Origin of the sequence: Nonomuraea sp. NPDC026600, from assembly GCF_040638335.1 — a bacterium.
Classification (GTDB): domain Bacteria; phylum Actinomycetota; class Actinomycetes; order Streptosporangiales; family Streptosporangiaceae; genus Nonomuraea.
Genome location: NZ_JBEZYD010000009.1, coordinates 173,014 through 230,469, shown reverse-complemented (window position 1 = coordinate 230,469; position 57,456 = coordinate 173,014). Strand labels below are relative to the sequence as shown.

47 protein-coding genes (2 of these 47 cut by a window edge) are annotated in these 57,456 nt (G+C 70.9%); 26 read left to right on the top strand and 21 right to left on the bottom strand.

Features of this window, described 5'->3' with window-relative positions; translation table 11 throughout:
• Together AB0F17_RS22770 and AB0F17_RS22765 are read left to right on the top strand one after the other, a co-directional pair.
• A protein-coding gene (locus tag AB0F17_RS22770) for an amidase (protein ID WP_358025950.1) crosses the window boundary here: on the top strand, nt 1-825 show its 3' portion. Its footprint begins 519 nt before the window's first position; only the last 825 of its 1,344 coding nucleotides appear in the window; its start codon lies off the left edge, out of view; its stop codon occupies nt 823-825.
• 10 nt (nt 826-835) lie between these two features.
• Nucleotides 836-2,398 carry a phospholipase D-like domain-containing protein gene (locus AB0F17_RS22765; protein ID WP_358025948.1) on the top strand — a complete coding sequence of 521 codons (1,563 nt, stop codon included), beginning with the start codon at nt 836-838 and terminating at the stop codon, nt 2,396-2,398.
• Here AB0F17_RS22765 and AB0F17_RS22760 read toward each other — a convergent pair.
• Nucleotides 2,395-2,547: a hypothetical protein gene (locus AB0F17_RS22760; protein ID WP_358025946.1), complete on the bottom strand. Its 153-nt coding sequence runs from the start codon at nt 2,545-2,547 to the stop codon at nt 2,395-2,397. The two genes, AB0F17_RS22765 and AB0F17_RS22760, sit on opposite strands and share 4 nt — an antisense overlap.
• Nucleotides 2,548-2,702: 155 nt before the next feature.
• Here AB0F17_RS22760 and AB0F17_RS22755 point away from each other — a divergent pair, with 155 nt between their 5' ends.
• From AB0F17_RS22755 to AB0F17_RS22745, 3 genes are all read left to right on the top strand, one after another.
• Nucleotides 2,703-3,203 (top strand): GNAT family protein, encoded by a 501-nt coding sequence (locus tag AB0F17_RS22755; protein ID WP_358025944.1) that lies wholly within the window; start codon nt 2,703-2,705, stop codon nt 3,201-3,203.
• 87 nt (nt 3,204-3,290) lie between these two features.
• Entirely contained in the window at nt 3,291-3,617 is a 327-nt protein-coding gene (locus AB0F17_RS22750) for a recombinase family protein (RefSeq protein ID WP_358025943.1), read from the top strand.
• A gap of 101 nt (nt 3,618-3,718) precedes the next feature.
• Nucleotides 3,719-4,780 (top strand): oxidoreductase, encoded by a 1,062-nt coding sequence (locus AB0F17_RS22745; RefSeq protein ID WP_358025942.1) that lies wholly within the window; start codon nt 3,719-3,721, stop codon nt 4,778-4,780.
• 12 nt (nt 4,781-4,792) lie between these two features.
• Here the strand turns inward: AB0F17_RS22745 and AB0F17_RS22740 are convergent, their stop codons facing one another.
• The 6 genes from AB0F17_RS22740 to AB0F17_RS22715 form a co-directional block, all read right to left on the bottom strand.
• A complete protein-coding gene (locus AB0F17_RS22740; protein ID WP_358025940.1) occupies nt 4,793-5,407 on the bottom strand; it encodes an alpha-ketoglutarate-dependent dioxygenase AlkB in 615 nt (204 codons plus the stop codon).
• Between the two features lie 204 nt (nt 5,408-5,611).
• Nucleotides 5,612-6,175, bottom strand: coding sequence for a CGNR zinc finger domain-containing protein (locus tag AB0F17_RS22735; RefSeq protein ID WP_358025938.1), 564 nt, complete (start codon nt 6,173-6,175; stop codon nt 5,612-5,614).
• A gap of 88 nt (nt 6,176-6,263) precedes the next feature.
• Complete coding sequence (locus tag AB0F17_RS22730) at nt 6,264-7,238, bottom strand: hypothetical protein (RefSeq protein ID WP_358025936.1); 975 nt, start codon at nt 7,236-7,238, stop codon at nt 6,264-6,266.
• 5 nt (nt 7,239-7,243) lie between these two features.
• Nucleotides 7,244-8,245 (bottom strand): hypothetical protein, encoded by a 1,002-nt coding sequence (locus tag AB0F17_RS22725; protein ID WP_358025934.1) that lies wholly within the window; start codon nt 8,243-8,245, stop codon nt 7,244-7,246.
• Nucleotides 8,246-8,341: 96 nt separating this feature from the next.
• A complete protein-coding gene (locus AB0F17_RS22720) occupies nt 8,342-8,704 on the bottom strand; it encodes a DUF2203 domain-containing protein (protein ID WP_358025932.1) in 363 nt (120 codons plus the stop codon).
• Between the two features lie 9 nt (nt 8,705-8,713).
• Nucleotides 8,714-9,394: a GntR family transcriptional regulator gene (locus AB0F17_RS22715; protein ID WP_358025930.1), complete on the bottom strand. Its 681-nt coding sequence runs from the start codon at nt 9,392-9,394 to the stop codon at nt 8,714-8,716.
• Nucleotides 9,395-9,495: 101 nt separating this feature from the next.
• On the opposite strand from AB0F17_RS22715, the gene AB0F17_RS22710 reads away from it, so the two are divergent.
• Together AB0F17_RS22710 and AB0F17_RS22705 are read left to right on the top strand one after the other, a co-directional pair.
• Nucleotides 9,496-10,794 carry an MFS transporter gene (locus AB0F17_RS22710; protein WP_358025928.1) on the top strand — a complete coding sequence of 433 codons (1,299 nt, stop codon included), beginning with the start codon at nt 9,496-9,498 and terminating at the stop codon, nt 10,792-10,794.
• Nucleotides 10,795-10,929: 135 nt separating this feature from the next.
• Entirely contained in the window at nt 10,930-11,871 is a 942-nt protein-coding gene (locus tag AB0F17_RS22705) for an SPFH domain-containing protein (protein WP_358025926.1), read from the top strand.
• Nucleotides 11,872-11,883: 12 nt separating this feature from the next.
• Here AB0F17_RS22705 and AB0F17_RS22700 read toward each other — a convergent pair whose 3' ends face one another.
• Nucleotides 11,884-13,185 (bottom strand): MFS transporter, encoded by a 1,302-nt coding sequence (locus AB0F17_RS22700; RefSeq protein ID WP_358025924.1) that lies wholly within the window; start codon nt 13,183-13,185, stop codon nt 11,884-11,886.
• A gap of 256 nt (nt 13,186-13,441) precedes the next feature.
• Here AB0F17_RS22700 and AB0F17_RS22695 point away from each other — a divergent pair, with 256 nt between their 5' ends.
• Nucleotides 13,442-14,149: a hypothetical protein gene (locus tag AB0F17_RS22695; protein WP_358025922.1), complete on the top strand. Its 708-nt coding sequence runs from the start codon at nt 13,442-13,444 to the stop codon at nt 14,147-14,149.
• A 44-nt stretch (nt 14,150-14,193) separates the two neighbouring features.
• Nucleotides 14,194-14,742: a GNAT family protein gene (locus AB0F17_RS22690; RefSeq protein WP_358025920.1), complete on the top strand. Its 549-nt coding sequence runs from the start codon at nt 14,194-14,196 to the stop codon at nt 14,740-14,742.
• Between the two features lie 2 nt (nt 14,743-14,744).
• On the opposite strand, the gene AB0F17_RS22685 is transcribed toward AB0F17_RS22690, so the two are convergent.
• Entirely contained in the window at nt 14,745-15,767 is a 1,023-nt protein-coding gene (locus AB0F17_RS22685; protein WP_358025918.1) for a LacI family DNA-binding transcriptional regulator, read from the bottom strand.
• 145 nt (nt 15,768-15,912) lie between these two features.
• On the opposite strand from AB0F17_RS22685, the gene AB0F17_RS22680 reads away from it, so the two are divergent.
• The 5 genes from AB0F17_RS22680 to AB0F17_RS22660 all read left to right on the top strand — a co-directional run bounded on the left by AB0F17_RS22680 (nt 15,913) and on the right by AB0F17_RS22660 (nt 20,928).
• Nucleotides 15,913-17,193, top strand: a complete 1,281-nt coding sequence (locus AB0F17_RS22680; RefSeq protein ID WP_358025916.1) for an extracellular solute-binding protein — start codon at nt 15,913-15,915, stop codon at nt 17,191-17,193.
• Nucleotides 17,190-18,152, top strand: a complete 963-nt coding sequence (locus tag AB0F17_RS22675) for a sugar ABC transporter permease (RefSeq protein WP_358025914.1) — start codon at nt 17,190-17,192, stop codon at nt 18,150-18,152. Before AB0F17_RS22680 ends, AB0F17_RS22675 begins: the two co-directional genes overlap by 4 nt.
• A complete protein-coding gene (locus AB0F17_RS22670; RefSeq protein WP_358025913.1) occupies nt 18,149-18,967 on the top strand; it encodes a carbohydrate ABC transporter permease in 819 nt (272 codons plus the stop codon). Before AB0F17_RS22675 ends, AB0F17_RS22670 begins: the two co-directional genes overlap by 4 nt.
• Nucleotides 18,968-18,969: 2 nt before the next feature.
• Entirely contained in the window at nt 18,970-20,361 is a 1,392-nt protein-coding gene (locus AB0F17_RS22665; RefSeq protein ID WP_358026206.1) for a cellulase family glycosylhydrolase, read from the top strand.
• A gap of 111 nt (nt 20,362-20,472) precedes the next feature.
• Nucleotides 20,473-20,928 (top strand): hypothetical protein, encoded by a 456-nt coding sequence (locus tag AB0F17_RS22660; protein ID WP_358025912.1) that lies wholly within the window; start codon nt 20,473-20,475, stop codon nt 20,926-20,928.
• A 65-nt stretch (nt 20,929-20,993) separates the two neighbouring features.
• On the opposite strand, the gene AB0F17_RS22655 is transcribed toward AB0F17_RS22660, so the two are convergent.
• From AB0F17_RS22655 to AB0F17_RS22630, 6 genes are read right to left on the bottom strand one after another with little or no spacing between them, the layout of a single operon-like run.
• On the bottom strand, nt 20,994-22,802 hold the full coding sequence (locus AB0F17_RS22655) for a hypothetical protein (protein WP_358025910.1): 1,809 nt from the start codon (nt 22,800-22,802) through the stop codon (nt 20,994-20,996).
• Between the two features lie 26 nt (nt 22,803-22,828).
• Nucleotides 22,829-24,352 (bottom strand): glucoamylase family protein, encoded by a 1,524-nt coding sequence (locus tag AB0F17_RS22650; RefSeq protein WP_358025908.1) that lies wholly within the window; start codon nt 24,350-24,352, stop codon nt 22,829-22,831.
• Nucleotides 24,353-24,373: 21 nt separating this feature from the next.
• Complete coding sequence (locus tag AB0F17_RS22645) at nt 24,374-25,195, bottom strand: carbohydrate ABC transporter permease (protein WP_358025906.1); 822 nt, start codon at nt 25,193-25,195, stop codon at nt 24,374-24,376.
• Nucleotides 25,192-26,070: a sugar ABC transporter permease gene (locus AB0F17_RS22640; RefSeq protein ID WP_358025904.1), complete on the bottom strand. Its 879-nt coding sequence runs from the start codon at nt 26,068-26,070 to the stop codon at nt 25,192-25,194. Before AB0F17_RS22640 ends, AB0F17_RS22645 begins: the two co-directional genes overlap by 4 nt.
• A gap of 2 nt (nt 26,071-26,072) precedes the next feature.
• Entirely contained in the window at nt 26,073-27,335 is a 1,263-nt protein-coding gene (locus AB0F17_RS22635; protein ID WP_358025902.1) for a sugar ABC transporter substrate-binding protein, read from the bottom strand.
• Nucleotides 27,332-28,330: a LacI family DNA-binding transcriptional regulator gene (locus AB0F17_RS22630; RefSeq protein WP_358025900.1), complete on the bottom strand. Its 999-nt coding sequence runs from the start codon at nt 28,328-28,330 to the stop codon at nt 27,332-27,334. The genes AB0F17_RS22635 and AB0F17_RS22630 overlap by 4 nt, the downstream gene beginning before the upstream one ends.
• 145 nt (nt 28,331-28,475) lie before the next feature.
• On the opposite strand from AB0F17_RS22630, the gene AB0F17_RS22625 reads away from it, so the two are divergent.
• The 4 genes from AB0F17_RS22625 to AB0F17_RS22610 all read left to right on the top strand — a co-directional run bounded on the left by AB0F17_RS22625 (nt 28,476) and on the right by AB0F17_RS22610 (nt 31,276).
• Entirely contained in the window at nt 28,476-28,883 is a 408-nt protein-coding gene (locus AB0F17_RS22625; RefSeq protein WP_358025898.1) for a nitroreductase family deazaflavin-dependent oxidoreductase, read from the top strand.
• 75 nt (nt 28,884-28,958) lie between these two features.
• Complete coding sequence (locus AB0F17_RS22620; protein ID WP_358025896.1) at nt 28,959-29,429, top strand: OsmC family protein; 471 nt, start codon at nt 28,959-28,961, stop codon at nt 29,427-29,429.
• Nucleotides 29,430-29,520: 91 nt separating this feature from the next.
• On the top strand, nt 29,521-29,889 hold the full coding sequence (locus tag AB0F17_RS22615) for a PH domain-containing protein (RefSeq protein ID WP_358025894.1): 369 nt from the start codon (nt 29,521-29,523) through the stop codon (nt 29,887-29,889).
• A 79-nt stretch (nt 29,890-29,968) separates the two neighbouring features.
• Nucleotides 29,969-31,276: a hypothetical protein gene (locus AB0F17_RS22610; RefSeq protein ID WP_358025892.1), complete on the top strand. Its 1,308-nt coding sequence runs from the start codon at nt 29,969-29,971 to the stop codon at nt 31,274-31,276.
• Between the two features lie 10 nt (nt 31,277-31,286).
• Here AB0F17_RS22610 and glgA read toward each other — a convergent pair whose 3' ends face one another.
• A complete protein-coding gene (gene glgA / locus AB0F17_RS22605; protein ID WP_358025890.1) occupies nt 31,287-32,465 on the bottom strand; it encodes a glycogen synthase in 1,179 nt (392 codons plus the stop codon).
• Between the two features lie 95 nt (nt 32,466-32,560).
• Here glgA and glgC point away from each other — a divergent pair, with 95 nt between their 5' ends.
• Nucleotides 32,561-33,796, top strand: coding sequence for a glucose-1-phosphate adenylyltransferase (gene glgC, locus AB0F17_RS22600; protein WP_358025888.1), 1,236 nt, complete (start codon nt 32,561-32,563; stop codon nt 33,794-33,796).
• A 3-nt stretch (nt 33,797-33,799) separates the two neighbouring features.
• On the opposite strand, the gene AB0F17_RS22595 is transcribed toward glgC, so the two are convergent.
• Nucleotides 33,800-34,357, bottom strand: coding sequence for a TetR/AcrR family transcriptional regulator C-terminal ligand-binding domain-containing protein (locus tag AB0F17_RS22595; RefSeq protein ID WP_358025886.1), 558 nt, complete (start codon nt 34,355-34,357; stop codon nt 33,800-33,802).
• A gap of 89 nt (nt 34,358-34,446) precedes the next feature.
• On the opposite strand from AB0F17_RS22595, the gene AB0F17_RS22590 reads away from it, so the two are divergent.
• Genes AB0F17_RS22590 through AB0F17_RS22580 form a run of 3 tightly spaced genes read left to right on the top strand, consistent with a single transcriptional unit; the run spans nt 34,447 to nt 37,131 of the window.
• Nucleotides 34,447-35,628: an alpha/beta fold hydrolase gene (locus AB0F17_RS22590; RefSeq protein WP_358025884.1), complete on the top strand. Its 1,182-nt coding sequence runs from the start codon at nt 34,447-34,449 to the stop codon at nt 35,626-35,628.
• Nucleotides 35,625-36,236 carry a VC0807 family protein gene (locus AB0F17_RS22585; protein WP_358025882.1) on the top strand — a complete coding sequence of 204 codons (612 nt, stop codon included), beginning with the start codon at nt 35,625-35,627 and terminating at the stop codon, nt 36,234-36,236. Before AB0F17_RS22590 ends, AB0F17_RS22585 begins: the two co-directional genes overlap by 4 nt.
• A gap of 46 nt (nt 36,237-36,282) precedes the next feature.
• Nucleotides 36,283-37,131 (top strand): hypothetical protein, encoded by an 849-nt coding sequence (locus AB0F17_RS22580; RefSeq protein ID WP_358025880.1) that lies wholly within the window; start codon nt 36,283-36,285, stop codon nt 37,129-37,131.
• Here AB0F17_RS22580 and AB0F17_RS22575 read toward each other — a convergent pair.
• On the bottom strand, nt 37,118-39,049 hold the full coding sequence (locus AB0F17_RS22575; protein WP_358025878.1) for a DUF5107 domain-containing protein: 1,932 nt from the start codon (nt 39,047-39,049) through the stop codon (nt 37,118-37,120). The two genes, AB0F17_RS22580 and AB0F17_RS22575, sit on opposite strands and share 14 nt — an antisense overlap.
• A gap of 97 nt (nt 39,050-39,146) precedes the next feature.
• On the opposite strand from AB0F17_RS22575, the gene AB0F17_RS22570 reads away from it, so the two are divergent.
• Nucleotides 39,147-39,932 carry a DeoR/GlpR family DNA-binding transcription regulator gene (locus AB0F17_RS22570; protein WP_358025876.1) on the top strand — a complete coding sequence of 262 codons (786 nt, stop codon included), beginning with the start codon at nt 39,147-39,149 and terminating at the stop codon, nt 39,930-39,932.
• 34 nt (nt 39,933-39,966) lie between these two features.
• Here the strand turns inward: AB0F17_RS22570 and AB0F17_RS22565 are convergent, their stop codons facing one another.
• Nucleotides 39,967-41,655 carry an SMI1/KNR4 family protein gene (locus AB0F17_RS22565; protein ID WP_358025874.1) on the bottom strand — a complete coding sequence of 563 codons (1,689 nt, stop codon included), beginning with the start codon at nt 41,653-41,655 and terminating at the stop codon, nt 39,967-39,969.
• Between the two features lie 119 nt (nt 41,656-41,774).
• Here AB0F17_RS22565 and AB0F17_RS22560 point away from each other — a divergent pair, with 119 nt between their 5' ends.
• From AB0F17_RS22560 to AB0F17_RS22550, 3 genes are all read left to right on the top strand, one after another.
• Nucleotides 41,775-42,461, top strand: coding sequence for a hypothetical protein (locus AB0F17_RS22560; RefSeq protein ID WP_358025872.1), 687 nt, complete (start codon nt 41,775-41,777; stop codon nt 42,459-42,461).
• Between the two features lie 61 nt (nt 42,462-42,522).
• Nucleotides 42,523-44,139, top strand: coding sequence for an FAD-dependent oxidoreductase (locus tag AB0F17_RS22555; RefSeq protein WP_358025870.1), 1,617 nt, complete (start codon nt 42,523-42,525; stop codon nt 44,137-44,139).
• A gap of 28 nt (nt 44,140-44,167) precedes the next feature.
• On the top strand, nt 44,168-45,391 hold the full coding sequence (locus AB0F17_RS22550; RefSeq protein WP_358025868.1) for a cytochrome P450: 1,224 nt from the start codon (nt 44,168-44,170) through the stop codon (nt 45,389-45,391).
• On the opposite strand, the gene AB0F17_RS22545 is transcribed toward AB0F17_RS22550, so the two are convergent.
• Together AB0F17_RS22545 and AB0F17_RS22540 are read right to left on the bottom strand one after the other, a co-directional pair.
• Nucleotides 45,392-51,013 carry a type I polyketide synthase gene (locus tag AB0F17_RS22545; RefSeq protein WP_358025866.1) on the bottom strand — a complete coding sequence of 1,874 codons (5,622 nt, stop codon included), beginning with the start codon at nt 51,011-51,013 and terminating at the stop codon, nt 45,392-45,394. It abuts the gene before it with no gap.
• A gap of 22 nt (nt 51,014-51,035) precedes the next feature.
• Nucleotides 51,036-57,456 carry the 3' portion of an SDR family NAD(P)-dependent oxidoreductase gene (locus tag AB0F17_RS22540; protein ID WP_358025864.1) on the bottom strand. Its footprint extends 26 nt past the window's final position, so only the last 6,421 of its 6,447 coding nucleotides appear in the window; its start codon lies off the right edge, out of view — the gene reads right to left on this strand; the stop codon is at nt 51,036-51,038.

Here is a 57,456-nt window from a genome sequence, read left to right as displayed (position 1 = left end):
CTCGCCCTCGGCACCGACACCGGTGGCTCGGTCCGGATTCCGGCGGCTCTGTGCGGGGTCGCCGGTTTCAAGCCCGCGTACGGGGCGATTCCGGTGGACGGTGTCTTTCCCCTGGCGCAGACACTCGACCACGTCGGCCTGCTCGCGGGCCACGCGCAGGACTGCCTGATCGCCTACCGGACCCTGGTTCCGGGTGGCGCGCGGATGGACGGCCGCCCGTCGAGGGGTGTCGCCTGGCTCGATCCCACCGGCCTGTTCGCCTGTGACCCGCAGGTGGCCCGGACGACCCGCCAGGCCCTGGAGGCGGGTACCGGCCCGCTGGAGGAGCTCGGGATATCGGCGGACGAGGCGGACGCACTGCGCGAGACGTACACCGCCCTTCAGAGCAGCGAGGCGGCGGCGGTGCACGCCGCCCGGCTGGCTGAGGCGCCCGAGCTGTTCGATCCCGAGGTGCTCGAACGCCTGCGTGTCGCCGCCGAGATGCCGGGCTGGAGGTACGTGCGGGCCGTACGAGCCCGGCCCCGGCACGCCGAGGTCGTCGGTGCGCTGTTCGACCGGCATGACGTGGTCGCGCTGCCGGCCGTGCCGATCACCGCCCCGTTCCTCGGTCAGCGTACGACCGAACTGAACGGCGAGCCCGTCGCCGTGCGGGCCGCGCTGCTGGCCTTCACCAGTCTGTGGAACGTGCTCGGTCTTCCCGCGCTGAGCGTCCCGGCCGGAACGGTGCGTGGCCTGCCGGTCGGGCTGCAGCTCGTCTGCCGTCCCGGTCGGGAACATCTCCTGTTCGAAGCCCGGGCCACGCATGGAGGCGCGCTGTCCGGGTAGCCGGGAGCGAATGCGGATCCAGGACTGGTTCCTCACGGACCAGGAACGAGGCAATCCGGTGACCAAGCTCGACGCCTGGTCCACGGGCAACGACGTACGCCCGCTCATCCACGGCGCGACCTACTTCGCCGAGCTGAAGACCTGCCTTGAGGCGCTGAACAAGGACGACTTATTGCTGTTCGCCGACTGGCGCGGCGATCCCGACGAGCGGCTGACCGCCGACGGACCCTCCCTGGGCGACGCGATGGCGGCGGCCTCGCACAGAGGTGCGCTGGTCAGGGGGCTCATCTGGCGTTCGCACCTGGACCGGTTGCGCTTCAGCTCGGCCGAGAACCGGCACCTGGGCGAGCACATCGAGGCCGCGGGCGGGCAGGCCGTCCTCGACACGCGGACCAAGCCGGGCGGCTCGCACCACCAGAAGTTCGTCATCCTCCGCCATGACGAGGATCCGGTGCCCGACGTGGCGTTCCTCGGCGGCATCGACCTGTGCCACAGCCGCCGTGACACCGCCGACCACCTCGGCGACCCGCAGCCCTGCCCGATGCCGCCCGAGTACGGCCGGCGGCCTCCGTGGCACGACGTCCAGGTCGCCATCCGCGGCCCCGCGGTGGTGGAGGTGGAGAAGGTGTTCCGCGAGCGGTGGGCGGACCCCGCGCCCGAGACCAGGGATCCGTTCAGGCGGCTGCGCGACCACTTCGCCAAGATGGACGACGTTCCCCCGCTGCCCGAGCCGGGGCCGCGGCCGGCTCCGGCGGGCACGCACGCCGTGCAGATCCTGCGTACCTATCCCGCCAGGCGCAACGGCTACCCGTTCGCGCCGGACGGCGAGCGGAGCGTGGCGCACGCTTACCAGAAGGTGCTCGGGAGGGTACGTTCGCTGGTCTATCTGGAGGATCAGTATCTGTGGTCCACGGATGTGATCGAGCCGTTCGCCGAGGCGCTGGAACGCGAGCCCGGCCTGCGGATGATCATCGTGGTACCCCGCCATCCCGACCAGGACGGCTGGCTGGCCGGGCCGGCCGGCCTGCTCGGCCGGGTCCACGCGCTGGAGCGGCTGCGGCGGGCGGGCGGCGACCGGGTCGCGCTCTACGACCTGGAGAACCATCAGGGCACGCCCGTCTATGTGCACGCCAAGGTCTGCGTGGTCGACGACGTGTGGGCGAGCGTCGGCTCCGACAACGTCAACCTGCGTTCCTGGAGCTACGACTCGGAGCTGAGCTGCGCCGTACTCGATGAGCAGGAAGATCGGCGCGAGCCGTACGGCGCCCGGCGGTTCGCCCGCGAACTGCGCCTGGCCCTGATGAGCGAGCATCTGGACCTGGCCGAGGGCGGCGCGGAGCGCGATGAGCTGTGCGATCCCGTGGCGGCGTTCGACGCCTTCACCGAGTCCGCGGCGCGGCTCGAAGCCTGGCACGCCGGCGGCTGCGAGGGGCCGCGACCGCCGGGCCGGCTGCGCCCGCATCCTCGCCCTGAGCTGCCCCGGGTGCGCGGGCTGCTCGCCGCGCCGCTCTACCGCCTCGCGATCGATCCCGACGGGCGCCCCGCGTCACTGCGTAGATCCAGGTCCTTCTAGGCGGCTCGCTCGTCGCTGGCCGGAGCGTCCGGCTCCTCCGGACGGGGTCCTTCGGTGGCGATCATGGCTGACGCCGGGTCGCCCAGGGCGAAGGCCGCCAAGACGATCGACGTGAGGGCGCCGAACAGGTAGGACAACTTCCGTCTCATGGAGGCCTCCTCGGAGTGGTCGTTGATTATGCGACGACCGTGGTTGCGATCGCCTTGAAGATCGCTTGCGCCAGAGGTCACCCCTCTTTGATCACCCGGCCCGGCGCTCCCCTATCCTGTACGGCTCGCGCCGAGGAAAGGGAACCCGAGTGAACGTGAGCTTGCGTCCGGTCCGCGAGGTGGACCTGGATGTGTTCGAGGAGCAGGGGGCCGGCCCGAAGGGGACCGGTGAGCTGCAGTGGTTCGGCCATCGCGGCCTTCATGCGATGCGCCGCGAGTTCGAGGCGAACGGGCTGCTGGGACCCGAAGGCGGTTACCTCACCATCGACGCCCGCGGCGAGGTGGCCGGGTGGATGCGCTGGTCCCAGCGGCTCTGGGGTCCGGCGCACACCTCCTGGTGCTGGACGCTCGCCATCGTGGTCTTCCCACGTCACCGCGGCAAGGGCGTCGGCAGCCGGGCGCAGCGGGAGCTCGTGGAGTACCTGTTCGCCCACACCCGCGCCGAACGGATCGAGGCCATCACCGACGTCACCAACCTCGCCGAACAGGGTGCGCTGGCCAATGCCGGGTTCGAGCGTGAAGGGGTGATCCGGCGGGCCCAGTGGCGCGGCGGGCAATGGCACGACCAGCTCCTCTACTCCGCACTCCGTCCATAAAGCCCACAAAGCTCATCAAGCCTGTCAAGCGATCTCCCCACACACGCTGGCCACGAAGTAATCCCGTTCGGCCTCCAGCAGCCCGGCGTGGTCGGCGGGATCGGGCTGTATGCCCGGGTGTCCTGCCACGATCAGAAGGCGCAGCTGGAGCGTCAGGTGGCTCGGCTGTCGGAGTGGGCTGCCAAGGCCGGGCAAACAGTGGTGCGGGTTGAGGCCGTCGGCTCTGAGATGAACGGCGGCCGGTTCAAGGCTCGCCGGCTGCTGGCGGATGCGAAGGTGACCACGGTGGTCGTGGAACACAAGGACCGGCTGAGCCGGATGAGCACCGAACTGGTCGAAGTCGCTTCGTCCGCAGCCGGGGGTCGTGTGGTGGTGCTGGAGGACAGCGAGGTCGACGACGACCTGCGTCAATAGCCCAGGGACATTCGGGTGGAGATGGCACCAGGTTCCGGCGAGGCTGACTAACCGGTTCGCCATCGTTGTGGTGCTTGATCTATTGGGCTAGTTTGCCCGGCATGAGGCTTCGATTCGCGCTGTCCGCCCTGTCGGCGGCCTGCGTTCTCGCCACCCCGTTGCCCGCCCACGCCGACGCGCCCGCGCTCTCCTGGGAGCTCAAGGAGACGGGCGTGACCGCGCGGCTGCGCGGGCTGTCCCCCGTCAGCCGCGACGTGGTGTGGGCCTCGGGCAGCGAGGGCACCGTGCTGCGGACCCTGGACGGCGGGCGGAGCTGGCAGAACGTCTCCCCGCCCGGCACGGCGGCCCTGCAGTTCCGGGACGTGGAGGCGTTCGACGCGCGCCGGGCCGTGGTGCTGTCGATCGGCGAGGGCACGGACGCGCGGGTCTACCGGACCGAGGACGCCGGCCGTACGTGGACCGAGACCTTCAGGAACGACGAGCAGAAGGCGTTCTACGACTGCATGGCGTTCTTCGACCGGCGGCACGGGCTGGCGATGAGCGACCCGGTGGACGGCAGGTTCCGCATTCTCGCCACCGAGGACGGCGGCGCGAGCTGGCGGGTGCTCCCGGCGGACGGCATGCCGGCGGCCCTGCCGGGCGAGGCCGGGTTCGCGGCGAGCGGCCAGTGCCTGGCCACCGCGGGCGGCCGGGACGCCTGGCTGGCCACCGGCGGCGCGGAGCGCTCGCGGGTGTTCCACTCCACCGACCGGGGCCGCACCTGGACCGTCGCGGACACGCCGATCCCGGCGGGCGACCCGGCGCGGGGCGTCTTCGCGCTGGCCTTCCGCGATCCGCGCAAGGGTCTCGCGGTGGGCGGCGACTACCGGGCCGACCAGCAGTCGCCCAGCGCGTCGGCGGTGAGCGGGGACGGCGGCGCGACCTGGCGGGCGTCCGCCACGCCGCCGCCCGCGTACCGGTCGGGGGTGGCCTGGGTGCCGCACCTGCCGGTGGCGGCGATCGCGGTGGGGCCGTCCGGGAGTGATGTCACGTATACGGGCGGGACGGCGTGGCAGACGTTCGACACGGGGTCGTTCGACACCGTGTCCTGCACACCGGACCTGGCCTGCTGGGCCTCCGGCGAGCAGGGACGCGTGGCCCGCCTGTCGGTGCGCCGGCACTGACCCGTAGGTCCCTCAGCGGACGCCGCGCGGTCTGAACTGGACGCTGATGCGCGGCCCGGTGGGGCGGGAGGTCTTGGGGATCGCGTGCTCCCACGTGCGCTGGCAACTGCCGCCCATCACGATGAGGTCGCCGTGCCCCAGGTCGTGCCGGATCGACGCGCCGCCGCCCCGGGGGCGGAGCAGCAGCGGGCGCGGGGAGCCGACCGAGATGATCGCGACCATGGTGTCCTCGGTGCCGCCCCTGCCGATGGTGTCGCCGTGCCAGGCCACGCTGTCCCGGCCGTCGCGGTAGAAGCACAGGCCGGCCGTACGGAACGGCTCCCCGAGCTCCGGCCCGTAGCGGTCGTTGAGCGCGCGCAGGGCGTCGTCCAGCGCCGGGTCGGGCAGCGGCTCGTCCTCGTCGTAGTAGGCGAGCAGCCGCGGCACGTCGACGACCTTGTCGTACATCCGCCGCCGCTCCGCATGCCACGGCACCACCTCGGACAGCCGGGAGAACAGCTCGTCCGCCCCCGCCAGCCAGCCGGGCCCGACGTCGATCCAGGCCCCGCGGTCGAGACGCGTCCTGCGGATCGCCGAGCCGGCGATCTCATCGGCACCGAGCAGAGAAGCTTGGAAAACAGCCGTCATGACATCAAGTGTAGGCGATCGTTCAAACATCCATTCGAGTGCGGCCTCAGACCGGCTGCGCCCGGCCGCCGGTGCGGCCGGGCGCGCGGCTCGTCGTCCCACCCGCCCGGTCTGTACGGCACGCAGCCCGTACAGACCGGGGCGGCCACGCAGGCCGCCGATCCCCACGCCTCCAGTATCCGACATTCCCGCCCGTCACGCCCGTTACCCACGCTGCGCCTTCGTGGCGGCGGGACCGGTCGACGTCCGGCCGCGATGCGCGGCGACGCGCTCACGGGTGGCGCAGCGGGTGCTGCAGTAGCGCCGCGGGCTGCCGCCCCCCAGGTCCAGGTACGGCCGGTGGCAGGCGGCCGAGGCGCACAACCCGCCCGGGACTCGTTGGTGATCGGCCAGCAGGACGGCCAGCGCCAGCGCGGAGGAGGCCAGGAACCACTCCCCCCACGGCGCGTCGTCGTCGCCGTCCACGTGCAGGTGCCACGGGGCGGTGCCCTCGTGGCTGGTGAGGCGGGGTGCCCGCGCGACCGTGGCGAGCAGGTCGTTCAGCCGGGCGGCCGCCGTGGCGGGGTCGGCGGCGGCGAGGACTGTGACGAGCCGCTCCGCCGCGGCCCGCATCGCCGCCAGGTCGGCCTCGCCCAGGTCCAGGCCGACGGTTTCGCCATGGCCGCGCAGCACCCGCGCGACCGACTCCGGCGACGGTTCCTCGTGGAGCAGCGCCACGCACAGGTCCACGGCCCGCGCCGCCACCGCTTTGGTCGAGTGAACCTCCACCCCAGCAGCGTAAGCCCGGACACACGAGTACGGCGGGGCTCCCCCAGCCCCGCCGTACCGTGTCGAACCATCTCTAACCGGACGGAGCTCAGCCGCCGCAGGCCGCGAAGACGTAGCTGTCCTTCAGGAGCGAGTACTGATCCCGGACCTTGACGGCCCCGGTGCCGGTGTCGATCTGGACGATCGTCATCTTGTTCGCCTTGCCTTCGGGGTACCGCACCAGGTGCAGCGTCACCTGCTGCTCGCCGGTCCAGTCGACCATGAGCAGGTCGCCGACCGGCAGCTTGATCTTCCGGCGGGCGGTGACCTCGTCGGTCTGCATGTCGTACAGGATGAGCTGGGGCTTGGCGCCCATGACGACGTTCGCGGTGGTCCGGCCGTCGCCCGAGAGGGCCTGCGGGGAGTTCGAGGAGACGATCTGCGGCGGTGTGGTGCGGAACAACTGCTCGCCGGACTCGCTGTAGGCGATCAGGTCCGTGACGCCCTCGTCGCCGGCGACGTCGGTGAGCAGTTCGCCGCCGTCGGCGCTGAAGCCGAGCATCGACTGGCCGCCGGGCGTCGAGCCGAGCAGGGCACCGGTGGCGGTGTCGAAGATCCGCGTCTTCACCGCCTTGGCGGTGCCGAAGACGGCCGCGAGCCGGCCGCCGTCGTCGGAGAGGTTGAACGTCACGTTGTACTGGGCCACGCGCGGCAGCGCGTCCTTGGCGAAGACCTTCACCCCGCCGCCCATGGTCCGTACGGCCAGCCGCCCGGCCTTGGTGAAGTAGGCCACGCGCTGGCCGTCACCGCTGACGGCGATGGGCGCGACCTGGGTGACCGACGACTTGCCGTTCGCCTCGCGGGCGATGGCCTCGGCGTCGGGCAGGGAGCCCTTCTCCCCGCTGTGCATCATCAGCCGCCATTCGCCACACGGCCGCTGCTCGCCGCCCTTGACCGTGCAGCCCTTGACCGAGGCGTAGCGGATGCCGTCGTGTTCGTGATGCGGCGCGGCCTGGGCGGCCGTCGGCGCGGTCATCAGGGCGGCCAGCCCTGCCGCGATCGCCACGGTGATCCTTAGCTTCATGGTGGTCACTCCCCTGCCACGCCGAAGGCGTACCTGGTCTTGCTGATCGAGTACCTGTCGGTCTGCGTGACGGCGCCGGTCTTGACGTCGACGGTGAGCACCCGTACCACCGCCGTCGTGCCGTCGTCGCCTGACTGGACGAGCGCCGTGAGCTGTCCGTCCCCGGTCCACCGGACGAGGTACGGCGTCTGTGCGGGCTTCAGCGCGAGATCCACGCCCGTGGAGAGGTCCCCGGTCTCCAGGTCGTAGATCCGCAGCCGCGGGGCCTTCTTGGCGTCCTCGTCCCCGGAGATGATCACCGCGACGGTCTTGCCGTCGGCGGCCAGCGTGGTGAGGGGGGCGTTCACGACGACCTGCGGCGGTGTCCGCTTGACCGAGCCGCCGTCCACCCGGTAGGCGATCAGCGTGGAGGTGTTGTCGCCCTTGTAGTCCTTGGTCAGCACCTCGTCCCCGTCGGCGCTGAAGCCCCTGACCTCGCCCATGGCGGGCACCTGGACGACCTTGCCGGTGGCGATCGTGACCACCTTGCCGGGGACGCGCTCGTGATCGCCGGTGTAGTCGATCAGCAGTCTGTCTCCCTTGGGCGACAGGTACAGGGAGACCGAGTCCGTCCCGTACCGCTTCGGCACCAGGGACGCGGCCAGCACCTCGACCGGGCCGCCCGTCGTCCCCCGGACGACGATGCGATGGTCGCGGGCCCGCTCGTAGGCGATCACGTGGCCGTCGCCGCTGATGGCGAACAGGCCGGCGTACTCCACCTTCCTGCCCTTGCCGTCGACCCCGTTGGCGGCGGTGTCCTTGACTGCGATCTTCCTGCCGTCACGCATGATCAGCTGCCAGTGGCCGCAGGCGTAGGTGGTCTCGTTCTTCTTGTCGGCGCAGGACTTGATCCAGGCCGCCCGGGCCTCGGATGAGCCTGCTTGGGCGTGGGCGGCGGTGGGAATGATCCCCAGCCCGCCGATGACCGCCGTCGCGAGGAGGGCGGCGGTCGCTGAGGTGTGCCTCATGGCGAAATTCCTTTCACTTGCCCGGTTAGATACCGGCCAAGCGAAAGGGGTTGATCACAGGTCAGCCACAAACACCTACCTGTGCGGTGTGAGTGGTCAGGGCAGCGGGCGGCGGCCGGGGAAGCCCAGGTCCGTACGGTGATACCAGCCCAGTGCGGTCTCGCCCTCGATCCAGCAGAGCCGTACCGACACCCCGTCGAGCACGGCGGGGAAGTCTACGAGGACCGGCGCAATCCCCTTCACCTCGATGCCCTGCTCGGTCCAGGCGCTCACGATCTCCTCGATGCGCGCCTCGAGCGCCTTGATCTCGGGGATGCCGCCCAGCGCGGAGGCGCCGGCGCTCTGGCGGTCGAAGGCGATCTCGGCCAGGTCGGCACGGGCGGCGATCAGCTCGCCGGCATCGCCGATGATCGACGGCATGAGCGAGCGGGCCTCGTCGGCGCTGAACATCCTGACCATGCCCGAACGCTACCGGTTCGGCTCGTAGGCGTGGACGAGCAGTTGCTCGGCCTCGTCGAGATAGGCGTCGAGGAAGGCGGCGGCCTCCTCCGGCCGGTCGGCTTCGAGGAGTTCGAGCAGCTTGCGGTTGCGGGCGACGAACGGCTCGTGGAACGCGCGTGGGTTCTTCATCACGTGGAAGACCAGGCGCAGCTCGGCCAGGAGCTGGCGCATCGACTCGTCGAGCCGGGGGCTCTGGTTGAGCGTCACCAGGGCCTGGTGGAAGCGGATGTTGGCGGTGCCCACGCCGCGCCAGTCGTCTGCGGCGGCGGCCCGCTCGGCGTCCGCCACGGCCTCCCTGATCACGGTCAGCGCCTCGCCGGTCGGCCGGCGCCGGACGGCCGCACCCTCGATGACCCGGCGTACCCGGTAGAGGTCCGCGACGTCCTCGGCCGACAGGACCCGCACGAACACTCCCCTGTTGAGCCGGTGGTCCACCAGCCCCTCGTGGCCGAGCAGCCGGAACGCCTCGCGCAGCGTGTTGCGCGACACGCCGAGCGCGTCCGCGATGGCCTCCTCGGACAGGCGCTGGCCGGGCTCGAAGAAGCCCTCGGTGACGCGGTCGCGCAGGATGTCGGCCACCCGCTCGGCCGTGCTGCTGCGGCCCAGCCTGGACCGGTCGTGTTCAAGATCTGACAGAGGACTGTCCACCGCGTCTTCCACATTTCCCAGGGAATCATCCAACAAATCTCTTGTCGAATTGTTCAACGATCCTTATGTTGATAGATAACCCCCTGATCAAAGGAGCGATGATGACGGGCTCCACGCGGCAGACCCGGCGGGTGATCCTCGCCAGCCTGATCGGCACCTCCCTGGAGTGGTACGACTTCTTCCTTTACACCACGGCGGCGACGCTGGTCTTCGGCAAGTTGTTCTTCCCCACGTTCGACCCGCTCAACGCGACCCTGCTGGCGCTGACGACCAACGCCGTCGCGTTCGTGGCCAGGCCGCTCGGCGGGATCGTGTTCGGCCACTTCGGCGATCGCACCGGCCGCAAGACCGTGCTGGTCGTGACGCTGCTGGTGATGGGCGTCTCGACGTTCCTCATCGGCGTGCTGCCCGGCTACGACAGCGTCGGCGCGCTCGCGCCGATCATGCTGGCCACGCTCAGGTTCGTCCAGGGTCTGGGGCTGGGCGGCGAGTGGGGCGGCGCGGTCATCATGTCGCTGGAGCACGGCGACGACCGGCGGCGCGGCTTCAACGCCAGCTGGCCGCAGGTGGGCGTGCCCGCCGGATACGTGCTGGCCACCGGGACCCTGGCGATCCTGTCGTTCACGCTGTCGGACTCGGCGTTCCTGTCGTGGGGCTGGCGGGTGCCGTTCCTGCTGTCGGGCGTGCTGGTGCTGGTCGGGCTCTGGGTCCGGTTGAAGGTCACGGAGTCGCCGCTGTTCGCGGAGCTGGCGCAGCAGGGCGCGAAGGCGAAGATGCCGCTGGTGGAGGTGCTGCGCACGCACCCGCGCGCGCTGCTGTCGGCGTTCACCGCGCGCATCGGCGTGGACGTGGCCTTCTACACCTTCACCGCCTACATCCTCGTCTACATCACGGGCCCGCTGAAGCTGGACCGCTCGGTGGGGCTGAACGCGGTGCTGATCGCCTCCGCGCTGCAACTGGCGCTGATCCCGCTGTTCGGCGCGCTGTCGGACCGGGTCGGCCGGCGGCCGGTCTACCTCGCGGGCGTGCTCGGCGCGGCGGTGTGGGCGTTCGTCTTCTTCCCGCTGCTCGACACCAAGTCGTTCCCGCTGATCGCCCTCGCCGCGATCATCGCGCTGGTCACCCACGCGGCGATGTACGGCCCGCAGGCCGCGTTCATCGCCGAGCTGTTCAGCACCAGGCTCCGCTACAGCGGCGCGTCCATGGGATACCAGGTGGCCGGGATCGTCGGCGGCGCGCTGGCCCCGATCATCGCGCTCAAGCTGTTCACCGCGTACGGCAGCACGACGGCGGTCTCGGTCTACGTGGTGGTCGCGCTGGCCGTCACGGCCTTCGGCCTGGCCATCGCGCCGGAGACCCGCGACCTGGACATCGCCGCCGAGCTTCCGCAGCGGGTCTGAACAGGCCATCTTCCGACGTCACTCAACGGGGCCCGAGTGCCCCGCCCTCGGCCGGGTGATCGGCCGTACCCCCGTAGGTCCTGCCGCGAAAGCGCGGGCGGCGGCTGCCACCGCCGCCCGCGCGGGGAGGCATCCATGCGCATCACCCTGTCGATCGCCTTGATCATCGCCGCGCTGATCGCGGTCCCCACCCTCATCGGCGTCGTCGGCGGCCTGGAGAGCACCCAAGGCGGCGAGGTCGCCGTCGTCCGCGACGGCGGCTGGTTCGACGACAACCAGGTCCGCCAGGTCATCGACCCGGGCTCCGGGCTGACCTGGACGGGCATGTGGTCCTCCGTCCACGCCTACCCCGCGCAGCAGCGCTTCTACACGATCACCGCCGACGCCAAGCGCGCCACCAGGCTCGGCGTGGACGTGGTGACGGTACCGAGCAGCGACGGCGTGAACCTGGGCATCGAGGGGACCCTGTACTTCACGCTCAACCTCGATCACGACACGCTGAAGAGCTTCGACGACAAGTACGGCACCCGCACCTACCGCGCCCAGGACGACAGCTCACTGGCCGCGTGGGAGGGCGACGACGGCTGGACCGCGTTCTTCGGCCAGGCCGTCCGGCCGGTGGTCGACAACGCACTGCGCGGTCAGCTCGGCAACATGCGCTGCGCCGAGCTCGTCCCCTCGTGCTCGCTGCTGGAGAGCAGCGCGCTCAAGCCACAGGACAGCAACACGAACATCACCAAGGTCCAGAACGCCGTCAACGCCGCACTGGCCCGGGACCTGCCCCAGACGCTGGGCGGCGAGTTCTTCACCGGCCTGCGGTTCACCCTGGCCAAGGTGACGCTGCCGGCCGAGGTGCAGCAGGCCGTCGACAGATCGCTGGCCGCCGGCGCCGCCGTCTCCGAGGCCCAGGCGCGGGTGGCCCAGGCCAAGGCCGAGTCGGCCGCGAACCAGGCCCGGCAGGAGGGCTACGACAAGTGCCCCGCCTGCGCCGAGATCGACAAGCTCAAGTCGCTCCCCCAGGGCATCACCGTCTACGCCCCGGGAAACCCGCAGTCCATCGTGATCCCGGCCAAATGATGGCCGGTGGTGTCAGGCCGGGACCTTCGGAGAGTCGCCGGCGCGCGGGCGCCGCCAGGAGCCCTTGAAGGCGGCCAGCGACGCCAGGAAGACCACCTGGCCGGCCAGTGCCACCCACAGCCACGTCCCCCACCCGCTGGCCGCCACCACCATCGGTGAGATCACCAGCAGGGCCACGATCATGATCCGGACGACCATGCCCCACAGGCCCAGAGCCGCGCCCTGGAGCCGGGGGTCGACGTCCTCGGCGTCCTCGGAGAAGTTCGCCATCCAGGGGACGTAGGCGAGGCCCAGGACCAGGAACAGGATCGCGTAGACCAGGGTGACGCGGCCGACCGTGGCGCCCGTGCCGACGAGGCTGATGAAGTAGGCGAGCGTCGCGATCGTCAGCACGATGCCCACGGCCGTGAACGGCTTGCGCAGGCGCAACCGGTCGGAGATCCGGCCGACCACGATGACGGCCAGCGCGTTGAGCAGGATGCCCAGGGCGACGACGCGGTTGGCCTGAGCGGTCTCCATCCCGAACGCGCTGCCGGCCAGGATCGTCTGGCCGAAGATCGCGAAGGTCCAGTAGAGCACCTGCCAGCCGGTGTTGCCGAGCACGTGGGCCCAGAGGTGGGGGTGCCGGAACAGCTCCTTCACCTTGCCCGGATCGATCTTCTCCTCGGAGGCCACGGCCTGCTCGTACTGCATGACCTGGGCCCGCAGGGCCGCCGACGGCTCGGCGATCTGCCAGATGATGACCCCGCACAGCACCAGCGAGACGATGCCCATGATGATCGCCTGCGACTGCCAGGCGTTGCCGAACATCGGCAGCGTGAAGCCGGCGATGAACGAGGCCAGGAACGAGGCGCCGACCGGCCCCCAGGTCCAGAACGCGAACGCCTGCGCCCGGCCCAGGCGCGGCGAGAAGTCGCGGACGAGCGAGGCGGTGATCGTGATCCCGGCGCCCTCGATGAACAGCATCAGGCAGCGGACCGCGAACAGCCCGCCGATCGAGTCGACGGTGGCGAGCAGGAAGTTGCAGGCCGCGGTGACGGTCAGCGTGGGCACCAGGATCGTGACCCGGCCCCACCGGTCGGACAGGATGCCGCCGAACCCCGCCGACAATCCGCCCACCAGCACGGACACGGCCGCGATCAGGCCGTAGACCTCGAGTGACATGTTCAGGTCACGCTGCAGCAACGGCAAGATGGTGGCGATCGTCGTCTCGAAGTTGGCGATCAGACTCGCCAGCACGGCTATCGCCAGGAGCCAGACCCGACGACGGCCGACGGGGTACACACTCAACTCGCGGACATAGAACGGCTTCATACCTGTCCTTAGTGGGACGGTGCCTGACTGTCGCTCTAGAACACGTTTCTAGATGCTGCTGAGCCTGCCGTTTTATCCAGATAAGTCAAGATTTGTAGCTATCACGATGTGATCTCGGTCACAGGCGGAGCGTTGTGATTGAATCGCGGCCATTTCCCAGAACGCGAGCCCCTTTATGGGCATAAACTGCGCGCCTGTGAGCCTGCCTGTACGTGAACGTTCCCCCCGGCCGGGAGGCGGTCGACACCGCCGTCCCGTGCCCACGTCCCTGCCGCCGGACGCCCCTGTCCTCGTCCTCGCGGTGCCGGGCAGCACCTCGGGCGTGGCAGCGGAGATCGCGGCCGTGGTACGCGTCGACAACCCGCAGATCGAGGTACGCCTCACCACCGTCACGGACCTCGCCGATTCGTTGCCCGCGGGCCGCGAAGCGATCGTGGTGCCGTTGCTGACCTGGGACGATCCTGTCGTCCTCGCCGATATCGGCAAGGCCGTCGCGGCGGTGGGGTCGACCGCGGTCGTGACGGAGGCGCTCGGCCCGCACCCGCTGCTGGCCGAGGCGCTGCACATCAGGCTGGCCGAGCGCGGCCTGGCCAGGGCCGACCGGGTCCGGCTGCTGAACGTCTCCAGCCCCGTCGACGCCATCATCCTGGGCACGGTCGGCGGCGAGCGGGCCGTGCACGCCGTCCAGGCGACGGCGGTGCTGCTCGCCTCGCGGCTCACGCTGCCCGTGGTCGCCGCCTCTCTCGACAGTGATCCGGGCGTGCCGATCGCGGCCGAACGGCTGCGGGCCGCCGGCGCCGAGCGCCTGGCCATCGCCCCCTGCCTGATCGGCCACGAGGCCCCGGCGTCGGTCGTCGAACAGGCCGCCGCGGCGGTCCGCGCGGGCCACGCCGAGCCGCTCGGCGCGCACAGCGCGGTGGCCGAACTTGTCGCGCGAGCTTACGGAAGTCAACTCGCGACTTGACAAGGGCTTGTAGAGATCACTGAAGTCGGGTTACCTTTCTCCGCATGATCCGCGTGCAGTGGAAAGGTGCGCGTCTGGGCCTCCGTGACGTCACGGAGGCCGACGTGGCCGCCCTGCACGCCGTCTACGGCAATCCGGAGGCCACGGCGCACATGCCGTTCGAGCCGCGCACGCTGGAGCAGGTGGCCGCGCTCGTCGACGACGCCGTCCAGGCCGCCGCGGCCGATCCGCGGCGGCTGTACGCGCTGGCGGTGACCGACGCCGAGACCCGCGAGGTGGTCGGGGTGGCGCGGCTGCACATCGAGGCCGACCACCCGCACAGCGCCGAGATCGGCCTCGGGCTCCGGCCCGACCAGTGGGGGCGCGGCATCGGCACGGACCTGATCCGCCTGGTGCAGTCGTTCGGCTTCAAGGGGCTGGGGCTGCACCGGATCTGGGGCGCGCGCGCACCCGGCAATCTGCCCGCCCAACTGGCGATGCTGACCGCCGGGATGATCGAGGAGGGCCGGGTCCGCCACCACGTGCTGACACCGTCGGGCTGGCGCGACTCGATCGTCCACTCGATCATCGAGGACGACTGGACGGACCGGTAGGGTCAGGCTTCGCCCTTGACCAACGCCGCCGTGCTCTCCCGGACTATGAGATCCGTCGCCAGCTCCACCCTTCTGCTCTCCGGGGCCTCGCCGCGCTTCATCGCCAGGACCGTGCGCGTCGCCAGGGCGGCCATCTCCTGGAGCGGCTGGCGGACCGTGGTCAGCGGGGGCCAGGCCGACTTCGACAGGGGCAGGTCGTCGAAGCCGACGACGCTCAGGTCTTCCGGGACGCGCAGGCCGCGCTGGCGGGCGGCCTCGAAGACGCCGAAGGCCATGAGGTCGCTGGCCGCGAAGATCGCCGTCGGGGGGTCGGGCAGGGAGAGCAGGGCGTGGCCCTGGTCGTGGCCCGAGTCGACCAGGAAGGTGCCTCTGCGGATCAGCGCGGGGTCCACCTCGACGCCCGCGGTCTCCAGCGCCGCCCGGTAGCCGTCGACGCGCGCCTGGCTGCAGAGCATGTCGGCCGGGCCGCTGATCATGGCGACTCTGCGGTGGCCCAGCTCCAGGAGGTGGCGGGTGGCGGCCAGGCCGCCGTGCCAGTTGGTGGCGCCCACCGAGACCACGCCGGGTGCCGGCTCGCCCTCCGGGTCCACCACGACGAACGGCAGCGAGCGGGCGCTGAGCTGCGCCTGGACACCGGTCGAGAGCTTGGAGGCCACGACGACCACGCCGTCCGTCCGCCGTGAGGCGAGGCGGTCCAGCCAGTCACGGCCGGGACCCGCGTGGGTGTGCAGGACCGACATGACGACGCTGGCCCCCGCGTCGCGGGCCGCCGACTCGGCGCCGCGGACGATCTCCATCGCCCACGGCGACTCGATCTCGGCGAACACCAGGTCCACCAGGCCCGAGGGCGTGTCGTCCTGGCTGGTGCGCCGTTGGTAGCCGTGCTCGTGCAGCAACCGCTCGACCCGGTGGCGCGTCTCCGGGGCCACCTCGGGACGGCCGTTGATGACCTTGGAAACCGTGGGGATCGAGACCCCGGCCTCCTCGGCTATCAGGGCGATCGTCACCCGCCTCTTCGCTGGCATGAGCCGGAGTCTATCGAAACTTTCGGCGACGAGTTGAAATCGCTCCCACGGCGGCTATTGACGCATTACAGGCAGCATACTTATGCTCCGGGCAGCGAAATTATCGGGGGGTTTACGAAACTTTCAGAAGGAGAAGGGATCCCCTATGAGGCGCAGTCTCGTACTGATCGCCACGGCCGTACTCCTCGCCGGCTGCGGCGGCGGCGGGACCGCGGAGCCCGCCCGGAGCGGCGAACCGGCCTCGCCCGCGAAGGTGACGCTCGAATGGTGGCACCTGTCGACCGCTGATCCGTTGAAGACGATCTGGGCGACCCGGGCCAAGGAGTTCGAGGCCGCGCATCCCAACGTGACGATGAAGCTGACCGTTCTGGAGAACGACGCGTACAAGGCCAAGCTGACCACGCTCACGCAGTCGGGCAAGGCGCCCGACCTGTTCGCCACGTGGGGCGGCGGAGTTCTGAAACAGGAGCTCGACGCGGGCCTGGTCAAGGACATCAGCGACGACGTCGCGCCGGTTCTCGGCGACTTCACCAAGGCGTCGCTGGCGGCCTATCAGTTCGACGGGAAGACGTACGCGCTGCCGACCGACATCGGGATGGTCGGATTCTGGTACAACAAGCGGCTCTTCACCAAGGCGGGCATCACCGCGCCGCCGGCCACGTGGGCGGAGTTCCTGGCCGACGTCCAGAAGCTGAAGGCGTCGGGGACCACCCCGATCGCGCTGGCCGGCAAGGAGAAGTGGCCCGGCCACTACTACTGGGCCTACCTGGCCATGCGCATCGCCGGCCTGCCCGCCCTGCAGCAGGCCGGGGTGGACCACGACTTCACCAAACCCGACTTCGTCACCGCCGGACAGCAGCTCAAGGCGCTGGCCGACCTGCGGCCGTTCCAGAAGGGCTTCCTCGGGGCCGCCTACGGAACCCCTGACGGCCAGGCCGCGACCATGTCCAACGGCAAGGCCGCGATGGAGCTGATGGGCCAGTGGGCGCCGGCCGTGCAGGCTTCTTCGGGCAAGGGACTCGGCGGCGACCTGGGTTTCTTCCCCTTCCCGACGGTCGAGGGCGGCAAGGGGACGATCACCGAGGCGTTCGGCGGCGGCGGCGGGATCGCCGTGGGCGCCGACGCGCCACCGGAGGCGGTGGAGTTCGTGAAGTTCATGACCGAGAAGGGCAATCACGCCAAGGTCGTCGAGTCCGGCGGGGTGCTTCCCGTGCTGAAGGGCGAGGAGAGCGCGGTCAAGGACGCCAACCTGAAGGTCGTGGCCGAGTCGCTGGCCTCCGCCACCGGCTTCCAGCTCTACCTCGACCAGGCGTACCCGCCCGCGGTCGGCCAGGAGGTCAACGACAGCGTGGCGCAGCTCATCGGCGGCACCAAGACGCCCCAGCAGGTGGTCGACGCCATCACGGAAGTGGCCAAGAGCGAATGACGACGCTGACCCGGGGGCCGCAGGCGCCCGCACTCGCCGCCCCCGCGTCCCCCTCTCGGGGGCGGCGGCGCGGCTGGGTCACGATCGTGCTGTTCCTCCTGCCCGCGCTGGTGCTCTTCCTGCTGCTCGTCGTGGCGCCGATCCTGATCGCCCTGTACGCGAGCGTGTTCAAGTGGAACGGCTTCGGCGGGCTGCCGAAGAACTTCATCGGGCTGGACAACTTCACCCGGCTGTTCGGCACGGAGGTCTTCCGGGACGACGTCTGGCACCTGGTGGTCCTCGTCGTCCTGTCCGTCGTGGTGCAACTGCCCATCTCGCTGGGCATCGCCATGCTCCTCCACCAGCGGATCCGCGGGCGGACGCTGTACCGGCTGGTGTTCTTCGCGCCGTACGTGCTCTCCGAGGTGATCACCGGCGTGCTGTTCTCGCTGATCCTCTCGCCGGGGGCGGGGGTGGCCAACCGGATCCTGGGCGTGGTCGGGCTGAACTCGGACTGGCTCGCCGACCCCGGCACGGTGATGCTCTCGCTCTTCCTGGTCATGACGTGGAAGTACTTCGGCTTCCACATGATGATCTACCTGGCCGGGCGGCAGAACATCCCCGACGAGCTGATCGAGGCCGCGCAGATCGACGGCGGCACTCCGGGGCAGGTGTTCAGGCACGTCACACTGCCGCTGCTGGGGCCGACGATCCGGATCAGCGTGTTCCTGTCGGTCATCTACACGATCCAGCTGTTCGACCTGGTCTGGATCCTCACTCAGGGCGGGCCCTCGCACTCCTCGGAGACGATGGCCGTCACGATGCTGGAGTTCGGGTTCAAGCGCTCCCAGGTCGGCTACGCCAGCGCGATCAGCGTGGTGATGTTCGCGCTCAGCCTCGTCTTCGCCCTGGTCTACCAGCGCTTCGTGATGCGGCGCGATCTCGAGGGCGCGATCACCCGGATGGGAGACCGCCGATGAGGCGATCGACTCTGCCCCTGCACGCGATCGCGTGGATCGTTGGCGCGTTCATCCTCATCCCGGTGGTCTACGCCCTGCTCGGCGGCTTCAAGAGCACCGCCCAGCTGTCCACCAACCCGTTCGGCCTGCCCGATCCGTGGGTTCCGTCGAACTACACCGACGTGCTCGCCGACGGCCCGTTCTGGCGGCAGCTCTGGAACAGCACGTTCATCGCGCTGACCTCGACCGTGCTCGTCGTCGCGCTGTCGGCGCTGGCCGCCTTCGTCTTCGCCAGGTTCGCCTTCCGTGGCAGGGAGCTGCTGTTCACGCTGTTCACGATGGGGCTGATGTTCCCGTTCGCGGTGGCGATCCTGCCGATCTTCGTGCTGCTGCGTACCTTCGGCCTGCTCGACAGCCCCCTCGGCGTGATCCTGACGCAGGGCGCCTTCGGGCTGCCCCTGACGATCCTCATCCTGCGCGGCTTCTTCCGGAGCATCCCCGGCGAGATCGAGGAGGCGGCCATCCTCGACGGCTGCACCGCCTTCGGCTTCTTCTGGCGGATCCTGCTGCCGATGGCCCGGCCCGCGCTGGCCACCGTGTCCGTCCTGGCGATCGTCGGGAGCTGGAACAACTTCATGCTGCCGCTGGTCGTCTTCAGCGACGAGTCGGGATGGACGCTGCCGCTCGGCATCCAGCAGTTCCAGGGCCAGTACAGCTCCGACACCGCCCGGATCCTCGCCTACCTCGTCCTGGCCATGGTGCCCGCCCTCGGGTTCTACGCCATCGCCGAACGCCACCTGATCGGTGGCCTCACCGCAGGAGCCACGAAAGGGTGAACATGCTGCAGGTGTCCGGAACCCAGCTCGTCACCGCCGACTCCACTCCGGTACGCCTGCGCGGGGTGGGATTGGGGGGCTGGCTGAGCATGGAGAACTTCATCACCGGTTACCCCGCCGACGAGACCTCGATGCGCGAGGCCGTACGGGAGGTGCTGGGCGAGGATCGGGCGGAGCTGTTCTTCGAGCGGCTGCTGACCTCGTTCTTCACCGAGCGGGACGCGGCGCTGCTGGCCGGGCTGGGCGTCAACTGCGTGCGCGTCCCGGTCAACTACCGCCACCTCGAGTCCGACCAGCGGCCCTTCGAGGTCATCGAGCGCGGCTTCCGCCACCTCGACCGGGTCGTCGACCTGCTCGGCTCGTACGGCGTGTACAGCGTCATCGGCCTGCACGCCCTGCCCGGCGCGCAGAACCAGCACTGGCACTCCGACAACCCCACCCACGTCGCCGCCTTCTGGAACCATCGCCACTTCCAGGACCGGGCCGTCCACCTGTGGGAGGCCATCGCCGACCGCTACCGCGAGCACCCGTGGGTGGCCGGGTACAACCCGGTCAACGAGCCGGGCGACCCGAGCGGCAAGGTGATCGGCCCGTTCTACGACCGGCTGGTCAAGGCGATGCGCGCCGCCGATCCGCGGCACGTGCTGTTCCTCGACGGCAACACCTACGCCACGGACTTCTCGATCTTCCGCGAGGTGTACGGGAACACGGTGTTCGTCTGCCACGACTACGCCCTGGCCGGGTTCGCGCACGGCGGGCCGTACCCCGGCTACACCCGCAGCGAGTGGTGCGACCGGAGCGAGCTGGAGCGGACCTTCAAGATGCGGTCCCGGTTCCAGCGCGAGACGGGCACGCCGCTGTGGGTGGGCGAGTTCGGGCCCGTCTACACCGGTCACCCCGAGGTCGACGAGCAGCGCTACCGGATCCTGCGCGACCAGCTCGCCATCTACGACGCCCATGGGGCCGGCTGGTCGCTGTGGACGTACAAGGACGTGGGGTTGCAGGGGCTGGTGCACGCGGCCGGGCCCTACCTCGACAGGTTCGGGGCGTTCATCGGCAAGAAGCGGCGGCTCGGCGCGGACCGGTGGGGCTCGACCATGGAGGAGTCGGCCGACGTGCTGGCGCCGCTGCACGCGATGCTCGGCACCGAGGCCCCCGGCTGGGCCCCCTACCCGTGGGGGGCGCGTTACCAGGCCGACGACCTGATCAGGCACATCCTGATCGCGCAGGCGCTGCTGCCCGAGTACGCCGAGCTGTTCAGGGGGCTGTCCGACGACGACGTGGTCGAGCTGGCCGACTCCTTCGCGCTGGAGCGGTGCGTACGGCGGCAGCCGCTGCTCGACCTGCTGACCGACAACCTGGGCGGGGGTGACTCCCGGCTTCCGGCGACCTAGCGGCCGGCTCGGGGCGGCCTTCCGGCGGCCTTTCGACGACACGGATGTGGTGTCACGCGGGATTGTCGGTGGCGCACCCTACGATGAGGCTCCTCACGGAGGGATACCCACATGCTGGACTCGCTGATCGTGCCCCTGTTCGTCACCACGGACCTGCCGCCCGAGGCGGATCTGGCCGAGTTCGGGGAGTTGCTGGCAGAGACGGCGCGGACGCTCGACCATGACGACGTGAGCTACGCCGCGTTCCTGGCAGGCAAGGTGTTCTGGCTCGACCGCCCGGTCCTGCCCCGGCAGCGGCCCGCGGCCGAGGTCGAGCCGCGGTTCGCGGCGCTGCTGGGCTACCTGGCCGCCTCCGGGGCCGGGCACACCTCCCGCGCCGTGGTGGCCGACGTGCGCCGGGCGATCGACGCCGCCGTCACCTCCCGCTACGGCGACGTGGAGGCGGCGCCCGCCGTGTTCGCGATCCGCGACCGCGACGTGCGGGAGCGCACCCCCGAGACGGCCGTCTACGTCGACACTCGCGACGCCGCCACCGACCTGGTCACGGTCACCCGCCCCTACCTCTGACCCCGCCCGGCGCCAAAGGCACGGGCGTCAGAGGTACGGGCGTCGGAGGCAGCTCGGCACCCGGGTCAGCGCGGCGCCGGGGTCAGCTCGACGAAGGACACGCCCGGCATCGGCAGGTCGAAGGTCACCGTCACCGCGCCGTCCGCGGCCGTGAGCACGGCGGCCGGGGTCAGCTCGTCCAGGGTGTTGACCGAGCGCAGCTTGTCCCACTGCCCGTCGGCGGGCCAGTCGCCGCCGTCCATCGACCGCCAGGCCGCCTCGATGTTGGAGTGCTCCCCGTCGATGCGGTGATGGGTGACCGTGTAGTCCCCGTCGAGGCCCGCGACGGCCAGGGAGACCGCGCGCGACAGCTCGGGAGCCCCGTCGGCCTGCGCCTGGTTGAGCGTGCCGTTCCAGGCCAGCACCCCGACCCGCCCGTCCTCGTGCCGCGCCGCCCAGACCTCGACCCCGCCCGCGTCGCCCTCGACCACGGTCGCCAGCTCGGCGTCGCCGAGGCGGGCGGCCAGGCTGAGCGCGTGGAAGCGGGGCTTGCGCAGGTTGCCGACCGTCAGCAGCCCGAAGCCGCCGTGGAAGAGCCGCGGCGGCCGCCCCAGCTCCTCGAAGTGGTCCGAGGCCACCCAGTGCGACACGGCGGCCAGCCGGCCCGCCGCCGACTTCATGCCGTGCAGCAGGAACGCGGCCCCGAACGGCCCGTCACCGATGCCGTGGAAGTGGGTCGGGGTGGGCCCCCACTCGGTCCACCAGACGGGCGTGTCCGGCCTGGCGTGCCGGGCCAGGGCGGGACGCCAGTCGAGCGGGGCGTTGCCGTAGGTGTGGGTGGAGAGGAAGTCGAGCTCCGCGCCCGACTCGGCGATGTGCGCCAGCAGCTCCTCCACCCAGCCGTTGGCCGCCGAGGCGGGGCCGCCGACCCGTAGCTCGGGGTGCACGTTCTTCACGGCGGCGGCGCTGACGTCGTAGAGCAGGAAGTACTCCTCGGGCGTGCCCGTCCAGAAGACGGCGAGGTTGGGCTCGTTCCACACCTCGAAGGCCCAGTTGTCGATCAGCTCGTGGATCCCGTACCTCTCGGCCAGGTGCTCCACCAGCGCCCTGACCAGGTCGCTCCACGCCTCGAAGTCCTTGGGCGGGGAGATGATCGCCTCGTAGCCGAACACCGTCCTGGACGGGTCGGCGGCCAGGTCGCGCGGCATGTAGCCGAGCTCGACGATCGGCCGCAGGCCGAGCGCCATGATCGTGTCGTAGACCTCGTCGACCTTGGCGAAGTCGTAGACCGCCTGGCCGTCGACCTCCTTGTAGACGCCGAGGTCGTCACCGAGGATCGCGTGGGCGCGGACCGTCTCGACCCCGAACTCCTCGCGCACGGTGCGCAGCGCCTCGGTGAGCTCCGCGCCGATGGGCCGGCCGCCCGTCTCGTCCTTGCTCAGCAGGTACGACAGGTGCTCGGAGCCGATCATGTACCGCCACGGCCGGGGCAGGTCGCGCGCGACCACGGCGGCGTCGACCCGCACGCTGACCGCCGCCGCTCCGCCGTCCAGCGGAGCCGCCGGCACCGCGTCCGAGGCGGGGCCGACGGTCTCCATGGTGGCGATCGCCGCGACCGTGTACGAGGCCGCGCCGTGTCCCGTGTCCACGTAGCGGCACTCGGGTACGGCCGGCACGTCCACGTCGGGCTGCGACACCGGCACGCCGTCCCGGTGCACCAGGTAGCCGATCGCCTCCGGCACGGGTTCCCACGTCAGCGTCACGTGGCCCGCGCCGGGGACGGCCCGCAGCCCGGCCGGCGCCTGAAGGGTCGGTTCGGCGGCCGGGACCGCCTCCCCCGACGCCTGGTGGAGGCGTTCCTGCCAGTCACGGCGTGCGGCATCAGCCGTACTCATCTGGGGTTCCCCGATCTGTTGCAGCGTCAGTTGGCGGGAGGGGCGCCCTGAACGGCCCACTCCTCGATTTCCATCACCGGCCGGAGCTTCGCCTCGACGCCCGCGCCGCCGAAGTAACGGTGCAGATTGCCTCCGGTGAGCACGTTGCCCAGGGCGCCCATGGCCATGCCCTGGTCGAGCGCGAGGTACCACTTCGACACGGCGCCCGAGCGGACCGCGACGGAGTCGTAGAAACCGCCGGGCCCGTAGGCGTCGAAGTTCTTGCGGATCTTGGCCAGGTTATCCATCGCCTGGGCCCGCGCGTACGGCAGAGCCAGGAAACTGGCGTGCGGAGTGACCACTCCGTCACCGTAGGCGGTGGGTTCGGGCTGGGCCGGGCGGCAGCCCTCGTAGCCGGGGTCGGTGCTGGTGCGCTCCTCGTCGGAGGTGTAGCCGGGGGTGTCCATGCCGAGCGGGTCCACGCCGTATTCGCGGTAGCCGCCGTGCGGGTCGTTGGACGGCGAGAAGCCCCAGTAGCCGTACTTCGCCTCGCGCAGGCCGTGCTCGATCTGCGCCTTGACGAACACCGGGTGGTTGCGGCCCCAGCTCCGGGGCGCCCATGCCGCCTCGGGGACGACCAGATCCGGCATCAGCGCTTCGAACATCGAACCGCCCCAGTTCGGGACGAATCGCAGGCCGCGATAGCCGTACGTGCCCTCCCAGACGTTGACGCCCAGGTACGTCTTCCACGCGCCGACCGGCTTCTGCTCCTGCCAGCCGAAGTCGCAGCCGTTGTCGGGGAAGGTCCGGTACGGGCCGAAGTAGCTCTCGCGCGGGATCTGGCCGAGCGCGATGCCCACGTACTGGGCGATGCGGGTCTCGGCGGGCGCGCCGTAGTGGTGGCAGGTGGACCAGACCTTGGTGCCGGTGCCCGCGTAGTCGCTCTCGACCGAGCAGCCCTCCGGCTTCTCCGGCCAGAAGCCGCCGCGAATCAGCCCGGTGCCCGCGTCGGGGCGGGCGGCCGGGTCGTAGTAGGAGTTGAAGTTCATGGAGGTGACCAGCCGTGCCGCCCGCGCGGACTGGCGGGGCACGGCGGTGCGGACCATCATCAGGGCCGTCGCCAGCCAGCTGTTGTCCACGCTGGAGGCGAACAGCCGCACCGGGTCGCCGTTGTCGGGCCAGGTGTGGACGAGCTGGAGGGTCGCCGGGTCGTACCAGTTGTAGTACTGGCCCGTCGGGGTGTCGCGCTCCATCCGCTCCAGCGCGTCGAGCACCTTGCCGACGCGGGCCGTGGCCTCGCCGGAGCCGATGAGGCGCAGGTCGCGGGCGGTGAGCGTGCTCCACAGGTAGGTGCCGATGTTGGTGGGCGAGGTGACCTTGGCCCTGGTCTTCAGGTCGCCGGTGACCTTGTCGGACGGGATGCCGGTGGCGGGGTCGACCATGGCGGCCATCGACCGCCACGTGTCCTTCGCGTACTGAAATAACGTGCTGTTTCCGGATGAAGCGCTGGCCGGGCTGGGCACAGCGGCGGCCAGCACCAGCAGGCCGGCGAGCAGGGCGGTCTTGCGCATGGGGGTGCTCCTCTACTTGAGCTACTTGAGCCCGGACGTGGCGATGCCCTGGATGAAGAAGCGCTGCAGGAAGACGAACAGGACGAGGATCGGCGCGACCACGATCATCGCCCCGGCGACGAGCAGGTTGTAGTGGGTGGCCTCGTGGCTGTTGAGGATGTTCAGGGCCACGGGCAGCGTGTAGACGTCCTCCGACTGCGCCACCACGGCCGGCCAGAGGAAGTTGTTCCACGCTCCGAGAAAGGTGATCAGGCCCAGTGTGGCCATCGCGGGCTTGCAGAGCGGCAGGACGATCCTTGCGAAGATCCGGAACTCCCCCGCCCCGTCCACCCGCGCCGCGTGGATGAGCTCGTCGGGCAGCTCCGCGATGAACTGCCGCATCATGAACACGCCCAGCGGCGTGATCAGCCCCGGCAGGATGATGCCGAGGAACGTGTTCACCATGCCGAGCTTCGCGATCAGCACGAACTGCGGGATCATCAGCACGATCGCCGGCACCGCCATCTGCACCAGCACCAGCCCGAAGACGGCGTTCCGGCCGCGGAAGCGCAGCTTGGCGAAGCCGTAGCCGACCATCGAGGAGAAGAGCAGGTTCCCGGCGACGATCACCAGCGCGACGAACACGCTGTTCACGAACGCCTGCCCGAGATGCACCCGGTGCAGCAGCTCGGTGTAGTTGTCCAGCGTGAACGTCTCGGGCCAGAACGTCGGCGGATCGCGCCGGATCTCCGCCTCCGGCTTGACCGAGCTGAGCCCCGCCCACAAGAACGGCCCGACGACCAGCAGCAGCCCGACGCTCAGGCCGAGGTAGGTGATCAGGTTCTGCCCGCGGGTCCGCCTCACCGTGCCCTCCCGATCCTGAGCTGCAGTACGGCCAGCGCGATGATCACCATGAACAGCACACTCGCCGCGGCACCCGCGTAGCCGTAGTTGCCCACCCCGAACTGCTTGAAGATCGCCAGCGAGGCCGACAGCGTGGAGTTCAGCGGCCCGCCACCGGTCATGATCAGCGGTTCCTCCAGGAACTGCACGAACCCGACCGAGCTGTAGACGGTGCAGAACAGGATCACCGGCCGTAATTGCGGCAGCGTGATCGACCTGAATCGCGCCCACCGCCCGGCCCCGTCCACCTCCCCCGCCTCGTACAGCTCCCGCGGAATCCCCTGCAGCGCCGCGAGGAAGACCACCATGTCGAACCCGAAGCTGCGCCAGGCGGTCATCACGATGATCGACGGCAGCGCGGTGGCCTGTTCCTGGAGCCAGGCGGGTCCTTGGACGCCGACCAGCTCCAGCAGCCGGTTGACCAGGCCCGCCTCCGGCTCCAGCAGGAACTTCCAGGCGACCGCGACGCCGATGATGCTGGTGATGTGCGGCAGGTAGTAGCCGAGCCGGAAGAACGCGGCGGGCAGCCGGGCGATGCCGGAGTTCAGCGCCACGGCGGCGGCCAGGCCGAGTCCGATGGTCAGCGGCAGCCCGGTGATCACGAAGATCGCGGTGTTCAGCGCCGCCTCGCGCATCGCCTCGTCGCCGGCCAGCCTGAGGTAGTTCTCGACGCCGACCAGGTCGACGGCCAGCGGGTCGGCGACGTCCGTACTCCGCATGTCGGTGAAGCTCATGCCCAGCCCGGCCAGCAGCGGCCCGAGGTAGAACACCACGAACATGAGGACGAACGGCAGCACGAACACCCAGCCGAGCCCGCCCCTGCGAAGGAGCGCCATCACTAAAGGCCGGTGCCGATCGTGTCGGCCTGCGCCTGGATGGCCTTGGCCGTCTGCTCCGGCGTCTGCTTGCCCAGCGCCAGCTTCTCCAGCTCGGTCTCGAACACCTTCGACACCTGCTCCCAGGTCGGGTAAGGCGGCGGCGTCTTGGCGTCCTTGAGCTGCTCGCCGAAGACCGCGAGCTGCTTGTCCGCGGCCAGTTCCGGCTCCTGCCAGGCCGACCGCACGCTGGGCAGCGCCTTCACCGTGGTGTACCACTTGGCCTGCACCTTGGGGTCGGTGAGCCACTGGATGAACTTCCACGAGGCGTCGCGGTTCTTGGCCTGCTTGAAGACGACCAGGTCGGAGCCGCCGACGAAGCTGGTGGCCGAGACCGGGCCCTTCGGGTAGGGCGCGACGTCGAACTTGTCCTTGAAGCCCGCGCCGCCGTCGTTGTCCAGCACGCCGATCATCCACGGGCCGGAGAAGAAGCCGCCGACCTCGCCCTTGATGAAGTTCTGGGGGAAGGCGCCCTTGGGGGTGTCGTTCGGGGCCAGCTTCTCCTGGAAGAGCGAGGCGTACTGCTTGAGCGCGGTCACCGCCTCGGGGGTGTCGAAGGTGTACTTGCCGTCCTTGACGATCTCGCCGCCGGCCTGCCAGATGAGCGGCACCAGCTCCTGCCAGGAGCCCTCGGTGTAGCCCTGGTTGAAGCCCTTCTTGGCGCCGCCCTTCTCCTTCAGCGCCTTGGCGAACGTCTTGACCTCGGCCCAGGTGGCCGGCGGCTTGACGCCCGCCTTCTCGGCCTGGTCCGTGCGGTAGTACAGGACACGGGTCTCGACGTACCACGGCACTCCGTACGCGGTGCCGTTCACGTCCACGGTCTGCCAGGCGCCGGGGAAGAAGTCGGCCTTGTCGATGAGGTTGCCGGGCGTGGGGTCGAGCACGCCGGTCTTGGACAGCTCGCCCGCCCAGGTGGAGCCGATCATGCTGATGTCGGGCGTGGCACTGCCCGCGATGGCCGAGGTGATCTTGTCGTGGGCGATGTCCCAGCCCATCGGCGTCACGTTCACCTTGACGCCCGGGTTGGCGGTCTCGAAGTCCTTGGCGAACGCGCCGAGCGCCTTGCCCTCCTCCCCGATCGCCCAGACCGTGATCTCGCCGGAGACCGCGCCGGACTTGACGTCCTGCGCCTTTTCTGGCGCCTTGTCGGCGCTTCGCCCGCAGCCGGTGACCAGTATCGCGAGGGTGAGCAGACCGGCGGCGGAGCGCCGGGTCGAGGTGTTCAACGGGGTTCCTCCTGGGGGTGGTGACCGCAGCTGGCGCGCAGCACCAGCTCGGTGGTCAGGACGAGGTTTCTCGGGGTGTCGCGGGCGCCGGTGATCAGCTCGTCGAGCGCCCGCGCGGCGCGCGCGCCCAGTTCGCGCATCGGCTGGCGGATGGTGGTCAGCGCCGGGCGGGCATGGCGGGCGGCCATGATGTCGTCCCACCCGGTCACGGCCAGCTCGTCGGGTACGGCGAGTCCGAGCTCCTCCGCGGCGAGCAGGGCGCCCAGCGCCACCTCGTCGTCGGAGCAGACGATCGCCTGGGGCCGGGCCGGGCCGCGCAGCAGGGTCCTGGCGGCCTGGTAGCCGCACTCGACCGTGTAGTGCTCCGTCGGCACCGCCTCGATCGCGCCGCCGAGGACGGACCTGACGCCCTGCCAGCGCTCGTCCACGTCGTCTCCGGTCGCGATCGGCGCGCCGAGGAAGGCGAAGCGCCGGTAGCCGTGCTCCAGGAGGTGCCGGGCCAGCGCGCGGGCCGACTCGGTGTTCTCGCTGCGCAGCGTGTCGGCCCCGGCGAGCGGCTCGCGGGAGACGAACACCAGCGGCATCCCCATCCGGACCAGCTCGGCGACCAGGTCGTCCGGAGCCGTGTGGCCGAACACCATCAGGCCGTCCACCCGCCCCGCGAGGTCCTTGACCAGGTCGTGCACCCGGGTGCGGCCCTTGGTGGACAGGATCACCACCGACCGGCCCAGCTCGGAGGCCACCTCCTCGTAGCCGAGGAGGACCTCGGTGTAGTACGGGCCCGAGAGGTTGGGGAAGACGATGCCGTTGGCGGCGTGGCGGCCCTCGGCCAGGCTGACGCCGAGGCGGCTGGGCGTGAACCGGAGCTCCTCGACCGCCTTCAGCACCTTCTCCCGCGTCTTGGGCGCCACCGGCCCGGTGCCGCGCAGGGTCCGCGACACGGTCGCGATCGACACGCCCGCCCGCTGCGCCACCTCGTAGATCGTCACGTCCATCCAGGCTGCTCCGCTTTCTGTAAGCGCTTCCACAACCAGCTTATGTAAGCGCTTACAGAAAGGCAGTGTGTCAGGCGTGTCAACATCTCGTACAGACCCCGCCCGGTAACGGTGAGGTCACGCCGACGTGGGGTAGACGGCAGGCATGCTCTACGGCAAGGAACATGTCCAGCGCTATCAGGAGACCGACGGCGCCGAGGGACACGACTGGAACAACACCACGACCCTCCTTCTGACCACCAAGGGCCGCAAGTCCGGCAGGTCGTACACGACGCCGCTGATCTACCAGCGACACGGACGCGACCACATCGTCGTCGCCTCCAAGGGCGGCGATCCGGACCACCCCGAGTGGTACAAGAACCTGCGGGCCGAGCCCGAGGTCGAGGTGCAGGTGAAGGCCGACAAGTTCAGGGCGCGCGCCCGTACGGCCACGGACGAGGAACGGCCCGGACTATGGCGGTTGATGGCCGCCACCTGGCCCGACTACGACAACTACCAGCAGAAGACCGATCGGAAGATCCCGATCGTCGTCCTCGAATCCATCACCACCTGACCGCTGAGACCGCCCCGTCCTCGTACGGCGGGGCGGGTGGGCCGCCGGGAAGGGGCGTGATCGATGATGGATCGCATGAGTCGCGAACACCACTACAACGTCACCGTCACCTGGACCGGCAACCGGGGCGAGGGCACCTCCGGCTACCGCTCCTTCGGCCGCGACCACGAGGTGTCGGCCGAAGGCAAACCCGCCCTGCACGGCTCGGCCGACCCGGCCTTCCGGGGCGACCCCGCGCGCTGGAACCCGGAAGAGCTGCTGGTGGCGTCGCTGTCGCAGTGCCACATGCTGTGGTACCTCCACCTGTGCTCGCTCAACGGCATCATCGTGACCTCCTACGTCGACGAGCCGACGGGCACCATGGTCGTGGACTCCAGCGGCGGCGGCCGCTTCTCCGAGGTCACCCTGCACCCCACGGTCATGATCACCACGCGGAACCTGCACGACAAGGCCATGGAACTGCACGCCGAGGCGAACAAGCTGTGCTTCATCGCCAACTCGACCAACTTCCCCATCCACCACGAGCCGGTGATCCTCGACGCCTGAGACCGTATTCGACTGATCCAGAAACCCCACCGGCTACCAGCCCTAATCACCGCATGCGGAACGCTTTCGTAGGGCGGTCCGTTGCCTTGGCATGGCTGACATCCCCTATGACAGAAAAGAACAGCTCAGGCAGATCGAGAGCGGGCTGCTGCCGGGCGAACAGATCATCGCGGTGTACGACGCCATCGGCGCGGGGACGGGATTCCTGGGGCTGACCGATCGGCGGGTCATCGTCCAGGACAAATCGTTCGCGGGCAAGCGCATCGCGATCACCAGCATCCCCTACAGCAAGATCTCGGCGGTGAGCGTGGTGAGCAACAAGTCGTTCGCCGGCGGGTTCTTCTCCTCGGGCGCGATCGCCATCCACGTCGGGACGCACACGTACGAAGTCGACTTCCGCGGCGACAACAAGGCGCATCACGTACACAACGTGATCTTGCATCACATATCGCGAACCTGACCGTTGCCGTAAGGGGCGCGGCGCCCCGGACTGACCTATCCTGCGGAGATCACGGGGTCACGCGAAGGGGGCGGACTGGGTGAGCCGAGTCGCACGTGTCTGTACGGCGAGCCTGGCCGTGCTGGCGGTCGCCGCCTGCACCGCCACCCCACCGGCTCCGACCTCGGCCCCCGGCACGGGAGCCGCCACCACCTCGCGTCCCGGCACAGCCGCTCCGACCCCGGGCGCGTCGCTCTCGCCGGTACCGGCGCCGGTGATCGGCGGCGGCCTGCCCGCGCTCCCCGCCAAGCCCGCCGACTGCGCCCAGCCACCGGCCGGCACCGACGACATCCGCGCCGTGCAGGCCGAGTCCGGCTGGCGCGCCCTGCCCACCGACGAGCCCGCCGACGAGGGGTACGGCAGGCTCCACGATCTCGCCGTCGGCCGGGACGGCGCCGTCTGGGCCACCCGCCTCACCCAGCGCCTGGCGGCCGAGTCCGTGGAGACGACCTTCGCGGGCCTGCGGCGGTGGGACGGCAAGCGGTGGACGTCGTACTCGCTGCCGGGCGTCCAGGTCACCGCGCTCGGTGCGACGTCCGCGACCAGCGCCTGGGTGTTCGGCCTGGCGGACGGCAGGTCCGGGCTCGTCGGCGCGTTCCAGCACGACACGTGGGCGGCGCTGCGGCTCACCGGGCGGCTCGGCGACACGTTCGGCGCGGGCGGCACGGCGGCGCGCGGCGCCTGGGCGGTCAGCGGCCGCTCGGCGCTGTGGTGGAACGGCTCCACCTGGCAGCAGTACGACCTCCCGGCCCCCGCCGGCGCGGTGGGCGGCGGCAGCGGAAGCGGCGGCGGCTCGGGCAACGGCGGCGGTGACAAACGCGGCGGCGACGTGTGGACGGTCAGCGGGCCGCTGGTCGACCAGGGACCGGCCGCCCGCTGGACCGGCGAGGCCTGGCAGCAGGTCGGCGTGCCCGCGCTCGGCCTGCCGCCCAAGTCGGAGTCCCCGCGCGTCCGGCTCAGCGACGTCGTGGTGCTCGGGCCGGCCGACGTGTGGGTGGTCGGCGGGGTGTCGTGGCTGGTGCCGGGTGAGTTCACCAAGGACAACGAGCCGTTGGAGCGCTCCCGCCCGGTCGCCCTGCACTGGGACGGCGGCACGTGGCGGTGCCGGTGGGGCGCGCTCGGTTCCACGTTCACCCAGGCCGAGCCGGACGGCCGGGACGGCATGTGGGTGCTCGACTCGACCGGGTCGCGGATCCTGCACTTCACCGGCGGACGCTGGACGTCGCAGACCCTCGACGGCATGATCGACGCCCTCGCCCAGCGTCCCGGCACGACCCAGGTCTACGCGGCCGGGTCCTCCCATCCCGAGAAGGGCCTGGCCCGCGCCATGCTCTGGCGCACCCGCTGACCCCGCCCTCTCAGGTGCGCAGCGAGGTGTAGAGCTCCATGGTCCGGTGGGCGATGCGTTCCCAGGAGAAGTGCTCGACGGCCCTGGCCCGCCCGGCCACTCCCATCCTCGCGGCCCGCTCCGGATCCGCCAGCAGTTCGTTGACCCGCTCGGCGAAGTCGGCGGCGAACCGCGCGGGATCGTGCGGCGTCCCGTCGGCCCCCTGGTCGATCGGCACCAGCAGCCCCGTCTCCCCGCCGGCCACCACCTCGGGAATGCCGCCGGTCGCCGTCGCCACCACGGCCGTCTCGCAGGCCATCGCCTCCAGGTTCACGATCCCCATCGGCTCGTACACCGACGGGCACACGAACACCGACGCGTGCGTGAGCAACTGGATCACCTCGGGCTTGGGCAGCATCTCGGAGATCCAGATCACCCCGTCGCGCTCCCGGCCGAGGTCGCGCACCAGGCCCGTCACCTCGGCCTCGATCTCCGGCGTGTCGGGCGCGCCCGCGCAGAGCACGATCTGCGCGCCGGCGTCGAAGGACCGCGCCGCGTGCAGGAGGTGGACCAGCCCCTTCTGCCGGGTGATGCGCCCGACGAAGATGACGTACGGCCTGGCCGGATCCACGCCGTGCTTCTTGAGGACGTCGTCGCCCCGGTCCGGGGCGTATTCGGCGGTGTCGATGCCGTTGTGGATGACGCTCACCCGGTCGTGCGGGATCTCGGGATAGGCGGCGAGCACGTCGCGCCGCATCCCCTCCGAGACCGCGATGATCGCGTCGGCACCGGCCAGGGCGGTCCGTTCGGCCCAGGAGGAGATGGTGTAGCCGCCGCCCAGTTGCTCGGCCTTCCACGGCCGCAGGGGTTCGAGGCTGTGGGTGGTGATGACATGCGGGACTCCGTGCAGCATCTTCGCGACATGCCCGGCAAAGTTGGCATACCAGGTATGTGAGTGAACCACCCCGGCGCCCTCGCACGCGGCGGCCATCTCCAGGTCCACCCCGAGCACCTGCAGGGCCGCGTTCGCCTCCTGAAGCCCGGCGGGCACCCGGTAGGCGGAGACGCCCGGCTCGTCCCGTGCGGCCCCGAAGCACCGCACCCGGACCTCGGCCAGCCGCCGCAGCTCTCTGGCCAGATATTCCATGTGCACCCCGGCACCGCCGTACACCTCTGGCGGGTACTCCCGGGTGAGCAGATCAACGCGCATGAGACGACCTTACGATCCCCGGAGGTTTCAGGCACGTGCGGTGTTCAGTGGGCGATTCGTCGATAGATCGGCATTTTGAGGGTAGCGTCACGGATATGAGGTCCCGGAGGGTTCTTGCGGTCGTCCTGGCAGGTGGAGAGGGAAAGAGGCTCATGCCGCTCACAGCGGATCGAGCCAAACCGGCGGTGCCGTTCGGCGGCATGTATCGGCTGATCGATTTCGTGCTGTCGAACCTGGCCAACGGCGGATACCTGCAGATCGTCGTACTGACCCAGTACAAGAATCACAGTCTCGACCGTCACATCTCGCGCACCTGGCGGCTGACGGCGATGCTCGGCAACTACGTGACACCGGTCCCCGCGCAGCAGCGGCTCGGCCCGCGATGGTTCTCCGGCTCGGCCGACGCGCTGTTCCAGAACCTGAACCTGATCTACGACGAGATGCCCGAGCACGTGATCGTGTACGGGGCCGACCACATCTACCGCATGGACCCACGGCAGATGGTCGAGCAGCACGAGGACTCCGGTGCGGACGTGACGGTGGCGGCGATCCGGCAGCCGCTGTCGCTGGCCGACCAGTTCGGCGTCATCGAGACCGACCCTCAGGGGCGGCGGATCGTCGCCTTCCGGGAGAAGCCCAAGGACGCGGTGGGGCTCGCCGACTCCCCCGACGAGGTGTTCGCCTCGATGGGCAACTACGTGTTCAAGACCCAGGCGATGATCGACGCCCTGCGGGAGGACGCCCTCGACCCCACGAGCAAGCACGACCTGGGTGGAAATATCATCCCGATGCTCGTCAAGTCCGGCGGGGCGGACGTGTACGACTTCGCGAACAACGTGGTGCCGGGTTCGAGCGAGCGCGACCGGGGCTACTGGCGCGACGTGGGCACGCTCGACGCCTACTACGAGGCGCACATGGACCTCATCTCGGCGCACCCGATCTTCAACCTCTACAACGACAAGTGGCCGATCCACACCGGGCACGACCCGCTGCCGCCGGCCAAGTTCGTGCACAACGACGGCGACCGGGTGGGCCGGGCGCTCGACTCGCTCGTGTCACCCGGCGTGATCGTCTCCGGCGGCACGGCGAACAGGTCGATCCTGTCGCCCAGGGTCGTGCTGCACTCGCACTCGCTGGTCGAGGACTCCGTGCTGATGGAGAACGTCAAGGTCGGCCGGGGCGCGATCGTGCGCAAGGCGATCATCGACAAGAACGTGGTGATCCCCGACGGCGCGCGGATCGGCTTCGACCTGGACTATGACCGCACCCGGTTCGCGGTGACCAGGGGCGGGATCGTGGTCATCGGCAAGAACGAGATCGTCGACCGCTGACCCTCACCGGGGCAGGCTGAGCAGCCGGTCGACCAGCGTCCTGGCGTGGTCGGCGCCGACCGGCCGGCTGAAGAAGATCGCATGATAGTAGAGCGGCGCGATCACCACCTCCATCAGCTCCAGCAGCGTCGGCGGGCTCTCGCCGCGCGCCGCCGCCCGCTCCAGCATGCCCTGGAGCTGCACGGCCCGGTCCGTCAGGTACGGCTGACTGTCATCCGGGACGCGGGTGCCCACCTGGGCGGCCCTGACGTAAAGAGGCCCCAGCGGCCCCGCCACGTCCGCCGCGACCTGAACGGCGTAGGCCTCCAGGTCGCCGCGCAGCGTGCCCGTGTCGGGCACCGGTGAACCCCGCGAAAGCCGCTCGGTCACCACGTCGTCCATGAGCGCGCCGAGTGTGCCCCAGCGCCGGTAGAGGGTCGCCTGGTGCACGCCGGAACGTTCCGCCACCTGGGCGAGGCTCAGGCTGTCCCAGTCCTCCTTGCTCAGCAGGTCGAGGACGGCTTCATGCACCGCCGTACGGACTCTCGCGCTGCGGCCTCCCGGTCTGCGTGCAGGTTCCATGCCATCGACCTTAACGCGAACTCTCTTGCGTTAGCCCCCTACCCTATGGTTACCTTGAGGCGAAATTCTTCGCATTAAGGAGTCGGAGCATGCGCCCGATCGTCTTCGAGAAGGACCCCACGTTCTGGTTCGAAACGCTGCGCTCGTTCGGCCACATCGCGTACGGCGGCGCCGACTTCGGCGAGGTCCTCGTGACCGCGCAGCGGATCACCGAGAGCGACTACGACAGCTGGCACGACGAGTGGCTGGCCACGGCGGACCGCGTGGCGGCCGAGGCCGAGCGGAGCCTGGCGGCGGGGCACGAGGTCAGCGCCCGCGACGGGTTCCTGCGCGCGTCCAACTACTACCGCTCAGCGGAGTTCTTCCTGCACGGCGACCCTTCGGACCCGCGCGTCGACTCGGCCTACGACCGCCAGGTGGCCTGCTTCCGCGCGTTCGCCGGAATGTCGGGCATCGAGCCCGTCGAGATCCCGTACGAGGGCACCACGCTGCCCGGCTACCTCTACCGGGGCACCGGCGGCGCGACCGTGATCATGCACAACGGCTTCGACGGCAGCGCCGAGGAGATGCACTTCTACGCGGCCGCCGCCCTGGTCGAACGCGGCTACAACGTGCTGACCTTCGACGGCCCCGGACAGCCGGGCGTCATCCGCAAGGGCCTGCCGTTCCGGCCCGACTGGGAGCACGTCGTAGGCCCGGTGCTCGACTTCGCGCTCGCCCTGCCGTTCGTGGACCCGTCGCGGGTGGCGCTGCTCGGCGCCAGCATGGGCGGACTGCTCGCACCCCGCGCCGCCGCCTTCGACCCCAGGATCAAGGCGGTCATCGCCTTCGACGGCGTCTACGACATGGGCGCGGTCGTCGCCGAGGCCGTCGGCGGCGACCGGGAGGCCGCCAGGCAGGCACTCGCCGACCCTCAGGCCGACGAGCACCTGCGCACCTTGATGTCCCAGAACCCCACCATCCGCTGGGCGGCCACCCACGGCACCTGGGTCACCGGCGCGTCCTCCCCGCGTGGCTACTCGGCCGCGATGCTCGACTACCACCTGCGTGACGGCATCGCCGAGCGGATCACCTGCCCCACACTGGTCTGCGCCGCACCGGACGACTTCGCCTTCCAGGGCCAGCCCGAGGCCCTCTACGAGCACCTGACCTGCGACAAGACGCTCATCGAGTTCACCGAGACCGAGGGCGCCGACGCGCACTGCCAGTCCGGCGCCCAGCGCCTGGCCCTGGCCCGCATTTCCAACTGGCTGGAAAGGACTTTCGCATGAACCGCTCCGTGCTCAAAGTAGCGCTCTGGGACGTACTCCCCTGCATCGCCGCCTATTACCTGCTGCGCGCGCTGAACGTCAGCGAGTACGCCGCCCTCCTGTCGGCCACAGCCGTCGGCATCCTGCGCACCGCTTATGTCGGCGTCAGGGAACGCCGCCTGGACGGATACGCGGCGTTCATGTGCCTGATCTTCGGCCTCGGCCTGGTCCTGTCCTTCGTGACCGGGGACGAGCGCCTCATGCTGGCGGTCAAGTCGATCACCACGGCGGCCATCGCCGCCGTCCTCGTCGCCACCTGCGTGACGGGCCGCCCTGCCGCCTTCCCCCTCGCCAAACGCTTCGGCGCCGAGGACGCGGCCACCTCCGCCCGCTGGGACGCCCTCTACCTGGCCGAGCCCGCGTTCCGCCGCATCTACTACGTCATGACCCTGACCTGGGCGGCGGCCTTCCTCGCCGAGTCGGTGATCCGGATCCCACTCGTCTATCTGCTGCCGGTGGACGTGATGGCCGGCCTGTCAACGGTCCTGCTGCTCGGCACCCTCGCCCTCATCGCCGTCTGGAGCGCCTGGTACGGCAAGCGCGGCGAGGCGGCCTTGTCCGCGAGTTGACCAAGGATCAGTCACGGAACGTACATGACTGATATCGTTCCGTGACATGCCATCCCCCGCGCATGACACACTCAATGCGCTCTTCCGCAACCGTCCGGCATTCGCCGTCGAGATCCTCCGGGATGTCTTCGACGTCGACCTGCCTACGGACGTCCTGATAGAGGTCGCCGGAGGCGACTTCAACGACCGCCTCTCCCTGGACTTCCAGGCCGACACGGTGATCACCGTGGGGCCGCGCCAGGACCCGATCTTCGGGGTCATCGTCGAGATCCAGCAAGACATCAAGGAACACAAACGCACGGCCTGGGCCCGTTATGCGGCGGCGCTTTGGTTGCAGCTGAAGTGTCCGGTCGTAGTGCTGGCCTTCTGCCCTAGCGCCCGCGTCGCAACGTGGGCGGCGGAGCCGATCGTCACCAGCCTGCCCGGCTTCGTCCTCCACCCCAGCGTCTTCGGCCCGGACCGGATCCCCGTGATCACCGATCACGTCCAGGCAGCAGACTGTCTCGAACTCGCCGCCATGTCCGTCATGATGCATGGCCACCAAAGAGTTGTGACAGAGGCCTTCATGACGGCCGTGAGCAAGCTCTCCGATGGTTACGCTTCGCAGTATCATGAATACGGATACCGACTAGCTTCACTCCCCGCACGGCGCATAATGGAGGAGATCATGTCGTCTGCCGCATGGCCCGTATACAGCCCCTTCGCCAGAGAGCACTTCAGTAAAGGCGAAGCTGCCGCGCTGTTCAGGGTACTCAAAGTGCGCGGCATCAGCGTCCCCCAAGACGCCCACGACCGCATCACCCAATGCACAGACCCCGACCAAATGGAAGAGTGGATCGACCGAGCAGTGACCGCGACGACGCTCGACGACGTCTTCCCCCCTAATACTGCTTGACGCTGTAGTCATACCGGCAAGGCAGCGGATGCTCCGCCCTGACCCGCGCCCGCCCCGTCGGATTCAGCCGCTTGTGGTAGTCCCACCAGAGCTCGTCCAACGTGTCCTCCCCTTCCCGCAGATCGTCCACCACCAGCCCCGTCTCCAGCACCCGCCCCGCCCGTCCGACATCCCCCGCGTCCAGGGCGGCGCGGCATTCCAGCAGGCGGATCCGGCCGTGCCAGCGGTCCTTCGGGCCCAGTTTGTCGATCAGGACGAGGGCGGCGTCCGGGCGGCCGGCAGCGAGGAAGGCCGCGAGGGTCTCGATGGTGAGGGGGCGCAGGCGGGGTGACAGCGCGTGGGCCCGCTCATACAGGTCTGCGGCCCGCGAGGGGTCGAGCACGGCCAGGTTGCGCAGCGCCCACGCGTTCTCGGCGCAGGCCAGGGAACGTTCCCAGGCGGCCCGCGCCCCGGTGTGGTCGCCGTCGTGATAGAGGTTCACGCCCAGGTGGAGCAGGGTGAACCAGGTGCCGCCCGACTCCTCGACCGACTTCTCCAGCAGCGCGCGCCATTCGGGGCCGACGGTGTAGGAGGAGGGGGGCAGAGCGGGGGCGGGTGTGGGGATCGAGCCCTTGCGCACCAGCGCGAGCCACGACTGCTGGTCGCGCCCGATCGTCCAGTCGGCGAAGGGGGTGCCCGGCAGGTTGAGCACCCGGCTGCGCCGCTTGGCCAGGGCCCGGCGCTCCAGCGCGCCCCAGCCGCTGCCCACGTGCAGGACCTCCACGGGGACCGCCGAGGCCAGTTGTACCGCCTGTTCGTGCGCCGCCTGGAGCCGGTCGCGGGAGATGAGCTGGTCCAGGGCCCGGCTCACGTGACCGAGCGCTTCGTGCCAGGGGCCGTGGACGCGCGCGGGGTCGCCCTGGAGCAGGCCGTACGCCTCGGTCCAGGCGAGGGAGGAGCGGGCGGGCAGCCGTACGTGCTCCAACTGGGTGCGGGTGAGTCCCGCCTGGATCTCCAGGTACGGCCGGTCGGGGCCGGACAGCCAGTCCTGCCAGTTGCGGCCCGCCGCGCCGGTGCCCCAGCGGAAGTGCTTGCGACCGCGCATCAGGTCGGTGGAGACCTGCGCGAGCCCGCCGCCGTCCTGGTCGAGGGCGGCGATCCAGCGGCGTGCGCCGTGGGGCAGCTCGTAGAAGAAGTCGGCGGCCTGCTCGTTGCGGGCCGGGTAGGACTGGTCGGCCTCGCGCCAGCGCGGCACCGGCACGCGCCGCAACATCCCGTCGTAGGAGAAGTGGTACGCCTGACGGGCGGGCGCCAGCACCCGGCTGCCCGGCGTCTGCGGCACCGCCGCGTTCGACCACCAGTAGACCGGGGTATCCACCGCCGAAGGGTTATAAATCCGGACGTGTACCAGGAGCACCGGCGAGTCGGGCGGCAGGCAGACGTCGAGCTGGTAGACCAGCCGCCGCATCCGTTCCCACTCGTACATCCGCAGCACCGGCACCCCGTCGGGCCTGGTCACCCGGACGGCGTGGACGGGCGCGCAGGCCAGGGCGGTGTGCCCGAACGTGCCGAGGTTCCACTCCACTCCCCCGGCGAACCACGCGTTACGCAGCCCGAGGTTGGCCAGTTGCAGGTGGGGTGGCTTGTGCAGGAGCTCGCGGCCGGTCGGCAGGTGCACCAGCGAGCGCAGCCGCCCGCCGTACTCCAGCAGGAACTCCGCGCGCAGCAGCGAGTTCTCCAGCACCGCCGTCTTCAGCTCCCGCTCCTCGCGCTCGCGGCCGTAGCCGTCCTGGAAGGTGTACGGCAGGAGCGAGTCGGCATGCCCGTAAGCCAGTTGGGCCGCCATCTCGGCGTCGGCCGCGGCCGTCTTCAGCCCACCGCGTGGATCGGGCAGCGTGCGCAGCGGCGGCAGCGGGTTCGCCGGGCCTAGCGGGGACACGGGGAGCACAACCGAGGATGTCCGTAGCATTTGGCGAGTATTTTCCCATAAAACCGTCCTATAAGAGCTTCCGTCGGGTTTCGGGCATGATTGAACAGTGAACCGGTACGAACGCTGGAACTTGCTGTTAGAGCTCGTCGCCGAGGCCGGCCGACTCGACGTGTCGGAGACGGCGCGGAAGCTCGGCGTGTCCTCCGCCACGATCAGGCGCGACTTCGACGAGCTCGCCGACCAGCAGTTGCTGAGCAGGACCAGGGGCGGCGTCATCGCGCACAGCGTCTCGTACGACCTGCCGCAGCGCTACAAGGTCGCCCAGCACGCGCCGGACAACCAGCGCATCGCCTCGGCGGCGGCGGCCCTGGTGCCGGTGGGGGCCACGATCGGGCTCAACGGCGGCACCACCACGACGGAGGTGGCCAGGGTCCTGGCCAACCGCCCCGACCCGCCCTCCGGCCGCCGCGGCCCGGCGTTCACCCTGGTGACCAACGCCCTGAACATCGCCCACGAGCTGGCCGTGCGGCCGCATCTGCACGTGGTCACCACGGGCGGCTCCGCCCGCGCCGAGTCGTACGAGCTGGTGGGCCCGGTGGCGACGGGCATGCTGGCGGACGTCGCGCTCGACGTGGCTGTGCTCGGTGTCGACGCGCTCGACGTGAGGCACGGCGCCAGCGCCCACGGGGAGGGCGAGGCGGCCGTCAACCGGCTGATGGCCGCGAAGGCCCGCCAGGTGATCGTGGTGGCCGACAGCTCGAAGCTGGGCCGCCGGGCGTTCGCCCTGGTCTGCCCGCTGAACCAGATCAACATCCTGGTGACGGACTCCGCCGCCCCGGCCGAGCTGACCGCCGGGTTCGAAGACGCCGGCATCCGGGTCATCCGGGTCTGAGACGGACGCGCCCCGCGCCGAGATCTGATCGACCTCAGCGCCGGCGTCGCGGGAACCTGCCTGTGAAGACCCGTACGTTCCCTGCCCCGCCGGCCAGGTCGGCCGCCCATCTGACCGCCGTCTTCAGTGACGGTTCAGGGGCGTGGTAGGCCCGGTCGGCCGACCACCACCAAGCCTTCTCCCGGCGCGGCTCGCCGGCCAGCCCGGCCGCCGCCAGCCCCGCCGGGTGACCGGCCCGCTTCCAGAGCTCCGCCCACTGCCCGCGGCGCAGGCTCAGGTAGAGCAGGCCCTTCAGCTCGCCGACCACGCCGAGGTCGCGTACGGCGGCGCGGGACAGATCCAGCGCGTACACCCGCGGGCAGGACAGCAGCGGCGTCAGGTCCACGGGCCGCTCGGTGCGCAGCGTCAGCGACCGCAGCGCGGCGTGGCCCTCCAGTGGCGCGAGGTCGATCCCGTCCATGGCCAGATCGAGCAGTTCAACCGGAGTGTCGCACAGCGGTGTCAGGTCGGCCCCCGGGCAGTTGTCCACCGTCACCTTCCACAGCACCGGCGCGCCGCGCACGGCCCCGAAGTCGACCCAGGGGGCGTTGGCCACCGACAGGCGCTGGATGCGCGGGTGCCAGCCCCGGATGGCGGCCGCGTCGGGACCGGCGACCGTCAGTGAGTGGGATTCCTCGTAGGCGTACCGGTCCGGCTGCTCCATGTCGCCGAGGTCGATCCGCAGCTCGCCGGACTCGGCCGAGTAGGCGCCGGCCTCCAGGGCGGCGACGTGCCGCCGCAGCAGGCTGGTCACCGAGTCGGCGACGTAGACCGGGCCTTCGTCGTGGTGCATACCCATGCGGATGACCTGACCCGGCCGCCCCGCCGGGCCGGGCGCCATGTCCACCGCCAGGAAGTCGCCTCCGGTGCTGGTGGCGAACGGGATCCAGCACGGGTGGTCGGACGCCCGCCGCATCGCCAGCGGGGGACCCACCTCGGTGACGAGCGGCTGGAGCAGATGATGGCGCCAGCTCCGCCCGGCGGCCCACCAGCGGTTCTCCGGACGGCTCTGGCTTTCCAGCTGTTCGAGGCCGAACCAGGGGTGCCCGTCCAGGAGGCCCTCACCGCCGTCGCCGTCGACCAGCTCGTAAAGGGCGCGCAGATCGTCGGGCAGCGTCACGCCGTACCGGACCCGGAGCTGGGCCTCGAGCCAGGCGCGGCGCGCTTCGGGGATCGCGGGCGGCGGCGCGTACTTGTCCCCGCTCGGACCGCCCAGGACCCGGTCGCGCTCGCGTAAGTACGCGCCGAGCAGCGCGACGGCCTCCTTCGGATCTCCCGCCGGCGGGCGACCCGCGCGGCCCTGCTGAAACTCCGCGGGCTCGACCGGCAGCACCTCCCGGTCAAGCACATAGAGGAAGCCACGCTCTTCGTGTTCCATGCGATCCAGCGATTCGCTGATCACCGCCTCGAACCGCCCCTTGGCCTCGACCGTCAACTCGATGGTGAGGTGATCGCCCGTCGCCCCGGCCAGGGTGTAGAGGTCGCACATCTCCAGATGCAGGTCGATGTCGCCCGTGTCGGCTCCGCTCGGCTCGAATCTCAGGCCGCGGTGGCCGGATCCGTCCGGGCCTGTCGCGTACCCCCGCAGCTCGGCCCGCCGCCACGCCGCGGGCGCCCCGGCCGCGATCTTCCCTGCCATGGTACGGAGCACATCGGCGATCTCGGAGTCACGATCATCGGTCACACGACATACCTAATCATCGGAAACACCCCCCTCCGCCACATGGCACTTGATGATTACCGAGCGTATCCAGTGGACACGTAGCGTCATACAAGATGCCGTACCGCCGGAAGAAGGGCCCTATGCGAGGCGTTGCCGAACCGCCGGCGAAGGCGTTGCGGACGCCGCGCGCCGCGGGCGCGGCCGGGATCCTCTCCGCCCTGCCGCTGGGCGGTGCCATGATCCTGGTACGCAAGGCGGTGCCCGCCCATCCGCTCGACGCGGCCGCCTACCTCGCCGACACCGCCGGCCACAACGCCCTGCGGGTGGCGCTGATCCTCCTGCCGTTCGGCGGGATCTTCTTCCTGTGGTTCATGGGCGCCGTACGGGACTCCATCGGAGTGCGGGAAGACCGGTTCTTCGCCACGGTCTTCTTCGGCGCCGGGCTGCTCTTCGTGGCGATGCTCTTCGTCTTCGGCGCGACGGCGAGCGCCTATCTGGCCACGATCGACGCCATGCGGACCACGCCCCAGCCCACGGCCTTCTGGCACTACGGGCGCCACCTCACGCTGTCCCTGCTCACCGAGTACGCGCCGCGCATGGCCGCCGTGTTCACCCTGACGACCACGACCATCGGCACCCGCCTCGGCCTCCTTCCCCGCTGGCTGTCCTGGCTCGGCTATCTCGTCGGGCTGGTGCTCCTCCTGGTCGTCAGCAGGGTCGCCTGGTCGGAGCTCGCGTTCCCGGTCTGGGTCCTGATCGTCGGCTGCTACCTGATCGTCGCCCACGACCGGTTCCGGATGATCTCCGGCAAGATGCCCACCTCATGACCCTCGACCACGAGGAGCTGGGTAAGGGCCCTTTCAGGTCGGCTCGACGGGGAGTGTTGCTGTGAGGGTTGTCGTTGATCTCACGCGCTGTCAGGGGTACGGGCAGTGCGTCTTCCTGGCGCCGGACGTGTTCACGATGCCCGGCCAGGAAGCGCTCATGTACGACACCGGCCCGGACGACGACCAGCGCGAGCACGTCCTGCGGGCGGCCGCGGCCTGCCCGGTCCAGGCCATTCACGTCGGCCGGATGACCACCCAGCACAGAACCCGGCGGCCCGAGATGGCCCCCGCCGCGACGGGTGGTGACGAGGAGTTCAAACGCGACGGCCGCATCGTCATCGTCGGCGCCTCCCTGGCCGGCGCCCGGGCCGCCGGGGTGCTGCGCAGAGACGGCTTCACGGGCTCGCTGACCCTGATCGGGGACGAGCAGTACCAGCCGTACGACCGGCCGCCGCTGTCCAAGCAGGTGCTGTCCGGCAAGGTGCCCGCCGAACGCACCCTGCTCCCCCACCTTCGCGAACCGGACGTCGAATGGCTGCCGGGCACCACGGCGACCGGACTGGACCTCTCCGCCCAGCAGGTGCGGCTCGCCGACGGCCGGGAGATCGGCTTCGACAAGGTGCTGATCGCCACCGGCGCACGTGCCAGGCCGTGGCCGAAGGAGGCGGAGGCGGCGCTCGACGGCGTGTACGTCCTGCGCACGCTGGACGAGGCGCAGCGGATGCGGCAGCGGCTGGCCGCCGGGGTCAACCGGGTGCTGGTCATCGGGGCGGGATTCACCGGGTCGGAGGTGGCGTCGGTCTGCCGCGAGCTCGGCCTGCCGGTGACCGTCGTCGAACACGGGCCCGTTCCGCTGGGCGGCGCGCTGGGCGGGGTGATCGGCGCGGTCGCGGCGGACATGCAGCGCGCGGCCGGCGTGGACCTGCGCTGCGGGGTCACGGTCGCCTCGCTCGACGGAGACGCGGACGGGCGGCTGATCGGGGCACGGCTGTCCGACGGCAGCACCGTCGAGGCCGACATGGCGGTGGTCGCGCTCGGTGCGATCCGCAACGTGGAATGGCTGCGGGGCTCGGGGCTGGCGGCCGGCGTGTGGGGGGTGGCCACCGACGCGGGCTGCCGCGCCTTCGACATCAACGGCCTGGTCACCGACAACGTGTTCGCCGCCGGTGATGTGGCGCGGTTCCCGCATCCGGTGTACCAGTACCAGTTCGTCGCGCTGGAGCACTGGGGCAACGCCGTCGCCCAGGCCGAGGTCGCCGCGCACAACATGATCAGCGACCAGGCTCATCGCTGGCCGCATCTGTCGCTGCCGGTGTTCTGGTCCAACCAGTTCGGCACCAACATCAAGTCGGTCGGCGTTCCGAGCTTCGCCGACGAGCTCGTGATCGCGCAGGGCTCGCTGGCCGAGCGCCGGTTCGTCGCCGTCTACGGCTACCGGGGCAGGATCACCGCGGCGGTCATGTTCGACCAGGCGATGTGGCTGGACTTCTACCGGCGGCTGATCGAAGAGGCCGCGCCGTTCCCGCCGGACTTCCGCACGGTCGACCGGCGCGACGGGATGCGGCCCGTGCCGGCCGAAGTCCCGCAGCGGATCAAGCCCGCTGAAGGAGCGACCGTGGTGGTGACCGGTCATGATCCGGCCGAACGCCGCGTCACGCTCGTACGCCCCCAACGGTAGGACCATCTCGGAAAAGGGAGGCAACCTCGTGGAGCCGGCCAGCATCTACGCGCAGATCCACCAGTTCGGCAACCGGGCCGACCCGTACTCGCTGTACGCCGAGCTGCGCAAGACACCCGTGGCGCGGCAGGAGGACGGCAGCTATGTCGTCAGCACGTACGAGGAGATCGTCGCGCTGCTGCACGATCCGCGGGTCAGCTCGGACCGCCGCAACCTCGCCGACGCGCCCCCTTCCGATGGCATGCCCTCCTTCATCACCACCGATCCGCCCGAGCATGACCGGCTCCGGCGGCTGGCCATGCGTCATTTCGGGCCGCCCCATTCGCCGCGCAAGGTGGAGAGCCTGCGCGGGGAGCTGCTCGAGATCGTCACGGGGTTGATCGACGGCATCGCGGACCGGACGGAGGCCGACATCGTCGACGACGTCGCCTACCCGTTCCCGGTCACGGTGATCTGCCGCCTGCTCGGGGTGCCCCTGGAAGACGAACCCCGCTTCCACAAGTGGGCCGACGAGATCGTGGAGACGCTCGGCCCGTCGGGCGAGGGCGACATGGCGGAGCGGCTCAAGAGACGCCAGGCCACCGTGGTCACGCTGGGGCAGTACCTGGGCGAGCTCGCCGAGGCCCACCGCAAGAACCCGGGCGACGACCTCCTGTCCGGACTGGTCACCGATGACGGCCCCGACGGGTCGATGTCGCACCTCGAGGTGATCTCGACCGCCGCGCTGTTGCTGATCGCCGGGCACGAGACCACGGTCAACCTCATCACCAACGGCATGCTCACCCTGCTGCGGAACCCGTCGCTGATCGAACGGCTCCGCCAGGAGCCGGACCTGGTCGTCCACACCGTCGAGGAACTGCTGCGCTACGAGCCGCCCGTGCACTTCCTGTCCCAGCGCGTCGCCCTCGACGACATCACGATCGCGGGTGTCACCATCCCGAAGGGATCGCCCATCGTCCTCGCCCTTGCCTCGGGCAGCCGCGACCCCGCGCACCTGCGGGATCCCGACCGCTTCGATCCCGACCGCCCCTACATCCAGCACCTCGGCTTCGGGGGCGGCGTCCACCACTGCTTCGGCGCTCCGCTGGCCCGCCTCGAGGCCCAGATCGCGCTGCGCGAGCTCGCGCACCGGCTGGTGAACCCGCGCCTGGTCACCGACCCGCCGCCCTACCGGCCCAGCTCCACCCTGAGAGGTCCGCGTCACCTCGTCATCGAGTACGACCGGGTGCTCCCGTACGAGCCGATCACGTGACTACAGGGACGCGAGCCAGGTTTCGATGGTGTGGGCCATGGACGGCGCCTGATCCTCCAGCATCGTGAAGTGATCGCCCTCCACCTCCTGGGCGGTGTGCTCGGTGTGCCAGGAGGCACGCCACTCCCCGGAGGGGGAGGGCGCCAGCGGCGTGTCCGGATGGAGGAACAGGATGGGTGCCGCCACCTCTCCCAGCTCGCATTCGCGGAACAGCTTGTAGTAGCGGCCCATCGCCGACAGCCGCGCGTTGGTGAAGGGCCCGAAGGAGTCTTCTCTGTCGAACATGCCCTCGACCATCTGCGCCCCGAGGTCGTCGACCACCTGGCTCTCCGCCAGGAAGGTGTCGAGCAGGATCAGCCCGGCCGGGTGGACGCCCATCTCCTCCAGGTATCCGGCCGCGGCGTGCGCGAAGATCCCGCCGGCGCAGTAGCCGAGGAGCGCGAACGGTCTCCCGTCGGCCGCGTCGCGCACGCTCCGCGCCCACGTGCGTACGGCGGCTTCGGCCGTACCGGGCAGGCTCTCTTCGGGTGCGAAGCCGAGGACGGGCAGGGCGAAGAGATCGCGCAGACCCTGGAAGTTCGCCGCGAGCCGGGCGAACTGGGCGGCTCCCCCCAACGCCATGGGCGTGCTGAAGCAGAACAGGGCGGGTTCGCCGGGACCGGTCGCCAGCTTGAGCGCCGGCGGGATGACGGCGAGTTCGTCCGGCGAATCGAAGGACGGCCGCAGCTCGGCCACCGCCCGCAGCACGGCCAGGCCCTCGTGCGTCTTGCCGGCGCGGGCCGCCTCCCCGAACAGCGCGCTGAGGCTGTCACCCGAGTGCGGGTCGCCGGTCCGCGTGCCGCCCAGCTCGTCCGACAGGTGCCGGGCCAGGGCGGAGGGGCTGGGGTGGTCGAAGACCACGGTGGCCGGCATACGCAGCCCGGTGGCGCCGGCGAGGCTGTTACGCAGTTCGACCGAGGTCAGGGAGTCGAATCCGGCTTCGAGGAAGTTCTGGTCGGGGTCGATCGAATCGGGACCGGAATGACCGAGCACCTTCGCGGTGTGCGCCCGCACCAGCTCGCGCAGCCGGTCGACGCGCTCGTCGGCCGCCAGTCCGGCCAGTTCCGCCGCGAGTGACGGCTCGTGGGCGTCCTGACCGGCGGCCTCGCCGTCGAGGATCGCCTGTACGTCGGGCAGCGCGCGGAGCAGCGGCCGCGGCCTGGCGAGGGTGAACACGGAGGCGAACCGGCTCCAGTCGATGTCGGCCACCACGCGGTGGGTCTCGTCGTGGTCGAGGACCTTCTCCAGCGCGGCCACCGCCGCGTCGGGCTCCATGACGCGTACGCCGAGCCGGCGCAGTCGCGCGCCGACCGACTCGTCCACCATGCCGCCGCCGCCCCAGGCGCCCCAGGCGACCGAGGTGGCCGGGAGCCCGCGGGCCCGGCGCGCGTGGGCCAGCGCGTCCAGGAACGCGTTGGCTCCCGCGTAGGCGGCCTGTCCCGCCTGGCCCCACACCGCCGAGCCGGAGGAGAACAGGACGAATCGCTCCACCGGATGGCCGGTCGACAGCTCGTCGAGGAGCGCCGCTCCTGCGATCTTGCCCTCGGCCGTCTCGGCGAACTCCGTGATCGTGCTGTCGGCGAGCAGCGTGTCGTCGCGGACGACCCCGGCCGCGTGCACGATCGCGGTCAGCGGTTGCCCCTCGGGCAGCGCGTCGAGCACGCGGCGCAGCCCTTCGCGGTCGGCGACGTCGCAGGCGGCGACGGTGACCTTGGCGCCGAGCGCCGTCAGCTCGGCTTCCAGCTCGGCGACGCCTTCGACGGCCCGGCCCCGGCGGCTGAGCAGCGCGAGGTGTTCGGCGCCGCGGGCCGCCAGCCAGCGGGCGACGTGCGCGCCGACGCCGCCGGTGCCGCCGGTGACGAGCACCGTGCCGTGCGGTCGCCAGGGGGTCTCGGGCGTCGCGTCGCCCAGTGGCGCGCGCTCCATCCGCCGGGCGAAGACGCCCGCCGCCCGTACCGCCAATTGATCCTCGCCGTCCCGCCCGGACAGCGCGGCGCACAGGCGGGCGACGGTACGTTCGTCCGGTTCGGCGGGTACGTCGATCAGGCCGCCCCAGGTGTCGGGGTGGTCCAGGGCGAGGACGGTGCCGATGCCCCACACCACCGCCTGGGAGGGGGACCGGAGTTCGGCCGCCTGCTCCACGGCCACCGCGCCCGAGGTGAGCGCCCACAGCGGCGCGGGGATCTCCGCGTCGCCGAGCGCCTGCACCAGGGTGACGGTCATGACCGCGCCGCGGGAGAGGACGGGGTGGGCCGGGTGGGCGCGGTCGTCGAGCGCCAGCAGGGAGAGCACGCCGGTCAGCGGCTCCTCGGGGAGCGCGTCGCGCAGGGTACGCGTGAGCGCGGCCCGGTCCTGGCCCCCCACCTGGATGGACACCACGTGGGCGCCCGCCTTGGCCAGGCCGTTGACGATCGAAGCCGCCTGCGTACCGGCACCGTCGATGGCCGGCCCGTCGACGACCGAAGCCGTCCGCGTGTCGGCGCCGTCGATCTCCGGCAGGACGACGATCCATGATGTCCCGGTCAGCGTCGCGTCGGCCGCCTCCCGTACCGGCAGCCAGGCCACCCGGTAGCGCCAGGAGTCCAGCGTCGCCGCCTGCCGCCGCTGCCGGCGCCACGCCGACAACGCCGGCAGCACCTCGGCCAGGGCGGCCGGGTCCACCTCGGCGAACCGTGGCGCGTCCCCCCGCTCCACCGCCGCCCAGAAGTCGGCTTCATCGGGGTCGGCGCTCGGGGTGACGGCGCTCGCAGGCGCCAGCCAGTAGCGTTCGCGCTGGAAGGCGTAGGTCGGCAGGTCCACCCGGCGGGCGCCGGGGTAGACGGCGGACCAGTCCACGCCGACGCCGCGTACGTGCAGCTCGGCGAGCGAGGCGAGCATGCGGGCCTGCCCGCCGTCCTCGCGGCGGAGCGTGCCGGTGACCACGGCGTCGCGGTCGAGGGCGTCGAGGGTCTCCTGGATGCCCATGGTGAGCACCGGGTGCGGGCTGGTCTCGACGAAGACCGCGTGGCCCTGGGCGACGAGCGCGTGGACGGCCGCGTCGAACCGCACGGTCTGCCGCAGGTTGGCGTGCCAGTACGCGGCGTCGAGCCCGGCGGTGTCGATCCAGTCGCCGGTCACCGTCGAGATCATCGGTACTTCGCCCGCGCGGGGCCTGATCGGCCCGAGGTCGTGCAGCAGGCGCTCCCGCAGCTCGTCGACCTGGGCCGAGTGCGAGGCGTAGTCGACCGGGATCAGCTTGGCCCGGATCCCTTCGGCGGTGAGCTCCGCGACCAGTTCGCCGAGCGCGCCGGGTGAGCCGGAGACCACGACCGAACGTGCTCCGTTGACCGCGGCCAGGGAGTAGTCACCCGGTCGCCGGCCAAGGCGCGCGGTCAGCTCCTCGACGGGCAGCCCGACCGATGCCATGCCGCCCCGGCCCGCGAGCACGGCCCCGATCGCCTGGCTGCGCAGGGCGACCACGCGGGCGCCGTCCTCCAGAGACAGTCCGCCCGCCACCGTGGCGGCGGCGATCTCGCCTTGGGAGTGGCCGATCACCGCGTCGGGCCGCACGCCGTACGAACGCCACAGCCCGGCCAGCGCCACCATGACCGCCCACAACAACGGCTGGACCACGTCCACCCGCTCCAGCGGGGGCGTGCCGGGCGCGCCGCGGAGCACCTGGGCCGGGGACCAGTCCACGAACGGGGTGAGAGCGCGCTCGCAGGCGGCGAAGTGCTCGGCGAAGATCGGCGACTCGTCGAGCAGTTCAGTGGCCATGCCCGCCCACTGCGAGCCCTGGCCCGGGAAGACGAACACCGTCTTGCCCGGTGCTCCGGCCACGCCGCCGACCGCGCCGGGGACCTGTTCACCCGCGGCCAGATCGCGCACGGCGGCCAGCAGTTCGGCGCGGTCTCGGCCGACGACCGCGGCGCGATGCCGGTACGCCGTACGCGTCGTGGCCAGGGAGAACCCGACGTCGGCGACGGGCTGCCCGGGGTGACGCGCCACATGCGCGCCGAGCCGGTCGAGCTGAGCGCGCAGAGCGGCCCCGCTCTTGGCCGACACCACCCACGCGACCGCGGCGGGCGCTACGGGCCCGGCCGTAGCCGCGTCGTCCGCCGACGACAGCAGCCCGGCCGTGGCACCGTCCGCCCGCGACGCGACCCCGGCCGCAGCGCCGTCCGCCGACGACGCGACCCCGGTCGGGGCGGCATCGCCAGCCGGGGCCTGCTCCAGGATCACGTGCGCGTTCGTGCCGCTGACGCCGAACGCGGACACGCCGGCCCGGCGGGGGCCGCCGCTGTCCGGCCAGTCGACGGCTTCGGTCAGGAGCCGGACGTTCCCCGCGGACCAGTCCACGTGGGACGAGGGCGCGGACACGTGCAGCGTCTTGGGCAGGAGGCCCGCCCGCATGGCCAGCACCGCCTTGATCACACCGGCGACACCGGCGGCGGACTGGGTGTGGCCGATGTTGGACTTGATCGACCCCAGCCACAGCGGCCGGTCGGCGGGACGGTCGGCGCCGTAGGTGGCCAGCAGCGCCTGCGCCTCGATGGGATCGCCCAGGGTGGTGCCGGTGCCGTGCGCCTCGACGAAGTCCACGTCGGCGGCGGCGAGCCCGGCGGCGGCCAGCGCGCGGCGGATGACCCGCTGCTGGGACACCCCGTTCGGGGCGGACAGGCCGTTGCTGGCGCCGTCCTGGTTGATCGCGGACCCGCGCACGACCGCGAGGACCGGATGACCGTTGCGGCGCGCGTCGGACAGCCGCTCCAGCAGCAGCAGGCCGGCGCCCTCGCCCCATCCGGTGCCGTCGGCGTCGTCGGAGAAGGCCTTGCACCGCCCGTCGCGCGCCAGGCCGCGCTGGCGGCTGAACTCCACGAAGATGTCGGGGGTGGGCATGACGGTCACCCCGCCGGCGAGCGCGAGCGTGCTCTCCCCGCCGCGCAGCGACTCGCACGCCCAGTGCAGCGCCACCAGCGACGACGAGCACGCCGTGTCGATGGTGGCCGCGGGGCCCTTGAGCCCGAACACGTAGGAGATCCGGCCCGAGATCACCGCGGTGGAGTTGCCCGTGAGCAGGTGGCCCTCCGCGCCTTCCGCGGGTACGCCCAGGCTGCCTCCGTACCCGTCGGCGAAGGCGCCGACGAAGACGCCCACCTGGCTGTCCTTCAGCGACCGGGGGTCGATGCCGCCCCGCTCGAACGCCTCCAGCGCCACCTCCAGCATCAGGCGCTGCTGAGGGTCGGCGGCCAGCGCCTCCCGGGGCGAGATGCCGAAGAATCCCGCGTCGAAGGCGGCGGCGTCGTGCAGGAACCCGCCCTCGCGGGTGTAGGTGGTGCCTGGACGGGTCGGATCCGGGTCATAGAGCTCCGAAAGATGCCAACCCCGGTCGTCGGGGAACAACGACACACCGTCGCGGCCGTCCGCCACGAGCTGCCACAGGTCCTCGGGATCATGGACGTCCCCGGGGAACCGGCAGCTCATGGAGACCACCGCGATCGGCTCGTGTTCGCGGGCCTCGGCCTCGCGGAGCCGTTCCCTGGTCTGCTGGAGATCGGCGGTCACCCGCCTGAGGTAGTCGAGGAGCTTCTGCTCGTCCGCCACGTCATGCCACCTTCCGGAAGTCTCAGAGCCCCTTGTCGATCAACGCGAACAGCTCGTCGGCACTCGCCGACTCCACGGCCTGGCCGGGGTCCGCCTGTTCGCCGCGCCATTGCGCCAGGAGGCCGCGCAGCCGCGCGGTGACCGTCGACCGCGTCTCCTCGTCGGGCGTGAGCGCGCCGAGCAGCCGCCCCAGCCGGTCCAGTTCCTCCAGTGCCCGCTCGCCGGTCGGCCTGTCGGCGGGCGCGATCTCCGTGAGCAGGTACTCCGCCAGCGCGATCGGGGTCGCGTGGTCGAAGGCCAGCGTCGTGGGCAGTCGCCGATCGACCGCGGTGTTCAGCCGGTTGCGCAGCTCGACCGCGGTCAGCGAGTCGAACCCCAGCTCGTCGAACGGGCGGTGCGGGTCCACCTCGTCGGCGGAGGTGTGGCCGAGCACGGCGGTGACCTGGTCGAGCACGAGATCGAGCAGGATCTTCCGCCGGTCCGGCTCGGGAAGCCCGGTGAGCTTGTCCTTCAGGCTCGGGCCGGTGCCACGGTCGGTGGAGGCGGCGCGGCGCGGCCGGGCTCGTACCAGCTCTCTGAGCATCGGCGGCAGGGCGTCGCCGCGCGCGCTCATCGCCTTGGGATCCAGGCGGATCGGCACCAAGGCCGGTTCGGGCCGGAGCAGGGCGGTGTCGAACAGCGACAAGCCCGTCTCCGGCGTGAACGGAATGATGCCGTCGCGGGCCATCCGGGCGACCTCCGCGTCGGCGAGGGTGTCGAGCATGCCTCCGCTTCCCGTCCACGGCCCCCAGGCCAGCGACGTCGCCGGTAGCCCCTGAGCCCGTCGCCGGTGGGCCAGCGCGTCCAGGAACGCGTTGGCGGCCGCGTAGTTCCCCTGCCCCGCGCTGCCCATCGTGCCGGCGGCCGAGGAGAACATGACGAAGGCCGACAGGTCGAGGTCGCGCGTCAGCGCGTGCAGGTTCAGCGCCGCGTCCGCCTTCGGCCGCAGCACGCCGTCCAGTCGCTCGGGTGTGAGCGAGGTGATCGGTCCGTCGTCCAGGACGCCCGCGGCGTGCACCACGGCTGTGAGCGTCCGGCCCGCGATCAGTGCGGCGAGCGCGTCGCGGTCGGCGACGTCACAGGCCGCGATCTCGACCCGCGCGCCGAGCTCCGCGAGCTCGGCGCGGAGTTTCTCGGCACCCTCGACGGCGGTGCCGCGGCGGCTGGTCAGTAGCAGATCACGTACGCCGTGGCGGGCGACGAGGTGGCGGGCGAGGAGCTTGCCGAGGCCGCCGGTGCCGCCGGTCACCAGCACGGTCCCGTCAAGGTCGAGGGGGGCCGGGATCGTCAGCACGACCTTCCCGATATGCCGGGCTTGCGACATGAACCGGAACGCCTCCGGGGCCCGCCGGAGGTCCCAGGCCGTGACGGGGAGCGGCTGGATCTCGCCTTGCTCGAACAGGTCCAGAATCTCGCGCAGCATGTGCCCGGTCCGGTCGGGACCGGCTTCGACGAGGTCGAAGGGCCGGTAATGGACCCCGGGCGCGATCGTGTCCGGGGAGCGGAGGTCGGTCTTGCCCATCTCCACGAACCGGCCGCCCTCAGACAACAGTCCCAACGAGGCGTCGATGAACTCACCGGCCAGCGAGTTGAGCACCACATCCACCGAGCCGAACTTCTCCGCGAAGTCCAGTGTCCGCGAGGAGGCCACATGGTCCTCGTCCAGGGTCAGCGCTCCCCACTTGCCCGCGCTCGCGGTGCCGAACACCTCCGCACCGAGCCAGCGAGCGAGCTGTACCGCCGCCATCCCGACCCCACCGGCGGCCGCGTGGATGAGCACCCGATCTCCCGATCGCACCCCGGCCAGATCGACCAGACCGTAGTAGGCGGTCAGGAACGCCACCGGAACCGACGCCGCCTCCGCGAACGACCACCCGGCGGGCATACGAGCCACCTGCCGGTGATCTGTGACGATCAGCGGGCCGAACGCGCCGCCGTCGAACAGGCCCATCACGCGGTCGCCGGGCGCGAGCCCGATGACGCCGGGGCCGATCTCGGCGATCACGCCGGCGCCTTCCAGCCCCATCGCGCCGCTCTCGCCCGGATACATACCGAGGGCGTTGAGCACGTCGCGGAAGTTCATGCCGGCGGCGCGCAGGGCGATCCTGATCTCTCCCGGCTTCAGGGGCGCGGCGGCCTCGGGCGCGGCGACGAAAGCCAGGCCGTCCAGCGTGCCTTTGGCGCGGCTGTCCATCCGCCAGGGGGCGGCGTCCGCCGACGGTGTGAGGCCGACGCCGGACGCGTGCGCCAACGGTGTGAGGCCGACGTCGGGCGCATGCGCCGGCGCTGTGAGGCGGACGTCGGGCGCGTGCGCGAGCCTGGCCGCGAGCACCGTCCCCTCCCTCAGTACGAGCTGCGGCTCGCCGGTGAGGGCCGCGGCGGCGATCAGATCGGCGGAGGGGAGGTGGTCGTCGATCGAGTCGGCGGAGGGGGCGTGGTCGTCGAGGTCGAGCAGGGCGAACTGGCCGGGGTTCTCGGCCTGCGCGGATCGGATCAGGCCCCACACCGCGGCGCCCGCGAGGTCGCGCTCGTCGCCGGGCGCGATCGCCTTCCTGGTCAGGAAGAGCAGCCGCGACTCGGCGAGCCGGGGGTTGGCCAGCCAGACCTGCACCAGGGCGAGCGCCCGGTGAACCGCCGAGTGAACCGCGGCGGCCACGGAGTCGTCCCCGTCCGCGATGGTGGGGTGCACGATGACGATCTCGGGCGGGCTCGCCCCCGACTCGACGGCCCGGATCAGCGCGGACAGGTCGTCGTACGGCTCAGCGCCGACGACCTCGCCGCCGATGACCCAGCACCGGGTCGAGGACGCCGGCTCGACCGAGATCGGCGTCCAGTCCAGGTGGTACAAGGAACGCTCCGCGCCGCTGCGCGCGCTGGCGAGCTTGTCGAGGGTGATCTGGCGCAGGACCAGCGAGCCGATCGACACCACCGGTTGACCGAGCGAGTCGGCCGCCTCCAGGCGCAGGGAGTCTTCGCCCGTCGGGGTCACCCGTACGCGCAGGCTCGACGCTCCGGCGGCGTGCAGCTCCACATCGGCCCAGGTGAACGGTAACGCGGTGTGTTCGGCCGAGGCGGAGCTGAACCCGAAGGCGTGCAGCGCGGCGTCCAGGAGAGCGGGATGCAGGCCGAAACGGGTCGCGTCCGCCGCCGTGTGCTCGGGCAGTTCGACCTCGGCGAAGACCTCCTCGCCACGGATCCAGGCGGCACGCAGGCCACGGAAGGCCGGGCCGTAACGGAGTCCCAGATCGGCGAGCCGGTCATAGAGTCCGTCCACCTCGACCTGCTGCGCGTCGGTCGGTGGCCACGATGTCGGCTCGAATCCGGCGGGAGCGGCGGCCGGGGCGAGCGCGCCCGTGGCGTGCCTGTCCCATGGCGCGTCACCGGCCTGCGAGTACATCTTGATCGTCCGGGTGCCGGAGTCGTCCGGATCGGACACCACGATCTGCAGCCGGACGCTACCGCGTTCGGGGAGGAGCAGCGGCTGCTCCAGGGTCAGCTCCTCGAGCTTCCCGCAACCGACCTGGTCGGCGGCCCTGATGGCGAGTTCCACCAGGCCGGTGCCGGGGAAGACCACCTCCTCGCCGATCGCGTGATCGGCGAGCCACGGGTGCGTGGAGAGGGAGAGCCGGGCGGTGAACAGGAATCCGCCCGAGTCGGGCAGTTCGCCGGCCGCGCCCAGCAGCGGATGGTCCGGGGCGTCGAGGCCGATCGAGGAGGGATCGCCGCCCGGCTGGGCGGGGTTCAGCCAGTAGCGCCGGTGCTGGAAGGCGTAGGTGGGCAGGTCCACCCGGCGGGCGCCGGTACCGGCGAAGAACCTCTCCCAGTCCACCGCCGCACCACCGGCGTACGCCTGCCCGACGGCCGTCACCACCTGCTCGGCCTCGTCCCGGCCGCGGCGCAGCAACGGTACGAAGACCGGGCCGCGCGCGTCCTGAGACTCGGGTACGCACTCCTGTCCCAGGCCCGACAGCACCCCGTCGGGGCCCAGCTCGACGAAGGTCCGTACGTCCTGCTCGTGGAGGAAGGCGATGCCGTCGGCGAATCGCACCGCTTCGCGGACATGCCGCACCCAGTACTCGGCCGAGAACTCCCGTACCGGCTCGCCGGTCAGGTTCGACACCACCGGGATCGACGCGCTCCCGTACGACAGGCCCTCGGCCACCTCGCGGAAGGCGTCCAGCATCGGTTCCATCCGGGGGGAGTGGAAGGCGTGGCTGACCGGCAACCGGCGGGACTTGGCGAACCGGCCCGCCACCCGCGTGACCGCCTGCTCGTCACCGGACAGGACCACCGAGGCCGGCCCGTTGACCGCCGCGATCACCACCGCACCGGCGACGTCCGGGGTCTCGGCCAGGATCCGCCCGGCCTGCTCCTCCCCGGCCTGAACCGCGATCATCGCCCCACCGGACGGCAACGCCTGCATGAGCCGGCCACGGGCCGCCACGAGCGCGCACGCGTCCTCCAGCGACAGCACTCCCGCCGCGTGCGCCGCCGCCAGTTCGCCGATCGAATGCCCGAGCAGGAAGTCGGGCACGACGCCCCACGATTCCACCAGCCGATACAGCGCCACCTCCACCGCGAACAAGGCGGCCTGGGTGTAGCCCGTCTGGTCCAGCAGGTCGGGCCGCTCCCCCATCACCTCCATCAGCGGATGCTCCAGCAGCGGGTCCAGCCGCGCGCACGACGCCGCCAGGTGCTCGGCGAACACCGGATAGGCTGCGGCCAGTTCCAGCCCCATCCCCACCCGCTGGCTCCCCTGCCCGGTGAACAGGAACGCCAGCTTCCCGCCGCTCACCACGCCGTCGCTCGGCTGCGACAGGCCCGCCAGCAGCCCGGCGCGATCCGACGCGGTCACCACCGCTCGATGTTCCAGACCCGCCCGCGTCGTCGCCAGCGAGTAGGCCACATCCGGCAGGGCCAGGTCCTCCCGCTCTTCCAGATAGGACTTCAGCCGTACAGCCTGAGCACGCAACGCCGCCGCGCTCTTCCCGGAGATCAGCATCGGCACGGCAGAATCAGGCAGCTCCCGCGGCTCCGCGTGCTCGGCCTCGACCCCTTCCAGGACGACATGGGCGTTGGTCCCGCTGATGCCGAACGACGACACCCCCGCCCGGCGCGGACGGTCGCCGCCGGGCCAGGGGGCCGGTTCGGTCAGCAGCCGGACGTTCCCGGCGGACCAGTCCACGTGCGAGGACGGGGTGTCGACGTGCAGCGTCTTCGGCAGGACGCCGTGCCGCATCGCCATGACCATCTTGATCACCCCGGCGACGCCGGCGGCGGCCTGGGTGTGGCCGATGTTGGATTTGACCGTGCCCAGCCACAACGGCCGATCGTGTGGACGATCCTGTCCGTAGGTGGCCAGCAGCGCCTGCGCCTCGATCGGATCACCCAGCATCGTGCCGGTGCCGTGGGCTTCCACGGCGTCCACGTCGGCAGGCGACAGCTCGGCGTCGATCAGCGCCTGGCGGATCACCCGCTGCTGGGAGGGACCGTTCGGCGCGGTCAGCCCGTTGCTCGCACCGTCCTGGTTGACCGCGCTGCCCCGTACCACCGCCAGCACCCGATGACCAAGGCGCCGAGCATCCGACAACCGCTCGAGCAGTAGCAGACCCACACCCTCGGCGAACGCCGTGCCATCCGCCGCCTCCGCGAACGCCTTGCACCGCCCATCCCGCGCCAGCCCCCGCTGCCTGCTGAACTCCACGAAGATCTCGGGGGTGAAGATGATGGTGGCGCCGCCGCTGATGGCCAGGGCGCACTCGCCCCTGCGCAGCGACTCGCAGGCCAGGTGCAGAGCGACCAGGGACGACGAGCACGCCGTGTCCAAGGTGACGGCGGGCCCCTCCAGGCCGAGCGCGTAGGCGATGCGACCGGACATCACGGCCGTGGAGCCGCCGGTCAGCAGATGGCCCTCGACTCCGTCGGGGAATCCGGCCGGTCCGACGCCGTATCCGGAGGACGCGGCGCCGACGAAGACGCCTGTCTCACTGCCTTTCAGGGCGGCGGGGTCGAGGCCGGCCTGTTCGAGCAGTTCCCATGAGGTCTCCAGCAGCAGCCGCTGCTGCGGGTCCGTGGCCAGGGCCTCCCTCGGGCTCATGCCGAAGAAGCCCGCGTCGAAGTCCCCCACATCCCGCAGGAATCCGCCCGTGCTGACGTAACACGTCCCGGCGTGCTCGGGGTCGGGGTCGTAGAGCCGCTCCAGGTCCCAGCTCCGATCGGCGGGGAACTCCGACATCGCGTCGCGCCCTTCGGCGACCAGGCGCCAGAGCTGCTCGGGATCGCGCACTCCGCCGGGCAGGCGGCAGCTCATGGCCACGATCGCGATGGGCTCGTGCCGCCTGGCCTCCATCTCGTCCATCCGCCGATGGACCGACCGCAGTTCGGCGGTCGCGAGTCTCAGGTAT

Bases quoted from the DNA above. Each gene is read 5' to 3' on its own strand.
- glgA (WP_358025890.1), bottom strand. From the start codon at position 32,465: ATGCGCGTTGATCTGCTCACCCGGGAGTACCCGCCAGAGGTGTACGGC.
- AB0F17_RS22640 (WP_358025904.1), bottom strand. From the start codon at position 26,070: ATGGCGCTCCTTCGCAGGGGCGGGCTCGGCTGGGTGTTCGTGCTGCCG.
- AB0F17_RS22630 (WP_358025900.1), bottom strand. From the start codon at position 28,330: ATGGACGTGACGATCTACGAGGTGGCGCAGCGGGCGGGCGTGTCGATC.
- AB0F17_RS22685 (WP_358025918.1), bottom strand. From the start codon at position 15,767: ATGCCAGCGAAGAGGCGGGTGACGATCGCCCTGATAGCCGAGGAGGCC.
- AB0F17_RS22765 (WP_358025948.1), top strand. From the start codon at position 836: ATGCGGATCCAGGACTGGTTCCTCACGGACCAGGAACGAGGCAATCCG.
- AB0F17_RS22675 (WP_358025914.1), top strand. From the start codon at position 17,190: ATGACGACGCTGACCCGGGGGCCGCAGGCGCCCGCACTCGCCGCCCCC.
- AB0F17_RS22615 (WP_358025894.1), top strand. From the start codon at position 29,521: ATGGCTGACATCCCCTATGACAGAAAAGAACAGCTCAGGCAGATCGAG.
- AB0F17_RS22730 (WP_358025936.1), bottom strand. From the start codon at position 7,238: ATGAAGCTAAGGATCACCGTGGCGATCGCGGCAGGGCTGGCCGCCCTG.
- AB0F17_RS22705 (WP_358025926.1), top strand. From the start codon at position 10,930: ATGCGCATCACCCTGTCGATCGCCTTGATCATCGCCGCGCTGATCGCG.
- AB0F17_RS22560 (WP_358025872.1), top strand. From the start codon at position 41,775: ATGCGAGGCGTTGCCGAACCGCCGGCGAAGGCGTTGCGGACGCCGCGC.
- glgC (WP_358025888.1), top strand. From the start codon at position 32,561: ATGAGGTCCCGGAGGGTTCTTGCGGTCGTCCTGGCAGGTGGAGAGGGA.
- AB0F17_RS22670 (WP_358025913.1), top strand. From the start codon at position 18,149: ATGAGGCGATCGACTCTGCCCCTGCACGCGATCGCGTGGATCGTTGGC.
- AB0F17_RS22725 (WP_358025934.1), bottom strand. From the start codon at position 8,245: ATGAGGCACACCTCAGCGACCGCCGCCCTCCTCGCGACGGCGGTCATC.
- AB0F17_RS22650 (WP_358025908.1), bottom strand. From the start codon at position 24,352: ATGCGCAAGACCGCCCTGCTCGCCGGCCTGCTGGTGCTGGCCGCCGCT.
- AB0F17_RS22745 (WP_358025942.1), top strand. From the start codon at position 3,719: ATGAGGCTTCGATTCGCGCTGTCCGCCCTGTCGGCGGCCTGCGTTCTC.
- AB0F17_RS22580 (WP_358025880.1), top strand. From the start codon at position 36,283: ATGCCATCCCCCGCGCATGACACACTCAATGCGCTCTTCCGCAACCGT.
- AB0F17_RS22655 (WP_358025910.1), bottom strand. From the start codon at position 22,802: ATGAGTACGGCTGATGCCGCACGCCGTGACTGGCAGGAACGCCTCCAC.
- AB0F17_RS22690 (WP_358025920.1), top strand. From the start codon at position 14,194: ATGATCCGCGTGCAGTGGAAAGGTGCGCGTCTGGGCCTCCGTGACGTC.
- AB0F17_RS22710 (WP_358025928.1), top strand. From the start codon at position 9,496: ATGACGGGCTCCACGCGGCAGACCCGGCGGGTGATCCTCGCCAGCCTG.
- AB0F17_RS22665 (WP_358026206.1), top strand. From the start codon at position 18,970: ATGCTGCAGGTGTCCGGAACCCAGCTCGTCACCGCCGACTCCACTCCG.
- AB0F17_RS22590 (WP_358025884.1), top strand. From the start codon at position 34,447: ATGCGCCCGATCGTCTTCGAGAAGGACCCCACGTTCTGGTTCGAAACG.
- AB0F17_RS22625 (WP_358025898.1), top strand. From the start codon at position 28,476: ATGCTCTACGGCAAGGAACATGTCCAGCGCTATCAGGAGACCGACGGC.
- AB0F17_RS22760 (WP_358025946.1), bottom strand. From the start codon at position 2,547: ATGAGACGGAAGTTGTCCTACCTGTTCGGCGCCCTCACGTCGATCGTC.
- AB0F17_RS22620 (WP_358025896.1), top strand. From the start codon at position 28,959: ATGAGTCGCGAACACCACTACAACGTCACCGTCACCTGGACCGGCAAC.
- AB0F17_RS22585 (WP_358025882.1), top strand. From the start codon at position 35,625: ATGAACCGCTCCGTGCTCAAAGTAGCGCTCTGGGACGTACTCCCCTGC.
- AB0F17_RS22660 (WP_358025912.1), top strand. From the start codon at position 20,473: ATGCTGGACTCGCTGATCGTGCCCCTGTTCGTCACCACGGACCTGCCG.
- AB0F17_RS22595 (WP_358025886.1), bottom strand. From the start codon at position 34,357: ATGGAACCTGCACGCAGACCGGGAGGCCGCAGCGCGAGAGTCCGTACG.
- AB0F17_RS22740 (WP_358025940.1), bottom strand. From the start codon at position 5,407: ATGACGGCTGTTTTCCAAGCTTCTCTGCTCGGTGCCGATGAGATCGCC.
- AB0F17_RS22680 (WP_358025916.1), top strand. From the start codon at position 15,913: ATGAGGCGCAGTCTCGTACTGATCGCCACGGCCGTACTCCTCGCCGGC.
- AB0F17_RS22700 (WP_358025924.1), bottom strand. From the start codon at position 13,185: ATGAAGCCGTTCTATGTCCGCGAGTTGAGTGTGTACCCCGTCGGCCGT.
- AB0F17_RS22720 (WP_358025932.1), bottom strand. From the start codon at position 8,704: ATGGTCAGGATGTTCAGCGCCGACGAGGCCCGCTCGCTCATGCCGTCG.